This window comes from Robiginitalea sediminis, assembly GCF_002198115.1.
In the GTDB taxonomy this organism is placed as follows: Bacteria; Bacteroidota; Bacteroidia; order Flavobacteriales; family Flavobacteriaceae; genus Robiginitalea; species Robiginitalea sediminis.
The window spans coordinates 527,064-572,616 of sequence record NZ_NGNR01000003.1 but is presented as its reverse complement, the minus strand read 5'-3'; the positions used below and the strand labels follow the sequence as shown (position 1 = coordinate 572,616).

The 45,553-nt window shown below is 52.5% G+C and carries 56 protein-coding genes (1 of these 56 running past the window's edge); 54 read left to right on the top strand and 2 right to left on the bottom strand.

Annotated elements, in window-relative coordinates:
- Positions 1-84 (bottom strand): transposase (locus CA832_RS15310; RefSeq protein WP_394335753.1); only part of this gene is annotated, 84 nt, incomplete at its 3' end.
- Between the two features lie 101 nt (positions 85-185).
- Between CA832_RS15310 and CA832_RS12535 the strand changes: the two genes are divergently transcribed.
- The 49 genes from CA832_RS12535 to CA832_RS12290 all read left to right on the top strand — a co-directional run bounded on the left by CA832_RS12535 (position 186) and on the right by CA832_RS12290 (position 41,770).
- Entirely contained in the window at positions 186-599 is a 414-nt protein-coding gene (locus CA832_RS12535) for a DUF6547 family protein (RefSeq protein WP_088341940.1), read from the top strand.
- Between the two features lie 62 nt (positions 600-661).
- Positions 662-1,231: a nuclear transport factor 2-like protein gene (locus tag CA832_RS12530; RefSeq protein WP_088341939.1), complete on the top strand. Its 570-nt coding sequence runs from the start codon at positions 662-664 to the stop codon at positions 1,229-1,231.
- 136 nt (positions 1,232-1,367) lie between these two features.
- Positions 1,368-2,720 carry a phosphatidylserine decarboxylase gene (locus tag CA832_RS12525; RefSeq protein WP_198944485.1) on the top strand — a complete coding sequence of 451 codons (1,353 nt, stop codon included), beginning with the start codon at positions 1,368-1,370 and terminating at the stop codon, positions 2,718-2,720.
- A gap of 153 nt (positions 2,721-2,873) precedes the next feature.
- Positions 2,874-3,881 carry an alpha/beta fold hydrolase gene (locus CA832_RS12520; protein ID WP_088341938.1) on the top strand — a complete coding sequence of 336 codons (1,008 nt, stop codon included), beginning with the start codon at positions 2,874-2,876 and terminating at the stop codon, positions 3,879-3,881.
- A 26-nt stretch (positions 3,882-3,907) separates the two neighbouring features.
- The gene (locus CA832_RS12515) at positions 3,908-4,300 is read left to right on the top strand and encodes a hypothetical protein (RefSeq protein WP_143542391.1); all 393 of its coding nucleotides are present in this window, start codon (positions 3,908-3,910) and stop codon (positions 4,298-4,300) included.
- Positions 4,301-4,370: 70 nt separating this feature from the next.
- Complete coding sequence (locus CA832_RS12510) at positions 4,371-4,757, top strand: hypothetical protein (RefSeq protein WP_233131802.1); 387 nt, start codon at positions 4,371-4,373, stop codon at positions 4,755-4,757.
- Positions 4,758-4,813: 56 nt separating this feature from the next.
- On the top strand, positions 4,814-6,280 hold the full coding sequence (locus tag CA832_RS12505) for an amidohydrolase family protein (protein WP_088341936.1): 1,467 nt from the start codon (positions 4,814-4,816) through the stop codon (positions 6,278-6,280).
- A 127-nt stretch (positions 6,281-6,407) separates the two neighbouring features.
- Positions 6,408-7,073 carry a helix-turn-helix domain-containing protein gene (locus CA832_RS12500; protein WP_088341935.1) on the top strand — a complete coding sequence of 222 codons (666 nt, stop codon included), beginning with the start codon at positions 6,408-6,410 and terminating at the stop codon, positions 7,071-7,073.
- A 53-nt stretch (positions 7,074-7,126) separates the two neighbouring features.
- Positions 7,127-7,630, top strand: coding sequence for a TlpA family protein disulfide reductase (locus tag CA832_RS12495; RefSeq protein WP_088341934.1), 504 nt, complete (start codon positions 7,127-7,129; stop codon positions 7,628-7,630).
- A 77-nt stretch (positions 7,631-7,707) separates the two neighbouring features.
- Positions 7,708-9,681, top strand: coding sequence for a sulfatase-like hydrolase/transferase (locus tag CA832_RS12490; protein WP_088341933.1), 1,974 nt, complete (start codon positions 7,708-7,710; stop codon positions 9,679-9,681).
- Between the two features lie 64 nt (positions 9,682-9,745).
- Entirely contained in the window at positions 9,746-10,798 is a 1,053-nt protein-coding gene (locus CA832_RS12485) for a ligand-binding sensor domain-containing protein (RefSeq protein WP_088341932.1), read from the top strand.
- A 314-nt stretch (positions 10,799-11,112) separates the two neighbouring features.
- A complete protein-coding gene (locus tag CA832_RS12480) occupies positions 11,113-11,613 on the top strand; it encodes a nuclear transport factor 2 family protein (RefSeq protein ID WP_088341931.1) in 501 nt (166 codons plus the stop codon).
- A gap of 23 nt (positions 11,614-11,636) precedes the next feature.
- The gene (locus tag CA832_RS12475; protein ID WP_088341930.1) at positions 11,637-12,440 is read left to right on the top strand and encodes a DUF6090 family protein; all 804 of its coding nucleotides are present in this window, start codon (positions 11,637-11,639) and stop codon (positions 12,438-12,440) included.
- Entirely contained in the window at positions 12,433-13,155 is a 723-nt protein-coding gene (locus tag CA832_RS12470; RefSeq protein ID WP_088341929.1) for a DUF6090 family protein, read from the top strand. The genes CA832_RS12475 and CA832_RS12470 overlap by 8 nt, the downstream gene beginning before the upstream one ends.
- Before the next feature lie 54 nt (positions 13,156-13,209).
- Positions 13,210-13,779, top strand: a complete 570-nt coding sequence (locus tag CA832_RS12465) for a mycothiol transferase (protein ID WP_088341928.1) — start codon at positions 13,210-13,212, stop codon at positions 13,777-13,779.
- A 96-nt stretch (positions 13,780-13,875) separates the two neighbouring features.
- Positions 13,876-14,298: a lipocalin-like domain-containing protein gene (locus CA832_RS12460; protein ID WP_158211929.1), complete on the top strand. Its 423-nt coding sequence runs from the start codon at positions 13,876-13,878 to the stop codon at positions 14,296-14,298.
- A gap of 221 nt (positions 14,299-14,519) precedes the next feature.
- The gene (locus CA832_RS12455; RefSeq protein ID WP_088341926.1) at positions 14,520-14,906 is read left to right on the top strand and encodes a hypothetical protein; all 387 of its coding nucleotides are present in this window, start codon (positions 14,520-14,522) and stop codon (positions 14,904-14,906) included.
- Positions 14,907-15,002: 96 nt separating this feature from the next.
- Positions 15,003-15,278 (top strand): hypothetical protein, encoded by a 276-nt coding sequence (locus tag CA832_RS12450; RefSeq protein WP_088341925.1) that lies wholly within the window; start codon positions 15,003-15,005, stop codon positions 15,276-15,278.
- A gap of 126 nt (positions 15,279-15,404) precedes the next feature.
- The gene (locus CA832_RS12445) at positions 15,405-16,349 is read left to right on the top strand and encodes an alpha/beta hydrolase (RefSeq protein WP_088341924.1); all 945 of its coding nucleotides are present in this window, start codon (positions 15,405-15,407) and stop codon (positions 16,347-16,349) included.
- A gap of 63 nt (positions 16,350-16,412) precedes the next feature.
- Complete coding sequence (locus tag CA832_RS12440) at positions 16,413-17,609, top strand: alpha/beta fold hydrolase (RefSeq protein WP_088341923.1); 1,197 nt, start codon at positions 16,413-16,415, stop codon at positions 17,607-17,609.
- A gap of 108 nt (positions 17,610-17,717) precedes the next feature.
- Complete coding sequence (locus CA832_RS12435) at positions 17,718-18,200, top strand: YybH family protein (RefSeq protein ID WP_088341981.1); 483 nt, start codon at positions 17,718-17,720, stop codon at positions 18,198-18,200.
- 120 nt (positions 18,201-18,320) lie between these two features.
- Positions 18,321-18,704, top strand: coding sequence for an antibiotic biosynthesis monooxygenase (locus tag CA832_RS12430; protein WP_088341922.1), 384 nt, complete (start codon positions 18,321-18,323; stop codon positions 18,702-18,704).
- The gene (locus CA832_RS12425) at positions 18,676-19,194 is read left to right on the top strand and encodes a hypothetical protein (protein WP_088341921.1); all 519 of its coding nucleotides are present in this window, start codon (positions 18,676-18,678) and stop codon (positions 19,192-19,194) included. The genes CA832_RS12430 and CA832_RS12425 overlap by 29 nt, the downstream gene beginning before the upstream one ends.
- A 197-nt stretch (positions 19,195-19,391) precedes the next feature.
- Positions 19,392-19,895, top strand: a complete 504-nt coding sequence (locus CA832_RS12420; RefSeq protein WP_143542390.1) for a DUF6265 family protein — start codon at positions 19,392-19,394, stop codon at positions 19,893-19,895.
- Between the two features lie 33 nt (positions 19,896-19,928).
- Complete coding sequence (locus CA832_RS12415; protein ID WP_088341919.1) at positions 19,929-20,999, top strand: serine hydrolase domain-containing protein; 1,071 nt, start codon at positions 19,929-19,931, stop codon at positions 20,997-20,999.
- Positions 21,000-21,033: 34 nt separating this feature from the next.
- Positions 21,034-21,954, top strand: a complete 921-nt coding sequence (locus tag CA832_RS12410) for an NAD(P)-dependent alcohol dehydrogenase (RefSeq protein WP_088341918.1) — start codon at positions 21,034-21,036, stop codon at positions 21,952-21,954.
- A 122-nt stretch (positions 21,955-22,076) separates the two neighbouring features.
- Positions 22,077-22,565 (top strand): AAA family ATPase, encoded by a 489-nt coding sequence (locus CA832_RS12405; RefSeq protein ID WP_088341917.1) that lies wholly within the window; start codon positions 22,077-22,079, stop codon positions 22,563-22,565.
- Positions 22,566-22,679: 114 nt separating this feature from the next.
- Positions 22,680-22,967, top strand: coding sequence for a DUF2492 family protein (locus CA832_RS12400; RefSeq protein WP_088341916.1), 288 nt, complete (start codon positions 22,680-22,682; stop codon positions 22,965-22,967).
- A gap of 44 nt (positions 22,968-23,011) precedes the next feature.
- A complete protein-coding gene (locus CA832_RS12395) occupies positions 23,012-23,929 on the top strand; it encodes a diacylglycerol/lipid kinase family protein (protein WP_158211928.1) in 918 nt (305 codons plus the stop codon).
- 87 nt (positions 23,930-24,016) lie between these two features.
- Positions 24,017-24,802 (top strand): DUF6090 family protein, encoded by a 786-nt coding sequence (locus tag CA832_RS12390; protein ID WP_088341914.1) that lies wholly within the window; start codon positions 24,017-24,019, stop codon positions 24,800-24,802.
- A gap of 222 nt (positions 24,803-25,024) precedes the next feature.
- The gene (gene cls / locus CA832_RS12385) at positions 25,025-26,467 is read left to right on the top strand and encodes a cardiolipin synthase (protein WP_088341913.1); all 1,443 of its coding nucleotides are present in this window, start codon (positions 25,025-25,027) and stop codon (positions 26,465-26,467) included.
- A 13-nt stretch (positions 26,468-26,480) separates the two neighbouring features.
- Positions 26,481-26,876: a DUF4345 domain-containing protein gene (locus CA832_RS12380; protein WP_088341912.1), complete on the top strand. Its 396-nt coding sequence runs from the start codon at positions 26,481-26,483 to the stop codon at positions 26,874-26,876.
- Positions 26,877-26,942: 66 nt separating this feature from the next.
- Positions 26,943-28,052, top strand: a complete 1,110-nt coding sequence (locus tag CA832_RS12375) for a DUF6920 family protein (RefSeq protein ID WP_088341911.1) — start codon at positions 26,943-26,945, stop codon at positions 28,050-28,052.
- Between the two features lie 39 nt (positions 28,053-28,091).
- Positions 28,092-28,448: a bleomycin resistance protein gene (locus CA832_RS12370; protein ID WP_088341910.1), complete on the top strand. Its 357-nt coding sequence runs from the start codon at positions 28,092-28,094 to the stop codon at positions 28,446-28,448.
- A gap of 48 nt (positions 28,449-28,496) precedes the next feature.
- Positions 28,497-29,525 carry a GNAT family N-acetyltransferase gene (locus CA832_RS15225; protein WP_233131801.1) on the top strand — a complete coding sequence of 343 codons (1,029 nt, stop codon included), beginning with the start codon at positions 28,497-28,499 and terminating at the stop codon, positions 29,523-29,525.
- Positions 29,526-29,596: 71 nt separating this feature from the next.
- Entirely contained in the window at positions 29,597-30,706 is a 1,110-nt protein-coding gene (locus CA832_RS12355; protein ID WP_088341909.1) for a serine hydrolase domain-containing protein, read from the top strand.
- Positions 30,707-30,797: 91 nt separating this feature from the next.
- Positions 30,798-31,649 (top strand): heparin lyase I family protein, encoded by an 852-nt coding sequence (locus CA832_RS12350; protein WP_088341908.1) that lies wholly within the window; start codon positions 30,798-30,800, stop codon positions 31,647-31,649.
- 73 nt (positions 31,650-31,722) lie between these two features.
- Positions 31,723-32,175 carry a hypothetical protein gene (locus tag CA832_RS12345; RefSeq protein ID WP_088341907.1) on the top strand — a complete coding sequence of 151 codons (453 nt, stop codon included), beginning with the start codon at positions 31,723-31,725 and terminating at the stop codon, positions 32,173-32,175.
- A gap of 5 nt (positions 32,176-32,180) precedes the next feature.
- Complete coding sequence (locus tag CA832_RS12340; RefSeq protein ID WP_088341906.1) at positions 32,181-32,546, top strand: DUF2200 domain-containing protein; 366 nt, start codon at positions 32,181-32,183, stop codon at positions 32,544-32,546.
- A gap of 166 nt (positions 32,547-32,712) precedes the next feature.
- On the top strand, positions 32,713-32,955 hold the full coding sequence (locus tag CA832_RS12335; RefSeq protein WP_233131800.1) for a hypothetical protein: 243 nt from the start codon (positions 32,713-32,715) through the stop codon (positions 32,953-32,955).
- Positions 32,956-32,981: 26 nt separating this feature from the next.
- Positions 32,982-33,434: a pyridoxamine 5'-phosphate oxidase family protein gene (locus CA832_RS12330; RefSeq protein ID WP_088341904.1), complete on the top strand. Its 453-nt coding sequence runs from the start codon at positions 32,982-32,984 to the stop codon at positions 33,432-33,434.
- Between the two features lie 226 nt (positions 33,435-33,660).
- The gene (locus CA832_RS12325) at positions 33,661-34,140 is read left to right on the top strand and encodes a (2Fe-2S)-binding protein (RefSeq protein ID WP_088341903.1); all 480 of its coding nucleotides are present in this window, start codon (positions 33,661-33,663) and stop codon (positions 34,138-34,140) included.
- A gap of 2 nt (positions 34,141-34,142) precedes the next feature.
- Positions 34,143-36,323 carry a xanthine dehydrogenase family protein molybdopterin-binding subunit gene (locus CA832_RS12320; protein ID WP_088341902.1) on the top strand — a complete coding sequence of 727 codons (2,181 nt, stop codon included), beginning with the start codon at positions 34,143-34,145 and terminating at the stop codon, positions 36,321-36,323.
- An 87-nt stretch (positions 36,324-36,410) separates the two neighbouring features.
- Positions 36,411-37,841, top strand: a complete 1,431-nt coding sequence (locus CA832_RS12315) for a M20 family peptidase (protein WP_088341901.1) — start codon at positions 36,411-36,413, stop codon at positions 37,839-37,841.
- 10 nt (positions 37,842-37,851) lie between these two features.
- Positions 37,852-38,181, top strand: a complete 330-nt coding sequence (locus tag CA832_RS12310; RefSeq protein WP_088341900.1) for a heavy metal-binding domain-containing protein — start codon at positions 37,852-37,854, stop codon at positions 38,179-38,181.
- A 70-nt stretch (positions 38,182-38,251) separates the two neighbouring features.
- Positions 38,252-39,325: a DUF7486 family protein gene (locus CA832_RS12305; RefSeq protein WP_143542389.1), complete on the top strand. Its 1,074-nt coding sequence runs from the start codon at positions 38,252-38,254 to the stop codon at positions 39,323-39,325.
- A 20-nt stretch (positions 39,326-39,345) separates the two neighbouring features.
- Complete coding sequence (locus tag CA832_RS12300) at positions 39,346-39,975, top strand: class I SAM-dependent methyltransferase (RefSeq protein ID WP_088341898.1); 630 nt, start codon at positions 39,346-39,348, stop codon at positions 39,973-39,975.
- Positions 39,976-40,140: 165 nt separating this feature from the next.
- The gene (locus tag CA832_RS12295) at positions 40,141-40,815 is read left to right on the top strand and encodes a DUF6799 domain-containing protein (RefSeq protein ID WP_088341897.1); all 675 of its coding nucleotides are present in this window, start codon (positions 40,141-40,143) and stop codon (positions 40,813-40,815) included.
- A gap of 73 nt (positions 40,816-40,888) precedes the next feature.
- The gene (locus tag CA832_RS12290) at positions 40,889-41,770 is read left to right on the top strand and encodes a hypothetical protein (protein ID WP_088341896.1); all 882 of its coding nucleotides are present in this window, start codon (positions 40,889-40,891) and stop codon (positions 41,768-41,770) included.
- Between the two features lie 40 nt (positions 41,771-41,810).
- Here the strand turns inward: CA832_RS12290 and CA832_RS12285 are convergent, their stop codons facing one another.
- On the bottom strand, positions 41,811-42,737 hold the full coding sequence (locus CA832_RS12285) for a LysR substrate-binding domain-containing protein (protein ID WP_088341895.1): 927 nt from the start codon (positions 42,735-42,737) through the stop codon (positions 41,811-41,813).
- Positions 42,738-42,824: 87 nt separating this feature from the next.
- On the opposite strand from CA832_RS12285, the gene CA832_RS12280 reads away from it, so the two are divergent.
- From CA832_RS12280 to cls (CA832_RS12260), 5 genes are all read left to right on the top strand, one after another.
- Positions 42,825-43,097, top strand: coding sequence for a hypothetical protein (locus CA832_RS12280; protein WP_143542388.1), 273 nt, complete (start codon positions 42,825-42,827; stop codon positions 43,095-43,097).
- A 1-nt stretch (position 43,098) separates the two neighbouring features.
- Complete coding sequence (locus CA832_RS12275) at positions 43,099-43,395, top strand: hypothetical protein (protein ID WP_088341893.1); 297 nt, start codon at positions 43,099-43,101, stop codon at positions 43,393-43,395.
- A 24-nt stretch (positions 43,396-43,419) separates the two neighbouring features.
- Complete coding sequence (locus tag CA832_RS12270) at positions 43,420-44,385, top strand: sodium-dependent bicarbonate transport family permease (protein WP_088341892.1); 966 nt, start codon at positions 43,420-43,422, stop codon at positions 44,383-44,385.
- A 147-nt stretch (positions 44,386-44,532) separates the two neighbouring features.
- A complete protein-coding gene (locus CA832_RS12265) occupies positions 44,533-45,255 on the top strand; it encodes an energy transducer TonB (RefSeq protein WP_088341891.1) in 723 nt (240 codons plus the stop codon).
- A 22-nt stretch (positions 45,256-45,277) separates the two neighbouring features.
- A protein-coding gene (gene cls / locus CA832_RS12260) for a cardiolipin synthase (protein WP_088341890.1) crosses the window boundary here: on the top strand, positions 45,278-45,553 show its 5' portion. Its footprint extends 1,122 nt past the window's final position; only the first 276 of its 1,398 coding nucleotides appear in the window; its start codon is at positions 45,278-45,280; its stop codon lies beyond the right edge, outside the window.

Genomic DNA, 45,553 nt, shown 5'->3' with positions numbered 1-45,553 from the left:
ACAAATGTCCGTGACCTTCATACCCGCATCATACTGGCGAAGCATGGAAACAATCTGCGTTTCTGTGAATCTGCTCTTCTTCATGATCTAAAAATAGTTGATTTTTAAACTGTCCGAAAAACAGGGAAGCCTTCAAAAGGGGTAAGTCTTCAGGGGCGTTGAACGCCATTAAAACAATAGATTCAATGAATGATCCATTAGATAAGTTTGGAAAACTGGTCGTTGAAAAGTTGAGAGATAAACAAATTGACGCGTTCCAAGGCCTAATCAAAGGTAAATGGCGTGATAAAAAATCAAAAGAGTTACATGCTAAACTTTCAAAATTTACTCTGAACCAGAAACAAGTTGTAGCAGATGTATTGGAAGAAGCACTCGAAAATGCTATGCATGATTTTCTATTCGCCATTCAGGAAAGTAACGACTTAGACGATGGACTAAAAGTTTATATGAACGGAAAAAATGTAGCAGAACTATCTGACGGACTACATGGAGAAATCTTTGGTGAAGAAGGTTGGGTTCATAGATTCAGTAGACATAAGTCCTTTTATCCTGACAATAATTCGAACTGGATTATGAAACTTTTCAATAACAACAAATAGGACAATAAGGGCCGCTAGAAACAGCTTACAGCACCGGGTATCACATTTGGCCAATGACACCAATGAAAAGACCCTACTTCATTGCATTACTAATCGCCTTCAGTTTCGCGAGCTGTGCAAAAAAGAATGAGAAGCATGGGAACTTAGAAATTGCCCGGAAATACTATGAGGCGCTTCAATGCTTCGATGGAGCCCAAATGAAAACCCTCCTGGGAGATAGTCTAGCTACGATTGAAACCGATTACAACTACAGACAGACTTTTTCAAAAAATGAATATGTACAGGATTGGTTAAGGTGGGATTCCTTATTCAATCCTTCGTATACGGTTTTGGAAATAGAACAGGATGGAGAATGGGTCAGATCCAGGATTTCAAAAATGGATGCCAGGATAAAGCTGCTTCATGGAGAACCAACCGTTTGGAAAGAAGTTATCCGGTTTGAAGATGGCAAAATTACCCGTATAGCAAGAACCAATGTTGTGTTTAACGATACGACCTGGCAAAAAAATGTCAATGCCCTGCAAAGCTGGGTCATGGAAAATCATCCGGAATTAAATGGTTTCTTATTCGATCAAACCAAGGATGGTGGAATGAAATATGTAAAGGCCATAGAACTGTATACCGACAGGTAAAACGCCCTCCAACATGGGGCATGCCCCATGGCTACCCTCTCCCCAAAACAAAATTCCCTACATTTAAGAAACTGAAATTCATCCCCAGGAAACTCCCTGAAACCTGGGCTGTTTGTCTTTGAAACCACCTTTTAATATGCAACACACCTGGAACAAAGTAGTAGGTGGCCTTCTTCACGGAATTCAAAAAATCGAAACAAACCGACCTCATTGTCTTATGAAAATACCTCAAAACATCTTCCTCATACTGATAGTCTTCTTTCTCTCGTTTTCCTGCTCATCACCAAAAGAAGAAGTAACATACGGCAAGGCCACCCAGGAGTTGATAGCACTACTGGACAAGGACCCGCAACTAAAATCTCTGCTTGAGTCTTCGATTCAGAAAGCCAAAGAAATCAATCCCGACAGGAACACCAACCCGGCCCAGAGTCTGGAGGAATACTTTGAATTGGTAAGCTGGGTAGAGACAGGAATGCCTTGGGCGGTGGTTAAAAAGGAAGCATATCCCGAGATTTTTGATCATATTTTCCAGGGCTTCTGCACGTTCTACTTTCTTATCGATCAACCCCTGCCCGAGTTAGAAAACAAAGGGCTGGTAAATAACTCCCTGCAGTATTATGAGCCTTTCGCACAATGGATTATCCGTTTTAATAAATCATGGGGGGCCTATCTCGATACTGAGGATTCCTGGAATGAAGAAAATTATCAACTCGCCTTAAACGACCCGGCCTTCGGATTACAAGAGGGGTGGTACGAAGATCCTGCAAACTGGAAAACCTTTAACCAGTTCTTTGCGAGATATCTGAAATCCCCGGAAATGCGACCTATTGCCAGCCCTGATGACCATTCGGTGGTGGTTTCATTTGCAGATTCACAACCCATGGGAGTCTGGGCCATTGACGAAAACTCCAATCTGATGGACCCTGATGGTGTTCCTGTAAAGTCGGCCACGCTTACATCCATATCGAAGCTTATTGGGCAGGACAGTCCATACAAAGACGCCTTCGCCAATGGCACCTTCACACATTCCTTTCTGAATGTGAATGATTACCACCGATATCACTTTCCTGTAGGCGGCACAATTAAGGAGTCGAGAATAATTAAGGGCATAAACCCAACCGGCGGACAACTCTGGTGGGATGAAGAAAACAAGAGATACGCCTTTAACCCAACCGCCAAAACAGGTTGGCAATCCGTAGAAACAAGGGGATGTGTCATTGTTGAAACTGAGCAATACGGCCTTGTGGCGTTACTACCCATAGGGATGGGCGTTGTCGGGTCTGTAAACTTCGAAGAAAACATTACGCCAGGAACAGAGGTGTCTAAGGGCGATATGCTGGGCCATTTTGCCTTTGGCGGCTCGGATTTAATTATGATCTTTCAGGATGGGGTCACCTTCACCTTAGATGCGCCAAAACAAGATGATGGACACTCATACAAACACCTATTAATGGGAGAACGCTTAGGCTTTTTATCTAAAGCGAAATAACGATATGCCCACACTGGGTAGCACGCATTGCAATTAAAAGTTATAACCAAAGGATAGTGTTAAAAACAGGTCAGAACAAAACCTGAAGGTTCATCAGTGAAGTCTGCTCATACGCATACCCCGGAGCATTGTGCATCATTAAAACAAGAATCCATGAAATCAGTAGTAACAGCCATTTTATACCTCTGTATCTTCTCCATCTATGGACAAAACTCAGAACCTGTGGAAACACAAGCAAACCCAACTTCTGAAGGGTATGAGGCTAAAATGGTTAAGACTTCTCGGATGAACATGGAATACATGGACTTCGGAGGGGAGGGTGAAGTGCTAATACATATACAGGGCGTGCACAATGCCTCGGCTTTAAAGAGTGATTTTAACTATTACCAGAACTATATAATGTGGAAGAATATGCTCACTGAGGCTTCAAAGCATTATCGCGTTTATGCTCCCATTTACAGAGGCTATGGCAGTTCTGACAAGGATGGTGATGATATCTACAAGGTAGAAAACATCGCCAGTGATATTCTGTCATTTATGGATGAAATGAACATTGAGAGCGCCACTTTGGTTGGCAGAACCACGGCGCCACAGGTCATGTTTCACATTGCGGAGAATCATCCGGATAGGGTCGATGCGATCATTGTCAGCACCCCAAGCATGTACAAGACAATACCTATCGAAAACGAAGAGATTCGGGATTTTATGTACTATAGTTCTTATGGTGCAAATGATCTGGAAGATCGTGCACCCGATATTGTGATGCCCAGTTATGATTACGAGCCGCAGTTTTATGCGGATAAATCAAAGCGAATTGAAGTCCCCCTTTATTGGCCTTACTCAGAGGAAGCGAATGTTGTAATGATGAATCTGTCCTTACTGAATTTCCTTCAAGCTGATAATCCGTTTATCCTCAATGAAAAGGCGAGGAACTATTTCAACAACCTCTATCTGGATAAAGCGCTTCAAGGCAGGATAAAAGATTATTGCACAAAAAAAGACCCGACTCAAAAAATTATGGATGCGCTTAAAAGAACATTTCGAGACAACTTAACCCTCCAAAATATCGATGATATTGATGCCCCGAATATGATGAAGCGATTCGAAAAGGCCGATGAAATGATGATGGCGTATTTAATTTCTGTTAGCAGTAAGGAGTAGCAAAAGACAACCCAAAAATAAACCGCTTGAAAAAAACCCTTCTCACGCTCCTGCTGACCTTTACCCTCTCGGGAATGGTGGGGCAAAGTACAGATCCGCTTTATCTGTGGCACGATTATGTTTTTGAAGACCTCTATATTGTAAGCACCATAGAGGTTCACCCGGACCTTTCGTATACGCGAAGGATCTGGTCCTTTGAGGACCAGAAGGACTGGCCTACTTACAAGGACATCGAACCCGATATTAAAAACGGGCGAATGGATAAAAAGGGTAGCTATTATTTTATGACGGAAGACAAAGACGGAAAAGAGGAGCTGTTCGAAAGCAGGATAAAACTGAGCAAACGCCGTTTGCTCATGTACTATCCGAACGAAAACGGCTTATTAGTCCTCCAGGCGATTTACAAGAAGATCAATTAAGGCTTAAAAAACCTTTGCCAACCAGGCATAGCGCCAGACCAAATAATTCGTAGCCCAAAGAATATCCCAGATGAAAAATGTAATCCTGTGTTTTGCAATCCTCCTTGTAGCTTCTAAATCCTTCTCCCAGGAAACGGAAAACCCACTCGATTATAGTGCCGTGGACAGCAGGGAAAAAGCCATTGCACTGTACGAAAAAGGGGAATTATCCAAAATATATTTGATGCCTTTGGAGTTTGGCGGTGATGACAAGCCCGTGAATACGCTCTACGTTCCGGCATTTGTCCACGAATTCAAAACACGGGTAGACAAGCGCATTGAGGATTTATTGGATGCGGGAGACAATCTGAGTTTTACCGCAGAACCGGAGTATAAAGGCAACAGCTTTGTGCCGTCCAGACTGGTAATCATGGTCACCGGCGATACGGAGTTTACGGAAGCTATAGATATCTGGTAGGAAATGGTAGGTCCCTTGGAAGGGACCTATATGGTAAACCCTCCATACAACAGTCTATGAGAATTTCACAAGCAACCGGATTTATAATATTACTGATCCTTATCGGGTCCTGTAACCCGGGCACGAAAACCGAACTTCAGGTATCGGACAATGCTATTTTGTTAAACCATGGTGCCATCGTAGATGTGCGGGACGGTGCTCTCCTGGAGAACAGGGCCATCCTGATAGACAGCGGGATGATCCTGGCCATAGGGCATTACACCGATCTCCAGGCTCTGGTTAACCCCGAAAACGAGATCGATATTACCGGGAAATACATCATTCCCGGCCTGTGGGATATGCACATCCACCTGGAAGGGCAGGATCTGGTTGCGGATAATCTGGCCTTGCTCCCGGTTTTTATTGCCTATGGCATTACCACCGTCAGGGATATGGCGAGTGACCTTGGGGAACAAGTGCTTGCCTGGCGGGGCGAAATTGAGGAGGATAAACAATTAGGGCCTCAAATATTTACCGCAGGAAGAAAACTGGAGGGAATAAACTCCATTTGGAAAGGGGATCTGGAAATTGCCAATGAAAAGGAACTGGCAGAAATGCTGGATACTCTGGAAGGCTATAAGGTAGATCTGGTGAAAATCACCGAAAATACCCTTTCCGGAGAATTGTTTCTGACCAGTGTTCGGGAAGCGAAAAAAAGAGGTTTCCGGGTCTCGGGCCACGTACCCATGGATTTAACCATACAAGAAGTGGTAGATGCCGGCTTTAGCAGCATTGAACACGCCAGCTATCTGCTGCGGTTGGGAGCCGATGAAAAACGCATAGTGGAACAACTCAGGACCGGGGAAATATCCGCAGCAGGAGCCCGCGAGTACTATAGTGACGCCTTCAATCAGCAAAAGGCCAACCTGGCCTACCGGGAACTGAGTAAGACCGGCATTGCCGTGACCCCGACATTAATCGGCGGGAAGCAGCTGGCTTTTTTGGATGAGAACGACCACTCCCGGGATCTGTTCCTGGACTATCTGACCCAGCGCTTTACCGCCAATTACCAATGGCGGATAAATAGGATGGCCCATGAGACCCCTCAGCAGAAACAGGAGCGGAAAGACCGGTATGCGTTGACGGCCAAACAGGTCTATTATCTGAACCAGGCGGGCATCAAATTACTCGCGGGGAGTGATGCAGCAGCGCTCAACACCTATGTATACCCCGCCCTCTCCCTCCACCAGGAACTGGTTTTGTTTCAAGAGGCTGGCCTGACACCCCTGGAAATCCTGCAGAGTGCCACCATTAACGGGGCTGAATTTATGGGGGTTCTGAGCCAAAAGGCTACTGTGGAAGAACACAAAGAAGCCGATTTGGTGATCCTAAACAGCAATCCGCTACTGGACATTAAAGCCACCCAGGATATTTTTGCCGTAGTGAATGACGGACGCTATTTTAACCGGCAAGACCTGGACTCACTATTGCAGAAGGCACGTGAACGAAAGGCGCAATTGGACAGGGAAAGAGAGTCCTTGTAGCCAAGAGTCCCCGCGCCACCAACTATCCTCCCAAACATTTCTATCAATTGGCGCATAGATGGCGGCATCCTGACGCAAGAGGTCATCCGGGTTGCGGCATACATTTGCCGAAACAAAAACACCAAAAATGGAATCAGAGAAGCTTGGATCTAAAATTAAAGCGTTACGAACGCTTCGCGGTATGTCTCAGGAATATTTGGCCGAGGAAGCACATGTGGGTTTACGTACCATCCAGCGCATTGAAAAATGCGAATCCCAACCAACAGGTGAAACCATAAAAAGAATAGCCACCGCATTGGGAGCCGATCTTGAAGAATTGCTGGGACCGAATTCCCTTTCTGAAACCAGGGATTTAAACGCCACTATTGTTTTCCTGAAAAAGAAACGCCGTCTGACCAGCAACAAGTCAGAATCCCAGACCTTCGGAAACTTCATCGATCTTCTGGAAAGCTTAAAGGAAAAAGAGCTGGAAAAGGAACAACTGGAAGTCATACACGGCTACATTCAATACCTGGAACTGGAAAAAATACCTTCTTTCCGCAATGAATTGTTTAAACAGAAGCTTAAAAAGTTCAGGGCCTTTTTACGTTCTAAACTGCGTTTTGTACCAAATAACCTCTACCTGCATCGGGCTGTTATTCTTGGAGTACCTTTTGCCGTGGCATTTTCGGTTCAGCCAAAAATCCACCCGGGTCTGCGAATAGGTGTTGCCGCCCTGGCTCTGCTTGCACTAGGATTGGCTTCCCTTTTGGACCGAAGCGTAAAAAAACAGAACCGCTCCCTACGATTTTAACTATGGCCAGGTATCCACGTATACTCCTTTTGCTGATCTGTTTTTAAGGGCTTATACAGGCCCAACAGCCAGACACGACAGCTATAGAACTACCGGCTGTAATTCAGGAACTGCTCAAGGAAGCGGTTAACCAGCGCGAGGGCACTGCCCTTCCGCCCTTTGACCTCCGGCTTTTAGAGGGAGGCAGGCTTTCTTCGGAAGATCTGGCAGGGAAGCCCACTCTACTTGTATTCTGGTTTACCACCTGCGCCCCCTGCATAGAAGAAATCCCGGCACTTAACGCCCTGAGGTCTCATTTTGCCGATACTGTGAATTTTGTGGCCATCACCTTCGAAGAAGCCCCGGAAGTTACCGCCTTCTTGCAGGAGCACCCTTTTCACTTCCAACATCTGATCGATTCCAAAAGCTACATCAAAAACCTTGGCGTTAAGCTTTATCCGAAGACCCTGGTCCTAGACCAGAACCTGGTCATTCGCCATATTGTGGGTTTACCAAAGGATGCAACCTCACATCAGCAAGACCTGCAAACCAAACTGGAAGGGGTGTTGGAGCAGTAGGCTACAAGGGGTATGGTATGATTCCGCCCTATCCCCGAGATTTTTTACTACATTGACTGACCATCAGCCCGCAGCATATGAAGCAACAGTCCTTCTCCATCCTCTGTACCCTCCTGTGCCTCCTGCTTACCGCGCCATTGAGCGCCCAGGAGCACCCGAACATCGTCCTTATTTTCCCGGATAACCTGGGGGTTGGGGAAGTGAATTCCTTCGGGGGTGCCCGGGGGGTGCCCACCCCGAACATCGATCGGATTGGGGAGGAAGGCATCCGGCTTACGAACTTCAACGTGGAGTATTCCTGTACCCCGTCCCGCATCGCCCTGCTGACGGGGCGGTATGCTACACGGGCCGGGGATGACTACTATAGAGGGACGACGCTTTGGGAAAACACCATTGCCGAGCGCCTGAAAACCGCCGGCTATGCCACGGCCCTTTTTGGGAAATGGGACATTGGTGGGGACAACTGGCTGGGGAAACGGGAGCCTACCGACCAGGGCTTTGACGAGTGGTACGGAATTCCCGGCACCACCCATGTCTCCCAGTTTTCGTCCATGGAAGGGTTTCCGGCAGATCAGGAACTCACCTATATCTGGCAGGGGAAAGCGGGGGAAACCGCCCAAAAAGTAAAACCCTTCGATGTGTCCGCCCGGCGCACCATAGACCGGGAGGCGGCAGAGCACGGGGTCCGCTTTATCCGGGAAAACGCACAAAAAAACAAGCCCTTTTTCCTGTACTACCCCATGACCCAACTGCATTTTCCGGCCTTGCCCCACCCAGACAAAGAGGGGGTTACCGGGGCAGGGAACATGGCCGATTCCATGGCCGATGTGGACTTCAACGTGGGGTTGCTCCTTCAGGAATTGGAACGGCTCGGAATAGAAGAGAATACCCTGGTAATTTGGTGTACCGACAACGGGGCGGAAATGCGGCGGCCCTGGCGCGGCCACCCCGGCCCCTGGCGGGGGTACTACAACTCGGCCATGGAAGGCGGCATCCGGACCCCGGCGGTGATCCGATGGCCCGCGCAGATTCCCCCCGGGCAGGTGTCCAACGAAGTGGTGCATGAAACCGACCTGTTTACTACCATCCTGGCTGCCGCAAAGGTGACCCCAACCGAAACCAACGACCGGTTTATCGATGGGGTAAACCAACTGCCCTTCCTGAAAGCCGCCCAGCCCCATTCCAACCGGGAAAGCGCCATTATCATGAACCGGAGGGGGGAGATAATGGCCGTGAAGTGGCACGACTGGAAACTCTGGTACCGCTATTTAACCGAAATCCCGGACCCCGACCCGGACAACCTTGTGCGCCTCTTTGACCTTGGGGTGGACCCGCAGGAGGAAATCGATGTTAAGGACTACTACCCCTGGGTAATCGGCATTATGGATTCCATTGTACATGCCTATGAAGCCTCCCTGGTGCAATACCCCCGGGTATCGGCCAGCGCCAACGCGGCCGACCCGTATTTGCCTCCCAAAGTGGGCTCCGGGAAGTGGATCCCTACGTACGAGCGTACGGACCGGGGCAAAACGGATACCTCCTTTAATGCCCTGCCCAACCCGGATTTTTCCGGCAGCTGGTCTACGGCCGAACTGCACCGGGTATCCGTCATCAACCGGAAAGAAACGCCCGATATCCCCGCCCTGGGAAGCGGGTGGGGTGATGAAATCTCCATCATCCACCGCCCGGACCAATTGGAAATAGAGCGGGTTACGTTTATTCCCAGGGAAATCCAGCCCTTGCAGAAATACCGCTACCGCCTGGACGGTTCGCTTTCTGAAAACACCAATACGATGGGGCGCAGCACCCGCCCCTATCGGTCCACCAGCCGGTGGGAAGGTAATCGTCTGGTGATTACCACCCAGGTCCCCTACCAACACCCCAAAACAGGGGCCTGGATAGAAGCGGAAATGACCCAGACATTGTGGCTGGAAGCCCCAACCGGCACGCCCTGGGAGCCCACCCTGGTTGTGGAAACCCGACGGGGCACCGGAGGGCAGGCCCCTGCCGTGGCGAACCGGACGGTGTATGTAAAGGGGTATAGAAAGTAATGTCGCAAAGAAGGTTTCCATTAGTTTCAATACTCAGTTCACGTCACCCCAAACCATCCTGCCGATGAGAATACCAGCACAGTGGTCCCTGACCATCCTGTTGCTCATAGCCCTCATAACTGCCTGTCAACAGGGGGCCAAGCGAGATGTGGTCCAAAAGAGCCTGATCCCAGCCACACCGGACTCGAACCTTTGGTTAAAGGAAACACGGGGCATTCGGGATATCCTGCAGGACGATAAGGGGAACCTCTGGTTTTCCTCCCCGGATTATGTGGCCAAGTACGACGGCGGGGACATCCGATACTTTACCGGCAAAAATGGCCTGCCTGTTTCCGGAAACCTGCACAAAGACTCCCGGGGCACCCTCTGGGTGGAGAACGGTTTCCGTGCGTTTAAGTACAACGGGGAGGGCTTTTCGGAAGAGGGAATAGACGGAATCCGGGGGTCAGGCACATTATGGATCCAAAAAGGGTTGAACCCAACAGACACGGTGTACGTGGCTCCGGGCGTTTATGAAGCCACGCCAGAGGCAACCACCTTTCATCCCTACCCGGTCCCTGCGGATATGGGCAACAAATACCTGTATTTCCCCACGACGAAGGCCACCTATGGCAGGGATAGTACAGTGTGGTTAGGAACCATGGAGAAGGTCTTCGGATTCAGGGACAGTTCTTTTGTGGCTGTAGGGAGGGATGAGATGGGACGGCAGGACGACGAGCGCAATATGGGTATTCGCGGGATTTTCATCGATCATCAAGGCAGGCTGTGGATGGCAGACAACGGGGCGGGCCTCTTTGTTTTTGATGGGGAAACCACCGAGAATTTTACAAAAAAACACCATTTGGACTACGAGGAAGGGAGTGAAAACACCCTTCACCGCGCCTTCTCCATTGCCGAGGATACAACCGGGAAGATGTGGTTTGGAACCGTCTACTCGGGCATTTGGCGGTACGACCCTGATACGGAAACCTTCGAGCAGTTCACTTCGGAAGACGGGGTGAACAGCGATACCATTTGGACCATCTACAGGACACGGGAAGGGGATTTGCTGTTTGCGGGAGAATCCCCCGCTGCAGTTTACCGGTTTAACGGTAAAAGCTTTGAACGGGTTTTTTAAGAAAGAGTATCCCACTCGGCCAAAACGCATCGGGAAAACGGCTGGGGCAGAACACTGACTCGGGGAGTACGGGATTATGTTCGCTTTTTGAACAGCTTGTTTGGGGCGTACTTTTAGTGGAAAGGGGTCAAAGAGTAGCTATAGTTCGCACCGGCCAATTTCCAACCTGCAGTTCTGTTCCAAAATTCCCTACATTTAGGAAATAGCTATAAACCGCTGGGGGCCAAATGCGTCCGGACGGGTTTTGCATAAAACCCCTTCCCAGGCACAAACCATCCTGAGGAAGTTCAAAAACAACCAACCCTAAACCCCTTATGAGACCATCCTGGAAGTGTACCTTCTTTTCCGTACTTATTTCCGTACTACTTGCTTCCTGTAATGGAAAGCAACCCGCAGCCGATGCGACCGTGGAGACTACCCCCGAGGCTTTCGACCTGGAAGCGGCCAAAGCCCGGATTCAGGAGCAAACCCAGGCGTTTACCCAGGCGCATATTACCAAAGACACGGCCTACCTGAACGGATCCTTTACGGCGGACGCCCGGGTGCTTCCCCCCAATTCCCCTGCCGTAACCGGGCAAAAGGACATAGCCCAACTCAATGCGGATTGGGTGAACTACGGCATTCACGAATTCACCGAGGTGTCCACGGCCTTCTATGGCGATGAAAACTACCTGGTGGATGAAGGGACGTACTACCTCCGCTACGGGGAAGAAAATACCATCGACGAGGGCAAGTACATCAACATCTGGAAAAACGAGGACGGTACCTGGAAACTCTACAGCAACATCTGGAATACCAGCCTCCCCCTGGAATAGTCCGCATGTAATTCCCCAATCCCATGATCAAATTCTTCCGCCGCATCCGACAGCGCCTGCTTGCCGAAAACCGCTTTAGCAAGTACCTCCTGTATGCCATCGGGGAAATCATCCTGGTGGTAATCGGGATCCTGATTGCGCTGCAGATCAATACCTGGAACGAATACAAGCAAAACCGGAAGCTGGAACGGACTTTCTACGCGGATCTCCTCGAGGATTTAGCCAATGACATCCGCAAGTTCGAAGAGCAAACCGCCTTTTACGAAAACCGGGTGGAGCAACTGGGTTGGTTGCTTCAAAAGGTGCGGGACCCCCAGGCCCCAATCGATGCCGATGCCTTTGGCCAGCGGGTGGAACCCCTGTACTACAGCAACGAGGCCATAAGTTATGCCGCTACCTATAACGCATCGGAGAGTTCCGGGGTATTCTCAACCTTTACCAACAAGGAACTTTTAAAAAAAATCACCCAGTATTATGCCAACTTCCATTTACTTATGGAAGTTACTGCGTCCACCAACGAAATCATCGTCTCCCAGTTTGAACCGTTGATGGCGACCATTCCGGAAAACTATGTGAGCGTTCATTCCAGCCATTATGTCCTGAACCAGGACAGCGAAAGCAACCAGCGCTTTTATGCCTTCCTGGATTCCATACCCGACAAACGCACGTTAGAGGTGGACTTCCGCAGTTTGGTGGATCGTCCGCAGTTTGAGAATTACGTGATTGGCGATTTAGGCCGCTCCTTTAATTCGCTTTCTGTGATGGCCCAGCGAAAAGCGAGTGCCGAAGCCCTGATCCGGGATATTAAAACCTATCTGAATGATTAAGTTCTTCCGCCGCATCCGCCAGCGCCTGCTTGCCGAAAACCGCTTTAGCAAGTACCTCCTGTATGCCATCGGGGAAATCGTCCTGGTGGTAATCGGGATTCTGATCGCCCTCCAGCTGAATAACCTGAACGAGGCGCGGAAAGACGAGGTCTTTGAAAAGGAAATCCTGGCCCAAATCCAGGAAAACCTGGCCAGCGACCGGCAGGCACTGATGAACATCGAATCTAACTTTAGCAATGCAGTTGTTGCATCCAAAAAAATATTGCAAGCGGACATATCCCAGCAAACCCAGGACAGCATCCATCTGTGGCTGGGGAAGGTGGTACAGTTTGACCGGTTCCAACCCCTTACCAATGCCTACGAGGTTTTAAAATCCAACGGGTTGGATAAAATCTCCAACAAGAAACTGCGCTTTATGCTCGGACGCTATTACGACGATGAAGCCTCCCGAATGGTGAAATCCGTAAACGATGTAGAGATTGCCTTTAACGAGCACTGGCTGCCTATTTTATTCGATGAAATTGTAGCTTTTGAATTCAAGCACTCCGTTGAATTGCGGGATTACACCATTTTGCTGCGGCCCTCAAAAGCCCAGAATATCTTAAAATTCAACCAGGACAACCTCATCTTCGGGATTAAACGGATTCAGCTGGGCTTAACGACCATCGGGGAAATTCAGGAACTAATCGCGGATGAATTACCAGAAAACAAATAATAGAAGTATCTTACTGGTACTCCCCCCTGTTTGTAAATCCATTAACGAACTCATATGAAAAAACGCTTCGCTTTTCCGGTACTTATTTGCTTGTTTTTTGTACAAATCCAAGTGGCCCAGGCCCAATATTCCATTGCCCCGCCTAAGGGCTATTCCACCCAAGTGGGCAACCTGGTTTCCATGTTGGAGGATTTAAAGGGAAGGGTAACGCGTTCGGTAGCGGAACTGAGCCCGGAACAGACCGATTTCCTGCTGGACGAGCAGGCCAACCGAATCGGCGCCCTTATTTACCACCTGGCCGCCACGGAAAAATACTACCAGGTGTATACCTTCGAGGGCCGGCAATTTAACCCTGAAGAGGTGGCGATGTGGGATACAGCCCTCCGCCTGGGCGACAACGCTCGGGAACAACTTGTGGACCAGCCCATCAGCTACTATCTGGACCTCTGGGGAGAAGTGCGGGCCAACACCCTGCGCATGTTAAAAGAAAAAGACGATGCCTGGCTGGCCTCTACTGCCCTTGGGGGCGGTATGGACAACCATTGGGCCTGGTACCACGTCATGGAACACCAGGCCAACCACATGGGGCAAATCCGGTTAATTATGGGCCGAATGGACCGGTAGGCAGGTCTGCTTATTTGGGGACGTTTATGGGTTTACTGTAATATTCATGACGGATAAGTCGTTATGGTAGTGCTTGAACACCTAAACACTACCATTATGTTTAAAAGACTATTGCTGCCTATTTTTGCCCTTTCCCTGTTCCTTGTAGCTTGTGAAGCCGAAGAAACCGAGGCAACGCCGGAAGGGGAAAATACCGAAGTAACCTTATTGGGGGTTTGGAATTACAGGGCGTATATCGACAATGACGGTGAAGAATTGGCAACTGATTGCGAGCGCAACCAAATCCTGGAATTCCTGCAAGACGGTACGTTCCGTTTCACCTATTATGACGATACATCCGGAGCATGCCAGATGGACCAGGATGCCACAGGAAACTGGGAATATGTTTCCGATACATCCATTGAATTGGATTATGGCGTGGATTCCTATACCGCATCGTTTAGTATTAATGGGGATTTACTCACCCTTACCATAGACGAAGGTGAAGGGGAGTACCAGGAGCGTTACCAAAAGCTTTAGCCCCGTTCAGGACTTCTTCGGAAGTAAATTTAAGCACATTAGAAAAACCTGATCAACCGCCTTTTGCTTCTCGGCAAGAGGCGGTTCACATTTAATTGGTTCCGTATAAAATCAGGGATGGGACAGGGAAACCTATGAGTGGAGTGCCTATTCGCGAATAGACTCTTTTTTCGGTAGGGTTTTACTACCCAAAGGTGTTATGCTAAAAACTAAACACGAAAATGAAACGAATCTACCTTCTCCTCCTGGCCCCTCTACTGATGTCCACCCAATGCGAGTCCGAAGAGGAGCCTGTTTTCCGCACGGAATATTTCATTGAAAACAACACGAGCACAGACCTGGCCATTGTCCTGGAAGAAGCCGGCGAAGTGGTCATCGCAAGCCAGTCGAGTCAGTTTATTGCCGTCGCGTCTGACTTCAACGGTTTTGTCCCGCCTTCGGAAAATATCGCCTTTAGCAGTATTACCCTCTACCGAACGGAAACCGGGGGGTACGAGGTAGTGGCCTACCAGCAGGAGCCAATCTTAGACGAATTATGGCGCCTGGAGTCCGAATATGAGTACGACGCTGCGTACATCCTGACCCTTACGGATGCCGACCTGGAATAATCCGCGGATCGGATTTTAAGACCCGAATCCGGATCCTCTCTTGGGCAAATTCATTATCTTTCTCTAAACCCGCCCGGTGGAGGTGAGAAAGAAGGTATGCGCTACAAGAGCATTATGAAGCTTGGCCTTGGACTACTCCTGCTGCAGTTTGCGGGGATGGTCCTGTACTTTTACCTGGCCCAACCCGAAGGCGAGGCCGCACTTCCGGTCTTTACCGTAGTGCCCATCCTGCTGGGGGCCAACCTCCTGCTGGGCCTCTTGTTTTACTTCTACAAAAGGCCGATCGGCCTGCTTTTCTTCGGCAATGCGGTACTGTCTTCCCTCCTCTTTTTTGCCGTCTGGATTATGTGGTTTACGTATTGGGCAGGATGAGTAATCCGCCGTAATGTTAGGACGCCGGAAACACATTTTTTCCCATCATTATTATTTTCAAGCCAGGATACATAAGTGTAAATTTTACACTATATTTAAGAGCACTCTGGCCTTAATGCATTAGCTATGAATACACTCTTAAAAAACATCCCGGCACTGTTACTGGCTTTCACCACCTCTACAACCGCCTGGGCCCAAGACGGGACTATTTATCCACTCGATGCTCCGGAAGAGCCAAATGCCATTCTCCTTGAGACAGGCGGGGTAGCAGACCAACCCGCCTCGGAGTCCTGGTTTCGCCAATGGGGCGACCCCATGGCCCGGAACATTACTACTGCCACCTTAACCCCATTCCTTCCGGAGCCAGGAACCGCCAATGGCGCCGCCGTCATTGTAGCCCCTGGAGGAGGCTTTCGCTGGCTTTCCATGGGAAATGAAGGCTGGGAGGTGGCCGAAGCCCTGGCGGCCAAGGGTATTGCCGCTTTTGTCCTCAAATACCGACTGCACCCCACTCCCGAATCTTTGGAGGACTTCAGCAATTGGATGAACCGCCCCAGACCAGCGCCCCCCTCATCGGATGTAGCTACCGATGGAACGGCACAACCACCCCGACCACCACAGTTGGACCTTACAAATCAATTGGCAGACGCCGAAGCCGCTTACGCTATGATCGTTGACCGGGCGGGGGAATGGGGTGTGGATGTAAACCGCATTGGGATGATCGGCTTTTCAGCCGGGGCCGGACTTACCATGCATGCCACCCTAAACTCCCAAACCATGCGACTGGCCTTTATTGGCCCCATTTATGGCGGCATGGGCCCGGTGGAAGTACCGGCGGGTGCCCCACCCATGTTCAATGTGATTGCTGTGGACGATTTCCTGTTCCGGGGGCAATTCGGGGTAATTGATTCCTGGTACCAGGCCGGCATACCTGTGGAGTTCCACCTCTACCAGAATGGCGGACACGGTTTTGGCCTGGGCAATCCGAACCGAACCAGCAACCGCTGGTTTGATGCCTTTATACACTGGTTGGATGTAAATGAGTATCTTAAGCCTAAGCCACGGCCCTGAGGTACGAATACCACCATATGGGGGAAACAAAAGCCTCCATGGCCTGAACACTACCAACCCCTATTGAGACCAAAAACGAACTATACCCTCAGCGGCGATTTTAATATTGCCTACCAGGTAATCGGTAACGGCCCGGTGGATATCATCTATATCCCCGGGTGGGTCTCCAATATTGATATGATGTGGGCCGAACCCCGGCTTGCCGCCTTCTTAACTCGCCTGACGCTCTTTGCCCGCCTGATCCTGTTCGACAAACGGGGAACCGGGCTCTCGGACCGCACCGACGCATACTCTACCATGGAGGAGCGAATGGACGACATCAAGGCCGTAATGGATGCCACCCAATCCAAAAAAGCGTTCCTGTTCAGCCATTCGGAAGGAGGGTCGGTGAGTCTGTTGTTTTCCCTCCACTACCCGGAGCGTTCCCTGGGGGTGATCGGGTTTGGCATATTTGCGAAACGCCGGTATTCGGATGATTATCCGTGGGCTCCCACAGACGAGGAGCGGGAGGTTTCCAACCGCCTTATAGAGGAAAACTGGGCCCATGGCGACCTGGACGAACTTCGCACTCTGGTTCCATCGCTCGCCCACGACCAGGGGTTTATGGACTGGTTGGCCAGTTATTTGCGGGCCGGGGCCAGCCCAAAAGCCGCACTCATCCTGCACAAACAGTGCACCCATATAGATGTAACCGGTATCCTTGGGGATATTGAGGTGCCAACCCTGCTGCTGTTTCGAAAAGGGGATATTGAAATCCGGGTGGAAGAGGGCCGGTATATAGCGGATCGGATGCCCCATGCCCGGTTGGTGGAGTTTGACGGGCGCGACCACCTTTTCTGGACCGGGGACACCTACCCCATCCTGGCTGAGATAGCAGAGTTTGTTACCGGGGAACGCCCCGAGCGATCCGATTTACAGGAAAAGGCCTCCCAACCACCAAAGTCCGGCGCCGACCTGGAGACGGTTATGGTAGAAAACTTCCTTTATAATTTAAAAGTGGAGGAATTTGCCCGGTTATGCGGCCGGAGTTTGTCCGCCTTCAAACGGGATTTCCAAGGGACCTTTGGCACTACCCCCTCCCGCTGGATTAAGGCCAAACGTCTGGAATACGCCAAAGGGCTGTTACTGGAAACCGGGTTGAACATCAACCAGATTTGCTACGATAGCGGGTTTATCAACACCTCGCATTTCGTAAAGTCCTTTAAGGAGCAATACGGCCTTCCACCCCACCAGTATCGGGCGAAACACCTCCAATCCTGAGTCACAAAAATCCCTTTGGACGTTTCAGCACATTTTTTGGGCTAATTTGAAAATACCTCCGCCCAGGTTTTAATGACTTTTACCTCAATCATTAAAACCACTAACAAAATGAAAACCCGATTTACTTATCTCATTTGCATGGCTCTGGGATTGGTGTCTTTTTATGGCCATTCCCAGGTAGACCTGATCAACGACGAATTCCCCGAAGCCAAACAGGAAGTCCTGGAAACTTTTGTGGCCGTGGCCCAAAGCATTAAGGAGGGAGACCTGGACAAACTGATTTCCTTCCACGCCTACGGGCCCAAATTCACCGAATTCAAAAACGGAGAACCCCGCAATGGAGGCTTGGCCAATGAAGCCCACGAGCGCAATGTTTTTGGCTCCGTGAGCGAAGTGGTCAAATTCGACGCCCAGGACCTGCAGATTGCCGTCTATGGCGATGTTGCCAACGTTACCTTCCACTCGGACTTCCACCTGAAATTCGGGGAAGACCTGGTGGTGGTCAACGACCAGATCACCCTGCTGTTTGTAAACACCACCGACGGCTGGAAAATGGTCCACGAACACCATTCCCCCCTGAGTAAAGGGTAAACTAAACCGCCAAACCATTTAGTGGTTCGCAGGTAGAAGGCCGGAATTACACCCTTGTAGTTCTGGCTTTCTTATTTTTGGGTAAACGGCTGCCCGGGTTCTGTATAAAGAATTCTTCCTATGAAAACCCTACAAAAAGTAATCCGCATCTGGCGGGGATGGACCACCCTCGAAAATGCGCCGAAGTACCTGCAACTGCTGCGCGAAGAAGTTTTCCCAGGCGTGGTGCGTAACGGGGTTACCGGACTGGAACAGGTGCGGATTACTACACGGGAGCTTCCAGGAGAAGTCGAGTTTTTACTCTCCTTACAATTCGATTGCCTGGATTCGGTCCGGAAATTTGCCGGTGAAAACTACCGAATGGCGTATATTCCCGAGAACGCCCGAAAGGTATTGCTACGGTACGATGCCTTTGCGGAACATTATGAACTGGCGGAGGAACTTCAGCTTTCCTCCGGAGCGGTAAAAACCACCCATGGAGAACAACCCAATAGCACTCAGTAAAGAATCCTTCCGGCAATTGGGGCACCAGTTTGTCGATGCCATTGCCGATTTCAACAGCAGTATGCAAAGTAAACCGGTTACCTTTGGCCGGCTTCCCTCCGAAGTGCAGGTTGAACTGGGCCAGAAGGCCCTTCCCCAAAAAGGGACCGATCCTTCCGTTATTCTTTCGGAAGCTACCGCATTGCTCTTTAACCATTCGCTCTTTAACGGACATCCCAGGTTTCTCGGATACATTACTTCATCCCCTACCCCCATTGGGGCGTTGACATGCTTTTTCTTAATGAAAGAAACTCTTGAGGGACATCGACATAAGTACCTTTCAAAATATGACGTTGCGCCCTCGTTTAAAGCGGGCCTACATTACGGCAACGTCACTACCGAAGAAATCGGGACGCTCAAAAAAGACATCGTCTTTACCGGGGACACGCTGAACACTACCGCCTGTATACAAAACTTGTGTAACTTCTATGAAACCGATTTATTGGTTTAAGGAGATTTCCTGAGGGAGTTGGATGCCTGGGGGATTATCATTTTCAGCCACTGGGACAGGTCGAATTAAGGGGCAGGAACAAGGGTATAGAACTTTATCGTGCTCTCCAAAAGAGACATAACCAGTTACCATTGGAAACAGACCAAATTTGAACCGGAAATATGTACTTGATCTCCATTTACCCTTATACCATAGTCATGAGTAAGATTACCCTATTACCCGTATTATTGATCCTTGCCTGCACCCCAACCCAGAAGCACAACGCAACGCCAGAGAAAACGACGTCAACGGCTGTCTCTGAAACCTACTTCGACTGGCTTGTGGGCCGATGGGAACGGGTGGGCGAAGAACTCGGGAAAGCCACCTATGAATTCTGGGAGAAGGCCGGGGATAGCGAATACACAGGGTTCGGGTTTACCCTGCAAGATCAGGATACCATCTGGCAGGAAAACATGCGTCTGAAACGTACCGGGGCTGCCTGGGCCCTCCATGTCCAAGCCCCGGAAGATCCCGAGCCGGTGGTCTTTTTCATGACCGAATTCGGCCCTACAGGGTTCACTTGCGAAAACCCGGAGCTGGAGTTTCCTAAAAAGATACAATACTGGAAGGAGGAAGCTGGGCTTCATGCTGCAGTATCCAATACGGATATGCAAATTTCTTTCGCGTTCAGGTCTGAGAAAAGCAGGAATACGGAAAACTAAAACAGTAAAACCGGACTACATAAACGCCATCCGATGAGGAGAAGACCCTTAAGCCTACTATGTATTTTATTGCTGGGAAACGTCCTGGCCCAGCAGCCCTTTGACCCGGACCAGGCACTGCAGAGCCTGGCGGGAGAAAAAAAGAACATCGGCATTGCTGCGGCCGTGAGCGTTGACGGGGAGCTGCAATGGGCCGGGGCGGCAGGAGAGCGTTGCATGGAACAAGGGGCGCCTTTTTCAGCTTCTACCCCTACCCGGATTGCCTCTATCGCTAAAAGTTTTACGGCTGTGGCCGTCATGCAACTGGTCGAAAGCGGGCAGGTTGCCCTGGAGGCGCCCATTGAAACCTATTTGCCGGACCTGCCAGAAAATAAAAAGCAACTTACCGTGGCCCAACTCCTGGGGCATACCTCCGGGCTTACCCAGTACAGGGACGAGGCGGAGATTGAGAATACTATCCATTACCGTAGCCTGCAAGAGGCCATGGAAGTATTTATAGACCGGCCCCTGCTGTTTCCCCCGGGCACCCAGTACTTCTATACCACCTATGGCTTTGTGGTCCTGGGCCGGATCCTGGAAACCGTTTCCGGCATGCCCTACGCGGCCTATATGAAGCGCTTTATTTTTGACCCCGCCGGGATGACGGCCACCTATGCGGAAAACTTGGACCAGGTGCAGCCCGACGCTTCCTGTCTGTATCACCACAATGGGCGGCGTGCCAAAGCCGGCAAGCAGAACGACTTGAGCAACCGCACTCCCGGGGGCGGGTTTCGAAGCACTGTGGAAGACGTCCTGAAATTCGGCCATGCCGTGCTTGACGGCACTCTGCTGAAGCCGGAGACCCTGGAGCTGATGATCCGGCCCCAGCCGGTAGCCTACGAAGGGAACAAATACGGACTGGGGTGGTATTTGTACGGCCCACCCCCGAACGAACACCTGGTTATTGGACACAGCGGGGGGCAAACGGGGTGTACCAGCCAGTTGATGCTGGTACCCAAAACCAAAACCGCGGTGGTGGTTCTGTCCAACACTTCCGGGAACTACCCGGAAATTGCAGGTTTTGCCTCCCAGCTCATCGGGTTTTCGGAGGGGGAACGGGAATAATCCAAGGGCTGCCAATGCCCTGAAAACAAGCTCCATGCAAGCAGTGCTCTACCATAGATACGGAGGGCCGGAAGTACTCCGGCTCCAGGAAATTGAGAAGCCCGCGCCCGGGAAAAATGAAATCCTGGTGAAGGTACACGCCGCCACAGTAACTTCGGGGGACGCACGGCTGAGAAGCTCAGATTTCCCGCCGCTTTTCTGGTTGCCGGCCCGGCTGATTTTCGGGTTGTTCGCCCCGAAAAAGAAGATCCTCGGCCATGAGTGGGCGGGAACCATTGAAGCCCTTGGCCCGGATGCCTCCCGGTTTCAGGTGGGCGATGCCGTCTTTGGGACCACAACATTATTGAAAACAGGCTCCTATGCCCAGTATATGTGTATCCCGGAAAACTGGAAAAACGGGGTAGTGGAAAAAATGCCCTCAAACCTGAGTTTTGAGCAGGCAGCAGCCCTCCCGGTTGGGGCCATGACCGCCCTGTTCCTGCTGCGGAAGGCAGAGATCCGGAGCGGGATGGACATTCTGGTTTACGGAGCATCGGGGAGCGTGGGCAGTTACGCGGTTCAGCTTGCACGCGCCCTTGGGGCGGAGGTAACAGGGGTGTGCAGCACCCAAAACCAGGAAATGGTCCGCAGTCTTGGGGCCCATCAAGTAGTGGATTACAAACAGGAAGATTACACCACCCTGGGAAGATCCTTCGACATCGTCTTCGATGCCGTAGGTAAAACCAGCAAGCGGAAGGCCCGGAACGTTTTGAAACCAAAGGGCTGCTTTGTGGGTGTTAACAGCATGACCCAGGAGCAGGCGGCCCATCTGGTTGAGATTCGGGAGATGGCCGAAAAAGACCTGCTCATTCCGTTTATAGACCGGACCTACCCCTTGAGTGAGGTCGTGGAAGCCCACCGCTACGTGGACTCCGGGCGTAAACGGGGCAATGTGGTTCTTACCATCCCGGAGTAGCTGCCGCCTCCTCACCCACCCGGTTATTCCTTCCTGAAAGAGGAGTAGGCATTACCCGGTTCGTAACAAAAAAAGACCTTCTCCTACTGATATGGGGGCAGATTAATCCCAGAACGTAAATTATGATCCACTTGATTGTCGGGAATACCGGCTCCGGAAAAACCACCTATGCCAAACGCCTCAGGGAAGAAACCCAGGGGGTAATCTTCTCCATAGATACCTGGAACAACACCCTTTTTATGCCCGACAAAACCCCGGATGACGGCCTGGATTGGTTTCTGGAACGCATCGAGAGGGCCGAAGCCGTTATTTTGGATTTGGTCCGGCAACTGGAGGCTTCGGGTACCGATTCGATCCTGGACCTGGGCCTGGCCCGGTTCGAGCACCGGGAAAAATTCAGGGCGATTGCCCGGAAAGAAGGCCTGGGGCTTAAAATCCACTTCTTGGATATCCCGAAGGAGGTCCGGCTGAAGCGGGTCATGCAGCGGAATACCGAAAAAGGGGAAACCTATGCCTTTGAGGTATCCCGTGAAAACTTCGACTTTATGGAAACCTGGTTTGAGCCGCCTACTCCTGAAGAGCTGAAACGGGGGGTAACTATCCGGGGTTAAGCTGTCTTCCGGGGCATAAAAAGTGCTCCTGAGGCCGTGGAATTGATTACCTTTAAACATGTCAGGCCTTTTCCGGCCCGAACCCATTGCCTAACCCATTTGATAAGCACCCGCATGCCAAACGTCAAACACATCCACGAGGTAATTTTCCTCATCGAACAGCATAACACCCAATGGACCCCCGAAGAACTAACCCTGGCTATTGGGGAAACCTGGGGGGAAGATGTCCGCTTCGGCTCCTGTTCCGGGACCGCATTTCCCAAGGAAGACGCCCTGGAATTCCTTGTAAACCGCCAGAAAGCCGTCCTTACCGCGGAGGGCAAGGTAGCCCTCCACCCTTCCCTGAAGATTTGCAACGGACATCAGCAGTTCACCGGCGCCGAAGTAGACTCCGGCAACTAAAATAAGATGGAGCGCAGAGGGGTAACCGTGATAAACTCCTTTTGGTGAAGGTCGTTTGTATCATCAACAACAAAAACAACCGCCTCTCGCGGCTGCTTCCCCAACTGGAACGCATGAGCCGGGAACCGGCCCTGGGAAGCGTACACCTGCTGACCACCCTTTGGGCGGGGCACGCGGTGGAACTGGCCCGCCAGGCCACCCAGGACGGGTGCGATTACCTGGTGGCCGTGGGGGGAGACGGGACCCTGCACGAAGTGGTAAACGGGATGATGCAGAGCAACATCCCCACCAATGCCCACCCGGCTTTAGGTCTGCTCCCCTATGGGTCAGCAAATGACTTTGCCCGTACGACCGGGATTACCCCTTCTTTTGAGGCCTTAATCCTGAATATCCGGAACAGGGCCACCCGCCGGCTGGACCTGGGAAAAATTATCCTGGATCCCAGGGGCGAAACCCGATATTTCATCAATATTTCAGGGGTTGGGCTGGGAGCCGAAGTGGTAAAGCGCATGGAAAATGCCTCGGGATTCCTGGATTCGCGCATGGGCTATTTCTGGCATATCCTGAAGGGGTTTTACCGGTACACCAAAAAAGAAGTGCTCCTTACGGAAGGAGACTGGCATTGGAAAGGGCCGTTGATGCAGCTGGCCGTTGCCAACGGAAGGTATTTCGGCAATGCGATTTGCGTGGCACCTGAGGCCATTCCGGACGACGGGAAGCTCCACCTGTCCATTTTCGGGGACCTCAGCCTGAAGGACTATTTGTTGAACCTCCCAAAACTGAAAAAGGGAGTTGCCATCCACCACCCCGAAGTGCACTACCGTGAGGCACGGATGATCCGGCTGGAAAGCGTACACCCCTGCGGCATTGAGGCAGACGGGGAGTACGTGGGCCAGGCCCCGGCTACCTTCAGCATCCTGCCGGGGGCTATTCGGTTTATCGGTTCCCTGGGGAGGGACTGACTACATACCATACCCTCGCATTTTTGGAAAAAGGACTACATTTAGGGAGCGCAGCGCACACGTCAATACCCCACCCGGGCCCAGGCTATGATCCAGTTTTTCAGAACCATCCGAAACCAGCTTCTTTCCCAAAACAATTTCCGCAAATACCTGTTTTACGCCGCAGGGGAAATCGTTTTGGTGGTCATTGGGATCCTGATTGCCCTGCAAATAAATAACCTGAATGAAGCACGGAAGGACCGGGAAAAGGAGCAAGCCATCCTCCGGCAGTTGAGAAGTGAATACCAGAACAACCTGGAGCAGCTTAACCAGAAAATAGAAATGCGCAATGAGGGCCTTATGGCCTGTAATACCCTGCTGGAATTTATAGACGAGCCGGAATCATTGGAAGAAGCTGTTTTTTATTCGGCCATGGCCAACATTAGCCGGGATCCGACCTTCGACCCTATAAAAAATGATATTATCGGCACGGATAAAATACGGCTGATCCAAAACGACACCCTGGTCCGTTACCTTTCCAACTGGTCCTCTGAGGTGTATCAGGTTCAGGAGTTAGAAACCGACTTCAAGAAGTATAGGACTGAAATGATTTTTCCAAGTCATGTTCGGCTCGGTATCGCGCGTAATTTGAATGACAACCTATGGAAAGATGGGTATACCCCGACGGAAGCCCTGGACAGTACCTTCAGTTACAAATTCACCTTAAAGCCCACACGCAAGCCACTGGACCTGATAGCCGTCCTGCAGGATACAGCCCTGGAAGGTATTATCAGCCAGGTAGTTACCTATCACCAGATTACCAATATCCAATCCGAGACCCTCCGCGACCGCATCCGGGAAATGCTTGAGTTACTGGATCGGGAGATAAAGTAACCGAATTACCGATCAACCCAAAATCCTCGGATAGCCCGCCTGGGGCGATAACATGCAAGCCATGGTTAACGCCCAAAACAACCTTCCCGAAGGGCTAAAAAAGAGCTGGGTGGTGGTATCCCACGGCTTATCTGCATTCCTTACCAGAAGATGTGGAAACCTATTTGGCCCGAACCGCTCAAGAAGGTGTATCTTTCTGTGCAAGCCATAAAGACAATTTACATGGAATACCCGCTACTGATCGGCCTGTATTTCCTGGTCGTGCTCCTGGTCTGCATTCGGATTATCCTGCATACCACCACCCCCAGCAAGGGACTGGGCTACCTCCTGCTCATCCTTGGACTGCCGGTAATTGGTATACTGATCTATTTCAGTGTGGGGCTGAATTACCGGAAAAGGAAACTCTACAAGAAGAAGCTGGCAGTCAATAATACGGCCTTCCCCCAACTAAGGGAAAGAAGGTTGGCGCATGCCTCGGCCATCCTGAAGAAAAACAAGGAGGAATTGGGGCATTTCTACCCCCTCGCACACTTTCAGAAACAAAGGGGGATGGTGTCGGAGAACAATGCCGTATCCCTTTGTATCAATGGGGAGTCTAAGTTCCCTATCCTGCTGGAATGCCTGCGGAACGCCAGGCACCACATCCATATGGAATACTATATCTATGAGGATGATGACATCGGCAACCAGATTGCGGATATCCTGATCGCCAAAGCGGGGGAAGGCGTCCAGGTTCGCTTTATTTACGATGATTTCGGCAGCCAGGGGATCCGCGCTACCCTGGCGAAAAGACTGCGCGAAGGAGGGGTGGAGGCCTACCCCTTCCACAAAATCACATTTATCAGGTTTGCAAACCGGATTAACTACCGCAACCACCGGAAAATTGTGGTCATCGATGGGCTTACCGGTTTTATAGGGGGTATTAATGTCAGCGACAAGTACATCAACCAACCCAAAAACGACCTGTATTGGAGGGATACGCACCTGCGTATTACCGGCACCGCCGTCATGAACCTGCAATTCACCTTCCTGACGGACTGGAATTTCTGTGCCGGGCAGGATATTGGGTTCTCCACGGACTACTTCCCCATTGAAAACATAGCGCAAAAGCATGGGGATCAGTTGGTCCAGATAGTGGAAAGCGGCCCGGATTCCGACTACCCGAATATCCTTTATTCCCTGATACAAACCATCCTTTTGGCCAGGGAGGAGGTCCTGATTACCACCCCCTACCTCATCCCGGACAGCTCCTTTCTGAATGCCCTGAAAATTTCCGCCTTAAGCGGAGTTACCATCCATATCCTGGTTCCGGAGGTTTCGGATTCCTTTATCGTGAACAGCACTTCCCGCTCCTTTTACCAGGAGCTCCTGGAAGCAGGCGTGCATATCCATTTATACCGGAAGGGCTTTGTCCATGCCAAGACCCTGGTTTGCGACAAAAAAGTATCGGTGGTAGGCACCGCCAACCTGGACAACAGGAGTTTCGACCTTAACTTTGAAATCAACGCCCTGGTATTTGACACGGGCCTGGCAGGCCTTTTGAGCGACCAGTTTTTCAAGGACCTTGAGGATGCCCGGGAAATATCCGAAGAAGAGTGGAATAAAAGGCCCATGCTGGTCCGGTTCTGGGAAAAACTCCTGCACTTGTTTTCTGCCCTAATGTAGTAAGGCTAACACCATGAAAAACCTCCACCTGGTCCTCTCCTCGGTAATTGTAATCCCCGCCGCCTTGCTCTATGGGGTGGCTCCGGCCGATGCCCTACCCCTGCTTTTCGATTTTCAAGTAGACAGTACGGACCTGAACAACGTCTTCCGCGCCATTATGGGGCTCTACCTGGGTAGCGCAGCCCTGTGGATCCTGGGTATCTTTAAGTCGGGGTACTGGAAAGCGGCTACGCTGCTGAATATCGTTTTCATGCTCGGGTTGGCTGCAGGACGGCTGCTGAGTATTGCCCTGGACGGGATTCCCTCCCCAGCCTACGCCTTCGGGTGGGTAGGAGAGCTGGTACTGGGGGGGTTCGCCCTATACCAGCTGCGGAAACATCCAGGGGCACAGCCGGGAAAACCCGGGTAAACCAACCCAGAAATTTTCTACCTTAGTTCAGGTAGCCTACTGGCTTTTTTCCAATACCCTGATGGAATGCGGTTTGCCTTTACATTGCTGGTTGCCCTGCATGGCCTTATCCACCTAATGGGCTTTGCCAAAGCCTTTGGGCTGGCGGAACTAGAAGGCCTGGGCCAGCCCGTAAGCCGGACCGCAGGGGTGTTTTGGTTGTTGGCTTTTGTCCTTTTCTCCCTGACAGCTGTATTGCATTACCTTGAGGTTCCCTCCTGGTACCTGGCGGCCCTGGCCGGATTGGTGATCTCCCAGGCAGTAATCGCAATGGCCTGGACGGATGCCCGTTTTGGTACCATAGCCAATGTCCTTATCCTAGTGGGGGTTGTCCTGGGCCACGCAAAGGCATCCTTCCAGCAGCAGGTACAGCAGGAGCGGGCTGAGTTGCTATCCCAGGCCTCGACGCCTTCACCGCAGCGGATAACAGAAACGGACCTACAGGGCCTCCCTCCGGTTGTACATCAATGGTTGTCCCGCAGCGGGGTGGTAGGGAAACCTGCCGTATCTACCGTCTGGCTCCGGCAGGAACTGCAACTCAAACTGAAACCAGGGCAGGATTCCTGGAACCCCGGGAGGGCCGAACAGGTTTTTACCGTTGATCCCCCCGGTTTTGTTTGGAGTATCCAAACGGAGATGAATGCGTTTTTACCGGTAACCGGCCGTGACCGGTTTACCGGGGGGAAAGGGGAAATGCACATTGCCCTTGGGTCGTTAATCCCCGTGGCCAGAGCAACCGCCGACCCCAAGGTAGACCAGGCCACCCTGCAGCGCTACCTGGCTGAGATGGTCTGGTTCCCGTCGGCGGCCCTGAGCCCCTATATCACCTGGGAACCAAAGGGGGAAAACGCTGCCATGGCTACCCTCTCCTACAAAGGTGTTTCCGGGTCCGGCACTTTTTATTTTGACCATCAGGGCAGCTTTGAAACGTTCACAGCCCTGCGCTACCGGGATGCCAGCGTTTCCCAGCCTACACCGTGGACCGTCCTGGCGAAGGAAACCCAGGTACGCAACGGGGTGGAAATACCGGTGCGGTGTGAGGTGCAATGGAAAACCGAAACTGGGGACTGGACCTGGTTGCAGCTCCATATAGAAGAAATCGAGTACAACAGCCCTGGCCTTTCGAAACCCGACTGACCGGCACCTTCCACTCTTTGAACCAACACTAAAGCCGATATGCTCACTGCCATCCACCCGAAGCTGCCTATGCGCAGCAAAGCCGTAACCCGCGCCTTCTACACCAAAACCCTGGGTTTTCAGGAGTACGGTAATGCCGACTATCCAGGATACCTGATGGTGGCGCGCGACCAGGTTCAGATCCACTTCTTTGAATTCCCCGGCCTGAACCCGGCCGAAAACTACGGCCAGGTGTACATCCGTGTGGCGCAAATAGACGCCTTTTATCGCGCTCTGTTGGATGGGGAGGTTCCCATCCACCCCAACGGCCAGCTGGAAACCAAGCCCTGGGGGCAGCGGGAATTCTCCCTGCTGGACCCGGATAACAATTTGCTTACCTTCGGGCAACAGGTGTAACCCTCTCCAAAGCACCCATTTGGGCGCTGCGGGAAACCCCGGCAAGCCATGCAACACAACCCTCCCGGCATCCTTGAAACCCAGCGGCTTTGGCTCAGGCCCACTAACGCGGAAGACGCTGCGTTTTTCCACCTCCTGGCCAACACCCCGAAATGGCTTCAGTATATTGGAGACCGGGGAATCGGGTCCGAGGCCGACGCCAGGGCATATATCCTAAAAAACACCATGTCCCAGCAGGAACGCCTGGGCTTTGGCAATTTCACCCTCATCCGGAAGGAAGACCAGGCGAAAATAGGAACCTGCGGCCTATATGACCGGGAGGGGTTGGAAGGTATCGACCTGGGGTTTGCCCTCCTGCCGGCCTACGAGGGCAAGGGTTATGGCTTTGAAGCGGCAAGCGGGGTTATCGAGGCGGCATTCCACACCTTTGGCCTTGAAACCCTAAAGGCGATAACAAGGCCGGACAACCAGGCCTCCCGGGGACTCCTCGCAAAACTGGGTTTTCGGCCTTCCGGGTCCATCAGGCTTGGAGATCCTCCTGAAGAACTCCTGCTGATGATTCTGGAGCACCCAAAAACCACTACTCCCAGACGGGCCTCAAATTCACTTAAGGGTCCTTCGGCCATAAACATCCGAATCCGGGAGGCTACGACTTCGGATATCCCCCGCATGCAGCAAATCCGAAGGGGGGTCCGGGAAAACATCCTGCTACACCCCGAGAAGGTTACCGATGCCATTTGCCTGGACTATATCACCCGGCGCGGCCGAGGTTGGGTAGCCGAAACCCCGGAAGGCGTGGTCGGGTTTGCCATAGCCGACCTGGCGGATAACAACATCTGGGCGCTTTTCCTGCTGCCAGAGGCGGAGGGTCGGGGCATCGGACGCAGGCTCCACCGGGTTATGATGGATTGGTACTTTGGGCAGGGCAAGGAAAAGGCCTGGCTTTCTACCGGGCCGGGGACCCGTGCGGAGGGGTTTTACCGCAACCTAGGGTGGTTGGAAACCAGCCGTTTCCCGGATGGGGAAATCCAGTTTGAAATGACTTCCCAAACCTGGAGAGGCGGCCAAAGTCTGTAATTTTTCGCATGGCTTGTGCCTGTAAACCCCTTGGAATATTACCTTTAATGGTCTAAAGAACGCGTATTACAATGAAAAACTACTGGCTGGTTCTCCTGGGTTGCATTTTTTGCGCTTGTTCCAGGGGTCAAACCGTACCGGCTGCCAATGGACTTACTCCCCTTCCTAATGGCGTTTCCGAAGAGCATGCGGCATTGGTCTACCAGCATGCGAAAACCTTCCCCGAAAAAACACAACTCTCCGTGGCCCTGCTTTATCCGGACCAGACGTATTTTTTGGGCATACTCCGGGAAAACGATACCCTGCGGTTTGCAGCAAACGAATCCCGCGTTTTTGAGGTCGGCTCCATCAGCAAGGTCTTTACGGCAACTCTGCTGGCCCATCAGGTCATTCAGGGGCGCGTTTCCCTAACCGAACCCATTGGCCACTATGTGGAGAAAGAACTGAACGAAGCGCGTGAAATTACCTTCTTGCAACTGGCCAACCACACCTCCGGGTTACCGCGGCTTCCGACAAACCTCAATCCTTTTACCTTCAACCCGGAAAACCCATACCGGGATTACGACGGCGCCAAACTGGAGGAATATCTTACCGGTGGTATGGAGGCGGAAAACCAGCCCGGGAGTACCTATGGGTATTCCAACCTGGGTGCAGGCCTGCTGGGTTATCTGCTGGAAAGGATTTCCGGGGCTTCATATGAAGAACAGCTACAGCAACAGGTGTTCCTCCCCCAGGACATGACGCACTCCACCACGGATTTAGCCAAGGTGGATTCCCATCTGATTCCCGGGTTAAATGCAGTGGGAGAACCCACCCCCCATTGGGAATTCGATGCCCTGGCCGGGGCAGGGGCCATCCTCTCCTCTGCTAATGACCTCTCTATTTTTGCTCGGGCACATTTCGACCTGGAAAATCCGGTTTTAGCCCTCACGCGGGAGGCGACGTTCAACATTAGGGACAATATGCGAATTGGTCTGGGCTGGCACCTGCCCAGGACCAAGAGCGGGCAGGAGGTCCTCTGGCATAACGGGGGCACTGCAGGATACACGGCATCGATGGCCCTGGAACCCAACAAGAAGTTCGGGGTCGTTATCCTTTCCAATGTATCGGCGTTTCATCAGGACAAAGGAAAGATCGATGACCTTTGTTTTGAACTTATGGACCTGCTGTTAGCCCTGTAAGGAAGAACGTAGGGCATTGCCCTTAGGGTAGGCTGTCCGGTAAAATAGGGATAGCGCGCAAGAAGTTTTCGTTTTTTGCGTTTTCCATACTATGAAAGCCTATTACTTCCTTACCATCAGCCTTTTATGTGTTTTTTGCCTGGGCTGCGATAAAAATGACCCGGAGGAAAACCCGGCCCCGGAACAATCGTATCGTTTTGAAGACGGCTTCGAAACGACCAATAACTCCCTTAACGCCCTTTTCCCGACGGATGGCAGCCGGTGGTCCACCATCCAGCAAACCGATCCTTCAGGGGCTGAAAATGCGATTTCTGTGGTAACCAACCCGGTTTCGGAAGGGGGAAATGCCTTGCGGATACTGGCTTATGGTTCCGATTCCCAACTCTCAAAAATCGACATCGAAAAGAACGGCCTGCAAATCCCGGAAGGGAGCACTGTACGCATCTCGGCCGATTTCTACATCGATACCACCGAGCCTCTGGCAGACCTGCTGCTTCTGGACCTGGAGTGCTGCAATTGCTGGGACCCCGCCGTAGGCGATAACTACGGTTCCGAAAACCAATGCCCGGGGGTACGTCTGATGATGTCCGGGGGTAACGATTATTTGTCTATTGAACGGGGCAAAATCTCCGGTTCCACCCTGCAGCAGACCCGGTATGCGTTTCCGAGGCAGCAATGGGTTCGGGTGGAATGGACCATGACCCTCTCGGCCACCGATTCCGGCCGTAACCTTTTGGTCATAGACGGGCAGCAGGTCCTGGACCAGCCGGCCATGAACTTCCCGAATCCCGGGGTTTTCAGAGACGTCTTTGCCCAAGAGGGGATCGACTTTACACTCCAGCAACCCACCTATTACGAACGGGTACAGATCGGGGCAACCGCCAACCCCACCCCCCGTACCATCCCCATGTATGTAGACAACTTCTCCCTGCAGGTAGACTAAGGCCTGTACATCCGGTTCCCTGCAATGGCTTGTAATAATTGGCTATCTTACTGGAGAAAGACACTGAAAAACAATGATGCGTCTGCTTTGGGTTCTTATTCTGGGGGCTTCCGTGCCGCTTTGCGGCCAATCGCTTTCAGGCACGTACACCGGGGCCAAGGATACCCTGGTATTCATGCGGGATTCGGTATGTCTGCGGACCCTCAGTAATGGTGGCGTCTCCGTGGATGTCGCCGGGATGGGCGCCTACGCGATTGACGGAAACTATCTCGTGATACGGACCGGAAGCGGGCAACTTCCCTGCCATTTCCCGCCAACAGCCTCCCTCTTGTATGATGAAACCCTGGTTTACCTTATCGACTCGCCTTCCGGATCCCACCTGGAGCTGGTCCTGCTCGGATGGGTTGAAAACAGTAGCTACAGGGGGAAACGCACCATAAGGCGCCTGATGCGGGACCACAGGAAATACCGGTACGAAACGCGGGTACTGATCCGGAGTAACACAAAACCCAACCCAAAAACCTGAAACTCATGAAAGACACCAGCCACCACGACGAGCGGATTGCAAACATGTCCTTCGCGTCTGTATATCCCCATTACGTAGCCAAGGTTGAAAAGAAAGGACGTACCCTGGAGGAATTACACCAGGTTATTGAATGGCTTACAGGCTATGACACCAAAAAGGTACAGGAATTGATAGCACAAAAGGCCACCTTTGCCGAATTCTTTGGAGGGGCAGAACTAAACCCGAACGCACACCTGATTAAAGGCGTTATCTGCGGATACCGGGTTGAGGAAATCCAGAATCCCGTAACCCAACAGGTGCGCTACCTGGACAAGTTGGTGGACGAATTGGCCAAGGGTCGTAAAATGGAGAAAATACTACGGGAGCCCTGACCGGAAGTTCCATACCTCCCAACAAGCTATTTAAACTCCCCTATCCGTACGCAGGAATTCACAGCCCTCCTTGGTCCTTTGCAAAATATTTATTTACTTTGTATTTCAAAGTTCTTTTAAAATGGCTGTTTCAACAACCTTAAAGTGGGCCTTAATACTTCCCATAATGATCCTCTTGCTACCTCTTGGTGCCATGCTGTTTACCCACCAGGTAAACTGGGGGCCGGCAGACTTCCTCGTGGCTGCTATCCTGCTGTATGGGGCTAGTCTTTCCATCTACGTCGTAAGGACCAAAATCCAATCTCCCGGAATTCGCACGGGAATGATGGTGCTAATTCTTCTGACTGTGTTACTTTTATGGCTCGAATTGGCTGTAGGCCTTTTTGGTTCCCCCCTCGCCGGCAGCTAGCCCAACCCGGACCTAAAGGCAATGCTATGGAACTCACCCAAACCCACAAGGCATACATAGACAAATGTGTCTTATGCTGGCTGGCTACAGCCTCCAAAACCGGGGAGCCCAATGTTTCCCCGAAAGAGATTTTCACCCATTTCGGGCCAGACGCCATTATCATTGCCAACATTGCATCGCCCCAAACGGTTCGCAATATCCGGGACAACCCTCAGGCCTGCGCCAGTTTTATCGACATCCTTATCCAGAAAGGATTTCAGATGAAAGGGAAGGCAGAAATTATCGGGAAAGACCATCCGGATTTCGCCAAAATGCACGAAGCCCTATCCGGATTGGCCTCAGACCAGTTCCCTTTTGGCACCGTTACCCGCCTTACCGTAGAGAAGATTAAGCCTATAGTAGCCCCCAGATATGTACTCTACCCCGATACTACAGAGGAAGCACAAGTGGAGCGGGCGCGCAGGACCTATGGCCTGTAAAAGGTCTGCTTGGGCTGGAGTTGTCCCCGAAGGAGGGGCTGTATGTTTGGTGTTGCTGGAAGGGGTATAAGGTTGTGATGTGGCAGGCCCCCTCCCCCCACCCATCAAACTAAACCCAACCCCTGCAACATCCCATCACCCCGAAACATTTCCCGATGGAAAACCCATCCGGAACCACATCAGAATCCAGCATTTTCAGTATCTTTTATGGGCTAAAGCATTACGCATGGCTCAATTTGAATTACTCATAAACGGCACCCGGCACCAGGTGGAGGCAGACCCCGGGGCATCGCTCCTGTGGATCCTCCGCGAAGACCTGGGGCTCACCGGTACGAAATACGGCTGCGGCATTGCCCAATGCGGCACCTGCACCATCCATGTAGACGGCAACCCCATGCGGGCCTGTGCCCTGCGGGTGGAAAACGTCTCCGGCGGGCAGCAGATTACCACTATAGAAGGGCTTTCCGAGGGCGGTAACCACCCGCTGCAGGAAGCCTGGATAGCCGCACAGGTCCCCCAATGCGGGTATTGCCAGCCCGGGCAGATCATGCAGGCCGCAGCCCTACTGCGCCAAAACCCCACTGCAGACCGGGAAACCATCCGCAATTATATGAGTGGGGTGCTTTGCCGGTGCGGTACCTATATGCGTATCCTGGAAGCCATCGAAAGGGCCGGGAAGGCCATGACTGAATCCAAAACCGCCTGATCATGCCGCATCCCAACACCAACACCAGCACCAGCCGCCGGCAATTCCTGAAAACCACTGGGGGAACAGCCCTTTTCATTGGCACATCCGGCCTGCTTCCCACCTTAATTTCCTGTTCCGACAAGGACCGGATAACCAAAACCCTCGCCCAACATGAACTCACTGCCTGGGTCCGTCTGGCCGAGGACGGTTCCCTGACCATCTTCAACCCCGCAGCGGAAATGGGCCAGGGTTCTATGACCTCGCTTCCCTTACTCTTTGCCGAAGAGATGGATGCCGACTGGAACCAGGTGCAAGTGGCCTTCTCCCCCCAGGTCACCGAAATCTATGGCTCCCCCGGATGGGCTCCGGGCACCAAACTGATGTTCACGGTAGGGAGCCGGACCACCAACAGCTATTATAACGTGATGCGGAATGCCGGGGCACAGGCGCGGTACGTCCTGATGTATTCGGCAGCCCAGCACTGGCAGGTACCTTTAGACGAATTAGAGACCGAGCCGCACCGCGTACTCCACCGGCCTTCCGGCAAGGCCCTTTCTTTCGGCGAACTGGCATCCCTGCTCCAAATGCCGGAAACGCTGCCGGAATTCGGCCCTGACCAGCTCAAGGACCCCACGGAATTCCGATGGGTGGGAAAGGAAATTGCACGCACCGAAATCCCAGCCAAGGTAGACGGGTCCGCCCGGTTTGCCTGCGATATACGCCTCCCGGAAATGATATATGGGGTCCTGGAGCGAGGCAACCTCCACGGGTCACGCCCCACCCTGCGCAATGAATCGGATATCCTCGCGATGAAAGGGGTCCTGAAGATCGTCCCGTTCGAGTACGCCATTGGGGTGGTCGCCGAAACTCTGGAAGCAGCCCTGACTGCCAAAAATCGCCTGGAAATTTCCTGGAGCGAAGCCCCGGCCACAGGGTTCAACTCCCAGGAAATTTTTTCCTCTTATGCGAACCGGGCCCGTTCCGGGGAAGCCGGGGAAACGGTGCACGAATCGGGGGACGTGTCTGCAGCCCTGGCCTCAGCGGTAAAAGTCTATTCCGGGGAGTTCCGAAACGACTATGTCTACCACGCACAGATGGAACCCCTTAATGCCGTAGCCCGCATCTCGGAGGATGGGCAAAAGGCAGAGGTCTGGGTAGGCTCCCAACAAGGGCCCGACTCCAAACTGGGCGTACCAGGCCTGTTGGGCATCCCACCGGAAAATGTAGACATCCACCTGCAATACCTCGGTGGGGGCTTCGGGCGCCGCAGCATGAACGATTTTGTGACTGAATGCGTCCTGTTAGCCAAGGAAATGGCCCCCCGCCCGGTAAAACTGCTATGGACCCGGGAAGACGATGTGCGCTATGGCGCGTATCGCCCGTTAAGCCTGCAGCACCTTAAAGCAGGGGTGGACGGCAAGGGCCGCGTTACCGCCCTGTATCACTGCGTGGTGGGTGACGGGGGCAACCTGGTGGCCAGCGGTTCACGAAATGACCACTACGATATCCCTAACCAATGCGCGGAATGGAGGGAGACCTCCCATGGCGTTCGCCTGAAACACTGGCGTTCGGTTGGGCACGGCCCCAATAAATACGCCATTGAATGCCTCCTGGACGAGGTGGCAGCCGGGGAGGGAATGGACCCTGTGGCGCTGCGCCGCAACCTGATGGCCCGCTCGCCCAGGGCCCTTGCTACGCTAAACCGGGCTGCAGAGATGGCGGGGTGGGACACCCCCGCACCTGAAGGCAGGGCACGGGGGGTCGCCTTTGTGGAACACGGTTCGCTGGGTACCGGGATTTGCGAGATTTCTGTAAACCGCTCCAGCGGGGACATCCGGGTACACCGGTTCTGGTGTGCTCTCGATGCCGGGGTTGCCGTGCACCCGGACAATATCCGGGCCCAGATGGAAGGGGGCCTGATCATGGGCATGAGCAGTGTGCTTAAAGAGCGGATTACCATTGTGGATGGCCATGTACAACAATCCAATTATAGCGATTACCCCCTATTGCGGATGAACGAGGCCCCTGAAAGCATTGAAGTGGACATCCTGCCATCCTCGGATCACCCGGAAGGGGTTGGGGAGACAGCAACCCCCATGGTGGCTTGTGCCATAGCCAATGCTTTTTTCCGTCTCACCGGCAAAAGGCTCCGCCACCTTCCTTTTACCCCGGAGCGGGTCAGGGAGGCGCTTGCAAGCTAGCATTTCCGCTATCTTCCGGCTTGGCATTACGCCCAAAATACAGTAGCTTTAATACCCCAACAGGGTTTCCTGTTTTAACCAACCGCAATGAAAAAAATCCTTTACCTCCTGCTGGGGCTGGCCCTGGTGGTAGCAGCCATTCTGGTCTTCAATACTGTAATGCTCCAATCGAAACAGGTTGCCCCCCAGGCCCTGGAACTCCCGGGGGTCCCGGAGGCGGCATATGAAAGATTGGCAGGGGCCGTGCGCTTCCCTACCGTGTCTTACAGCGAGGATGCCGAACCGGACTCAGCAGCCTTCCGGGGTTTCCACACCTACCTGAGAGAGGAATTCCCCCTGGTCCACCAACGCCTGCAACTGGATACGATCAACCAATACAGCCTCCTGTATACCTGGAAAGGGACCGATGCTTCGGCACAGCCTGTTATCCTGATGTCCCACCAGGATGTTGTGCCGGTAGATGAGCCCACCCTGGGTGACTGGGAAGCCGGACCCTTTGAGGGCCGTATAACCGACAGCCACATTATTGGCCGTGGGACCATGGACGACAAGGGCTCCCTGATGGCCATCCTGGAAAGCGTAGAAATGCTACTGGCCGAGGGCTTTATCCCGAAACGGACCTTTTACCTCGCTTTTGGCCACGACGAGGAGGTTGGCGGCTCCAATGGGGCCGCCAAAATCGCAGCCCACCTCGAAAGCCTGGGGATAAAGGCCGCTATGACACTGGATGAAGGCGGCTTTTTAGCCGAAGGGATGATCCCCGGGGTGGACGCTCCCGTAGCTATGGTCAACCTGGCAGAAAAGGGCTTTGCCTCCTTCCGGCTTATTGTGGAAACCAGTGGCGGGCACAGTTCCCAGCCCCCACGGGAAAATACCATCGGCATCCTGGCCCAGGCCATCGTGGACCTGGAAAACAACCAAAGACCCTACAACCTAGTAGACCCAATCACCTACCAGTTTGAATACTTGGGGCCGGAGCTGCCGTTCCTCCAGCGCATGGCTTTCGCCAACCCCTGGCTCCTGAAAAAACCCATCCTTAAAGCCCTGAATGCCCACACCACAACAGCCCCCACCATCATCGGGGGCGGGGTCAAAAACAATGTGATCCCAACCGTGGCTGAGGCAACCATCAACTTCCGGATCCTGCCCGGGGAAACCATTGAATCCGTAAAGGCCCATATACAGGAAAGCATTAGCGATAAAGTGCGAGTAGAACCCGTAGGCTTTCTGACCAACCCCTCCCCCGTATCGGAAATCGATTCCGAGGCCTACCGGATCCTGGAACAAACCATCCGTTCGGCCTTCCCGGATGCCATTGTCGTTCCCGGCCTGGTAGGAGGTGGGACGGATGCCCGGTATTTCTATGGCATTTCGCAAGATGTATATCGCTTCTACCCCATCCGCATTGGCCCGGACAGCATGACCCGTTTCCACGGGATAGACGAGAAGATCTCCAAGGAAAACTACGCCGAGATGATCGGCTTTACCCATGCACTGATCCGGGCCCTTAACCCCTGAAAAACCCTTTATGATTGTAACCACTACCCCAACTGTTGAAAACCAGAAGATCCGGGAATACCACGGCATCGTTACCGGGGAAACCATCATTGGCGCCAATATCTTTAAGGATATTTTTGCCGGCATCCGGGATATTGTGGGTGGGCGTTCGGGCTCGTATGAACGGGTGCTGAACGAAGCCCGCCAGAGCGCCATCTCGGAGATGACCGACAAGGCCCGGAAACTCGGGGCAGATGCCGTTGTGGGCATAGACCTGGATTACGAGACCCTCGGTGCAAACGGGGGCATGATCATGGTTACGGCAAGCGGCACCGCCGTGAGCCTTTCCGAAGGAGTATAAAACCCCTTCCCGCCGTAGTATCCGAACCCAACAACCCACCAATATGAAACCGCTTAAAACCAAACACCGAATGGCATCGACCCTGGCCAAGGGTTTTATGCTGACCCTCACGATCTTGCTCGCCAGTTGCGGGGAAACCCAAACCGAGCCTGTACAGACGCCTGAAACTCCGGATGTACCTGAAGTCCGGACCGCTGTATGGCATATCAAGGCCGTACATCCCGAAGGCCGTTTCCTCGATGTGAAAGCCCTGGACAGTGAAGGGAACATCTTCGATGTAAAGGCCCTCCAGGGGGATGGGCAGCGGCAGGTCATGGATGTGAAAGCCCTAATGGGCAGTCTGAAAGTCCCTGTAAAAATCCTGGTAAGCGAGGATGCCCTGGCCCCGGTAAAGGCTATTGGAGCGGATGGGACTATTTTCAACATCAAAGCCCTTGACCAGGGAGAAGTACTGGACGTTAAGGGGGTTAGGTCCTCCGGAAACATCATCCACATCAAAGCTATTGCCCAGGACGGGGCGCAGTACGGGGTAAAGGCCATTTCTCCTGAAGGCCAGCTCAACGACGTAAAGGGAGTAAAGATGGTCACCGGGCAGGAAGAAGGAATCATCAACGGGGTGGCCATCCACGCCCATATCAAAGCCCTGCCTCAGGCAGAAGGCCCCGGCGAGTCGCCCATCTGGCATGTCAAGGGGATCCACCCGGAGGGCAGGACCCTGGATATCAAAGCGCTGGACCAAGACGGCAACCGCTACGATGTTAAAGCCATCCAGGATGGCGGGCAGAGGCAAATCATGGATGTTAAAGCCTTAATGGACGGGATGAAGTTACCCGTCAAGATCCTGGTGGGTGGGGGTCCCTATGCCCCGGTGAAAGCCATTGGTGCGGATGGGACAATTTACGACATCAAAGCCCTAACTCCGGAAGGGGAGCGCCTGGATGTAAAAGGAGTTCGGTTAGCCGGTAATATTTTAGATATCAAGGTCGTTGCTCCCGATGGCGCGTTTTACGGGGTAAAGGCCCTGTCCCCCGAAGGATTGCTCAATGACGTAAAAGGCGTCAAAATGGAATCCGGCAAATCCGAAGGGGTGGTAAACGGGGTGGAAATCCAGGCCCATGTCAAGGCCGTGCCCCAGATAGAGTAACAGGACGCGCTTCACGGGCCATGGACAAACAGCAGCACTGGGAAAACGTATACCAAACCAAGGACACCAAGACGGTAAGCTGGTACCAGCCTACCCCGGAGACTTCCCTTTCCCTGATCGAACCCCTGGGCCTGGCGCCCGATGCGGCCCTTATCGATGTGGGAGGTGGAGACAGCCGGCTGGTGGACCAGCTTCTGGCCCGGAGGTACCGGAACCTGACCGTGCTCGATATCTCACAAACCGCCCTTTCAAAAGCCGCCTCCCGCCTTGGGGAAGCGGCTTCAGAGGTGGACTGGATTTGTGCCGATGCCGCCCATTGGCAGCCTGTGAGGATGTACGACCTGTGGCACGACCGGGCTGCCTTCCATTTCCTGACAGACCCGCAGGAGGCACGCAGTTATGTGGCGATTGCCGCCGCCCATATCCGCCCGGGTGGCTATCTGGTGATCGGGACCTTCTCCCATGAAGGCCCGCAGAAATGCAGCGGGCTTCCCGTGCAGCGCTACAGCGCTGAGGCCCTGCAAGAGATATGGGAGGACACCTTCGAGACCGTGAGGTGCTTTTACCCGGAACACAAGACCCCTTCAGGGGCGGTGCAACACTTCCTGTTTTGCACCTTTCGCCGGAAACCTGAAGCGCTGACGCCCTGAGAATTACCCGGACCCCCATGGAATCCGCGGATTACTCTCGCGATAACTATGTAATCATAGTTACACTTAAAGACTTAGTTAAAAGGCAGTTGGAATGATGTAGGTCATTGATACTCCTATATACCCTACGTACTTTCATCACCATAAACTTTAAATCTTACGGTGATGAAAAAGAAAACCATTGGCCTTATGTTGCTCGCCATGGCTGCAGCAACACTGAATGCCCAGGACCGCGATCGCGACCGGATCCAGGATCAGGACAGAACGAAACTAGTCGCCGTCGATGGTGAAATGCTCCAACTCAGAGACCGGGCAGAAATCCATCTCAGGGAACAACAAACCCTCTCCGACGGAACCGTGCTTTACCCGAACGGGAATTATGAAGCCCCGGACGGTAAACGCTACCGCCTCAGGGATGGCGAATGCCTGGACGGTGACGGTGTCATGTACCGCAACGAGTACCAGTACCGCAACAAGGTCCAGAAAGAAAATGCCGGGCTGAATGCCGAACAGGTACGGATGCGCAACCAAAACCGGGTGCACTACACCTTCATGGACGGTAATGTCTACCAAATCCGAAACCAGGAACAGGTCAGGCTTGAAACCGCCACACGCCTGGAAAACGGAACAACCGTGTTTCCGGATGGCACCTACCAGATGCGCACCCAGGACCGGGTAAGGCTCCAGGACGGAGAGTGCCTGGGCGTTGACGGGGAACTGTTCCGGAACATGTACCAGATGCGCAAGCAGCTGATACAACGCAAGCAAATCCAGGCTAAGAAGATGCTGAAAAAGCCTACAGCCCCTCCTATGGCAGCGGCTAAGAAGAAATCTACCTAAACCCATGGCATATGCCGAGACCGGGGCTTGCTTTAACCTGCCCCGGTGTCGGCTTGCTTTTTAACGGATAACCATGAAAACTACTACGCCCTTACTTCTGGCCTTTCTCGCGGGATCCGTTCTCACCCTGACTTCGCAAGAACTCAAACAGGCCACCTCCAGCCCGGAAGGCGAACCTTTTTCTTATGTCCTTTCTGATGTTAGTTATGTCAGCGATGCCGTCTTTATGGGCAGGCGCGACACCGTGGCAGCCCCATACCTGCTGCCCTCCCTGGGCTATTACCATAAATCCGGGTTCTACGCAGACGCCTCACTTTCCTATCTCCTGGCAGAAGGAGAAGGCCGGGTAGACCTGGTACTGGCCTCGGCGGGATACCAGGCCTCCGGGGAACGCTGGAGCGGTGGCGCTGCGGTCACCGCTTATTTCTTTGACCAGGACAGCTACAACGTGCAGTCCGAAACCGTGGCAGGCCTTACAGGCTTGTTGGGCTACGACTGGAAGGTGGTGGAAACCCAGGTGAGCCTCCACGGTTTTTTCGGTCCGGACGAGGGCGCCGATTACTTCCTCGGCCTTACCCTTATGAAAGACCTGAAGGACACGCAGCAGCACTGGCTCTTCCGGCCGCAGGTATCCCTATATGCGGGAAGCCAGTATTTCTACCAGGCGTATTACAACACCAGCCGACTGGGTAACCGAAAAGACAGCGGACGCGGCCAGGGAAGCAGCATGGAGCCCTTTTCTGAGCTCCAAATCGATGAAGTAGCTGCCTTTAAGGTTCTCAACGTGGAATTCGGGTTGCCGGTTCATTTCTTCCAGAAGCATTGGATCATTACCGCAAGCCCATACCTGTCCCTCCCCCAAAGCCCGGCTACGGTAAGCGGGGCGGAAATGGACTATGAGGAGGACCTCAAGCCTGTGTTTTATATCAGCGCCGGAATCTCTTATTGGTGGTAACCCCCTCGAAAATTAAGGCTAAGGCCATTCCCAGGTGCTTTCACTCATACCGCTCAAACCAGGCAAACTGCTCCTTTATGATCCGGTCCTTTTCCTTCCGGACGAAATCGAGATAGGCCTGGGCCGTTGGAGAGAGTTTTTTGCTGCTGAGCCAGATCAGGTTCCAGTGGGTAGTTACCGGCAAACCCCGGTAGGGTATGATTTCCAGTTCCCCGTTTCGCAACTCGTTCTTAAGGCCTATAAGGGGCATAATACTGTACCCCAACCCGGCTATAAGGGCCTGCTTAAGGGCCTCGTTGCTGGTGAGTTCCATCTTCTTGGGGCTGCTCAGGCCTTTGGATTCCAGAAACCGCTCCATCGCGGCACGGGTGGCCGAGCCCGGTTCGCGGTAAATAAGGGGTTCCTTCCGGAAAATATCCACCTTCGGGGCCCCGGACTGCCGTTTGCGTCGCGTACCCCCTACCAGGTATAGTTTGTTGCGCATTAGCTCCACACGGTCTACATTCAGGTGCTCCGGCATAACCGAAACCATGGCAAAATCCACCTCATTCTCTTCCAGACTGCGGACCACGCGCCCCTTGTTAGTTACATCCATGACCAGGTCTACCCCGGGGTGCCGCTCCATAAAATCGGATAGGAAATAGGGCATAACATATTTGGCAGTGGAAACTGTTGTGATTTTCAACCGGCCCGCAATATGACCTTCAAACGCGTGGGTCTTATAGTTGATAGCCTCTACCTGGTTGAGGATCTGCTCCGCCGACCGGGCGATCTCCCGGCCAAAATCGGTAATGTACAACCTTCGCCCCACCACTTCCGTAAGGGGAATGGAGAACTGGTCCTGAAAATTTTTTAACTGAATAGAGACGGCTGGCTGGGTAAGATGAAGGGCCTCAGCAGCCTTTGTAACACTCTGCAAACTAGCTATATGGAAGAATATATTGAGTTGGTTTAACGTATAGTTCATAATCTTTATTTATGTTTTACATCATAAAGATATATAATATTTTATCAAAAATTGTTTTCAAATTTGCACCATAAAATGCAACACACCATGGCTCAAATCCTTCAGGCTCCTTCGCAGGAGCATGTAACCAAGGAAAAAGAATCCACACGGGTTAGTGACCGGACCCCCGTCAAAGGGATAGGCGGGAAAGCACTCCTGGCCCTGGCTGGCTGGGGCGGCCTGGTAGCCCTCACGGCGTTCTCCTGGTCCTCAGATGGTCTTTTTTTCCGGGAACTCCTGACCGTAACCGGAATTCTGACCCTGATCGGATTTGTGCACCTCATGGCAGTGAAAAACGAACCGACACGTAACTCCCGATAACATGGATTCTAAAACCAAAGTAGCCGAAAAAGTAGCGCTGGTACGCGGCAGTTTTACCCCTTCCGAGGCATCCGACCTGCTTAAAGGTCTTGTAGACGAAAAGATCAATTTCCACAAGCTGCAACGGCTTCGCTGGTGCGAGGGCTACTTTAAGGCAGATACCTCATATGCCGATACCCGAATCGCAGAACTGGAAGCCGAAAAAGACAAGATTCGTTCCTTTATCCGCGCGGCACGGGCGTCCGGTAAAATGGTTCAGATCAGTGGAAACATTACCATGACCCTGGAAGGCGAATAACCTTTTCCCTCCCGAATCCCCCGCATGGACCTACACCTGCTGGCAGATAATCTGAGCAATCCTGCCCTCCTGTTTTTCTTTCTGGGAATCCTGGCTGTCCAACTTAAGAGTGATCTCGAAATCCCAGCCAACTCCTCGAAATTCATTTCTCTTTACTTACTTTTTTCGATTGGCTTCAAGGGAGGGCAGGAATTGGCTCACAGCCCGTTCAGCTGGGAAATCATCTGGTCCCTTATCCTGGGGATCTTACTGGCCATCTGGGTCCCCCTGTATTCCTTCGCCATCCTGCGCAGGCGTTTCAGCGTAGCCAACGCAGGTGCTATTGCAGCTTCTTACGGCTCCGTGAGTGCCGTAACTTTTGTAACGGCCATTTCCTTCCTGGACCTGGAAAAGGTTACCTATGGCGGGCACATGGTAGCGGTCATGGCCCTTATGGAAGCCCCTTCCATTGTGGTAGGTGTCCTGCTTATTGCCCTTTTCGACAAGAAAAACGGGAGCGCCCTTAGCATGTCCAAGGTGTGCAGGCACTCGCTGACCAATGGAAGCGTGCTGCTTATCCTGGGCAGCCTGTTGATCGGCTTCCTGGCCAGCGACCAACAAGCCGAAGGAATTAAACCCTTCACCACGGATATCTTTAAAGGCTTCCTTGCGGTATTCTTACTGGATATGGGAATCAGCAGCGGCTCCAAACTCTCGGCCCTGGTCAAAAAGGGGTGGTTTGCCCTGGTTTTTGCTATCGTAATCCCCCTGATCAATGGATGCCTGGCCGTAGCCATCACCTCCACCTTCCTGACCAACCCCGGCGACCGGTTCCTGTTTGCAATCCTGGCGGCAAGCGCTTCTTACATCGCTGTCCCGGCAGCCATGCGCCTGGCTGCCCCCAAAGCAAACCCTTCCCTCTACCTGCCCATGGCCCTGGCCATCACCTTTCCCTTTAACATCACCCTGGGCATGCCCCTGTATTTTTACCTGGTACAGACCATTACCTGAGGGCCAACCGTCATACCGCTTTCTTAAGGGTTTCTCAAATTTTAAGGGTTAATACTGAATCTTTCTGAATTTCAGGCTGGTCAAACTGATTATTATCATGTTTTAACCGGATGCATGGACGTACATTGAGGTATAAATTTAACAGCCATGCAAGTCAAGAAAAATCCCAAAGCAGATTTGAACAGGGATAGTGGCCTGTATTTTGTAATCGGGCTCACTGTAGTGCTGTTCCTGACCTGGAGGGCCCTGGAGTGGAAATCCTACGACAGTGTCCAGGAAGAAATCGTCCAACTGGTTCAAGTGGACAACCTCAATGAAGAGGCACCGGTAACCGAGCAGGTACGCACCCAGCCACCGCCACCGCCCCCTGCCGCACCCGAGGTGATCGAAGTCATTGAAGACACCGAGGAAATTGAGGAAACCGTTATCGAGAGTACCGAAATCACCCAGGAAACCGTCATTGCCGATGTAGACCTGGATGCCTCGGACCTGGATACATTCGAAGCGGAAGAAGAGATTTCCGTGCCTTTTGCCATCATCGAGGAAGTACCTGTTTTCCCAGGTTGTGAAGGTATGTCTGCCGCAGACCAGCGGGTTTGCTTCCAGCAAAAAATCCAGGAGCACATCGCCAAACACTTCAAATACCCGGATACAGCCCTTGAACTGGGTATACAAGGAAAAGTATATGTACTTTTTGCCATCGGCAGCAACGGAAAGGTTACCGACATCGTTACCCGTGGCCCGGACCGGATCCTGGAGAAAGAAGCCCATCGGATTATCGCTTCCCTCCCGCAAATGAAGCCGGGCCGCCAACGGAACCGAAATGTAAAAGTGCCTTACAGCATCCCCATCAATTTCAAATTGATGTAAATTCGGGTAAAACCGAGGCGCTGTGTGGCTCTACATCCTGATCGTTCTTTACATACTCGTAGCAATCTCTATTGTTATAAGCCTCCTACTGAATGGTGTACGACCCTCGAAAACATTGGCTTGGCTGTTAGCCATTTTCACCATCCCGGTAGGAGGCATACTTTTATACCTCCTGGTAGGCCGAAACCGCCGCAAGCAGAAGGTCTACCTGCAACAGCGCCGCAGCCCCCCCGAAGCCCCGGACCCGTCCAACAACCTATTTTCACCCGACAGCCCCAGGGGCCGCTTACACCAACTG

What these genes read in the sequence shown, in the direction of transcription:
- CA832_RS12535 (WP_088341940.1), top strand. Translation starts at nt 186, where the DNA reads ATGAATGATCCATTAGATAAGTTTGGAAAACTGGTCGTTGAAAAGTTG.
- CA832_RS12530 (WP_088341939.1), top strand. Translation starts at nt 662, where the DNA reads ATGAAAAGACCCTACTTCATTGCATTACTAATCGCCTTCAGTTTCGCG.
- CA832_RS12525 (WP_198944485.1), top strand. Translation starts at nt 1,368, where the DNA reads ATGCAACACACCTGGAACAAAGTAGTAGGTGGCCTTCTTCACGGAATT.
- CA832_RS12520 (WP_088341938.1), top strand. Translation starts at nt 2,874, where the DNA reads ATGAAATCAGTAGTAACAGCCATTTTATACCTCTGTATCTTCTCCATC.
- CA832_RS12510 (WP_233131802.1), top strand. Translation starts at nt 4,371, where the DNA reads ATGAAAAATGTAATCCTGTGTTTTGCAATCCTCCTTGTAGCTTCTAAA.
- CA832_RS12505 (WP_088341936.1), top strand. Translation starts at nt 4,814, where the DNA reads ATGAGAATTTCACAAGCAACCGGATTTATAATATTACTGATCCTTATC.
- CA832_RS12500 (WP_088341935.1), top strand. Translation starts at nt 6,408, where the DNA reads ATGGAATCAGAGAAGCTTGGATCTAAAATTAAAGCGTTACGAACGCTT.
- CA832_RS12490 (WP_088341933.1), top strand. Translation starts at nt 7,708, where the DNA reads ATGAAGCAACAGTCCTTCTCCATCCTCTGTACCCTCCTGTGCCTCCTG.
- CA832_RS12485 (WP_088341932.1), top strand. Translation starts at nt 9,746, where the DNA reads ATGAGAATACCAGCACAGTGGTCCCTGACCATCCTGTTGCTCATAGCC.
- CA832_RS12480 (WP_088341931.1), top strand. Translation starts at nt 11,113, where the DNA reads ATGAGACCATCCTGGAAGTGTACCTTCTTTTCCGTACTTATTTCCGTA.
- CA832_RS12475 (WP_088341930.1), top strand. Translation starts at nt 11,637, where the DNA reads ATGATCAAATTCTTCCGCCGCATCCGACAGCGCCTGCTTGCCGAAAAC.
- CA832_RS12470 (WP_088341929.1), top strand. Translation starts at nt 12,433, where the DNA reads ATGATTAAGTTCTTCCGCCGCATCCGCCAGCGCCTGCTTGCCGAAAAC.
- CA832_RS12465 (WP_088341928.1), top strand. Translation starts at nt 13,210, where the DNA reads ATGAAAAAACGCTTCGCTTTTCCGGTACTTATTTGCTTGTTTTTTGTA.
- CA832_RS12460 (WP_158211929.1), top strand. Translation starts at nt 13,876, where the DNA reads ATGTTTAAAAGACTATTGCTGCCTATTTTTGCCCTTTCCCTGTTCCTT.
- CA832_RS12455 (WP_088341926.1), top strand. Translation starts at nt 14,520, where the DNA reads ATGAAACGAATCTACCTTCTCCTCCTGGCCCCTCTACTGATGTCCACC.
- CA832_RS12450 (WP_088341925.1), top strand. Translation starts at nt 15,003, where the DNA reads ATGCGCTACAAGAGCATTATGAAGCTTGGCCTTGGACTACTCCTGCTG.
- CA832_RS12445 (WP_088341924.1), top strand. Translation starts at nt 15,405, where the DNA reads ATGAATACACTCTTAAAAAACATCCCGGCACTGTTACTGGCTTTCACC.
- CA832_RS12435 (WP_088341981.1), top strand. Translation starts at nt 17,718, where the DNA reads ATGAAAACCCGATTTACTTATCTCATTTGCATGGCTCTGGGATTGGTG.
- CA832_RS12430 (WP_088341922.1), top strand. Translation starts at nt 18,321, where the DNA reads ATGAAAACCCTACAAAAAGTAATCCGCATCTGGCGGGGATGGACCACC.
- CA832_RS12425 (WP_088341921.1), top strand. Translation starts at nt 18,676, where the DNA reads ATGGAGAACAACCCAATAGCACTCAGTAAAGAATCCTTCCGGCAATTG.
- CA832_RS12420 (WP_143542390.1), top strand. Translation starts at nt 19,392, where the DNA reads ATGAGTAAGATTACCCTATTACCCGTATTATTGATCCTTGCCTGCACC.
- CA832_RS12415 (WP_088341919.1), top strand. Translation starts at nt 19,929, where the DNA reads ATGAGGAGAAGACCCTTAAGCCTACTATGTATTTTATTGCTGGGAAAC.
- CA832_RS12410 (WP_088341918.1), top strand. Translation starts at nt 21,034, where the DNA reads ATGCAAGCAGTGCTCTACCATAGATACGGAGGGCCGGAAGTACTCCGG.
- CA832_RS12405 (WP_088341917.1), top strand. Translation starts at nt 22,077, where the DNA reads ATGATCCACTTGATTGTCGGGAATACCGGCTCCGGAAAAACCACCTAT.
- CA832_RS12400 (WP_088341916.1), top strand. Translation starts at nt 22,680, where the DNA reads ATGCCAAACGTCAAACACATCCACGAGGTAATTTTCCTCATCGAACAG.
- CA832_RS12390 (WP_088341914.1), top strand. Translation starts at nt 24,017, where the DNA reads ATGATCCAGTTTTTCAGAACCATCCGAAACCAGCTTCTTTCCCAAAAC.
- cls (WP_088341913.1), top strand. Translation starts at nt 25,025, where the DNA reads ATGGAATACCCGCTACTGATCGGCCTGTATTTCCTGGTCGTGCTCCTG.
- CA832_RS12380 (WP_088341912.1), top strand. Translation starts at nt 26,481, where the DNA reads ATGAAAAACCTCCACCTGGTCCTCTCCTCGGTAATTGTAATCCCCGCC.
- CA832_RS12375 (WP_088341911.1), top strand. Translation starts at nt 26,943, where the DNA reads ATGCGGTTTGCCTTTACATTGCTGGTTGCCCTGCATGGCCTTATCCAC.
- CA832_RS12370 (WP_088341910.1), top strand. Translation starts at nt 28,092, where the DNA reads ATGCTCACTGCCATCCACCCGAAGCTGCCTATGCGCAGCAAAGCCGTA.
- CA832_RS15225 (WP_233131801.1), top strand. Translation starts at nt 28,497, where the DNA reads ATGCAACACAACCCTCCCGGCATCCTTGAAACCCAGCGGCTTTGGCTC.
- CA832_RS12355 (WP_088341909.1), top strand. Translation starts at nt 29,597, where the DNA reads ATGAAAAACTACTGGCTGGTTCTCCTGGGTTGCATTTTTTGCGCTTGT.
- CA832_RS12350 (WP_088341908.1), top strand. Translation starts at nt 30,798, where the DNA reads ATGAAAGCCTATTACTTCCTTACCATCAGCCTTTTATGTGTTTTTTGC.
- CA832_RS12345 (WP_088341907.1), top strand. Translation starts at nt 31,723, where the DNA reads ATGATGCGTCTGCTTTGGGTTCTTATTCTGGGGGCTTCCGTGCCGCTT.
- CA832_RS12340 (WP_088341906.1), top strand. Translation starts at nt 32,181, where the DNA reads ATGAAAGACACCAGCCACCACGACGAGCGGATTGCAAACATGTCCTTC.
- CA832_RS12335 (WP_233131800.1), top strand. Translation starts at nt 32,713, where the DNA reads ATGATCCTCTTGCTACCTCTTGGTGCCATGCTGTTTACCCACCAGGTA.
- CA832_RS12330 (WP_088341904.1), top strand. Translation starts at nt 32,982, where the DNA reads ATGGAACTCACCCAAACCCACAAGGCATACATAGACAAATGTGTCTTA.
- CA832_RS12325 (WP_088341903.1), top strand. Translation starts at nt 33,661, where the DNA reads ATGGCTCAATTTGAATTACTCATAAACGGCACCCGGCACCAGGTGGAG.
- CA832_RS12320 (WP_088341902.1), top strand. Translation starts at nt 34,143, where the DNA reads ATGCCGCATCCCAACACCAACACCAGCACCAGCCGCCGGCAATTCCTG.
- CA832_RS12315 (WP_088341901.1), top strand. Translation starts at nt 36,411, where the DNA reads ATGAAAAAAATCCTTTACCTCCTGCTGGGGCTGGCCCTGGTGGTAGCA.
- CA832_RS12310 (WP_088341900.1), top strand. Translation starts at nt 37,852, where the DNA reads ATGATTGTAACCACTACCCCAACTGTTGAAAACCAGAAGATCCGGGAA.
- CA832_RS12305 (WP_143542389.1), top strand. Translation starts at nt 38,252, where the DNA reads ATGGCATCGACCCTGGCCAAGGGTTTTATGCTGACCCTCACGATCTTG.
- CA832_RS12300 (WP_088341898.1), top strand. Translation starts at nt 39,346, where the DNA reads ATGGACAAACAGCAGCACTGGGAAAACGTATACCAAACCAAGGACACC.
- CA832_RS12295 (WP_088341897.1), top strand. Translation starts at nt 40,141, where the DNA reads ATGAAAAAGAAAACCATTGGCCTTATGTTGCTCGCCATGGCTGCAGCA.
- CA832_RS12290 (WP_088341896.1), top strand. Translation starts at nt 40,889, where the DNA reads ATGAAAACTACTACGCCCTTACTTCTGGCCTTTCTCGCGGGATCCGTT.
- CA832_RS12285 (WP_088341895.1), bottom strand. Translation starts at nt 42,737, where the DNA reads ATGAACTATACGTTAAACCAACTCAATATATTCTTCCATATAGCTAGT.
- CA832_RS12280 (WP_143542388.1), top strand. Translation starts at nt 42,825, where the DNA reads ATGGCTCAAATCCTTCAGGCTCCTTCGCAGGAGCATGTAACCAAGGAA.
- CA832_RS12275 (WP_088341893.1), top strand. Translation starts at nt 43,099, where the DNA reads ATGGATTCTAAAACCAAAGTAGCCGAAAAAGTAGCGCTGGTACGCGGC.
- CA832_RS12270 (WP_088341892.1), top strand. Translation starts at nt 43,420, where the DNA reads ATGGACCTACACCTGCTGGCAGATAATCTGAGCAATCCTGCCCTCCTG.
- CA832_RS12265 (WP_088341891.1), top strand. Translation starts at nt 44,533, where the DNA reads ATGCAAGTCAAGAAAAATCCCAAAGCAGATTTGAACAGGGATAGTGGC.